Annotated in this window: 51 protein-coding genes, 2 tRNA genes and 1 other RNA gene (1 of these 54 running past the window's edge); 18 read left to right on the top strand and 36 right to left on the bottom strand. The window is 70.1% G+C overall.

Translation table 11 applies throughout. From position 1 onward, the window contains the following. Positions 1-152: the final stretch of an alpha/beta hydrolase gene (locus tag AB0H62_RS23930; RefSeq protein ID WP_255638688.1), read on the top strand. 718 nt of this gene lie to the left of the window's left edge; only the last 152 of its 870 coding nucleotides appear in the window; the start codon falls outside the window, past its left edge; it ends in the stop codon at positions 150-152. Between the two features lie 5 nt (positions 153-157). Here the strand turns inward: AB0H62_RS23930 and hutI are convergent, their stop codons facing one another. Genes hutI through hutH form a run of 5 tightly spaced genes read right to left on the bottom strand, consistent with a single transcriptional unit; the run spans position 158 to position 6966 of the window. After that, positions 158-1303 carry an imidazolonepropionase gene (gene hutI / locus AB0H62_RS23925; protein WP_220246589.1) on the bottom strand — a complete coding sequence of 382 codons (1146 nt, stop codon included), beginning with the start codon at positions 1301-1303 and terminating at the stop codon, positions 158-160. After that, positions 1291-2595, bottom strand: coding sequence for a formimidoylglutamate deiminase (locus tag AB0H62_RS23920; protein ID WP_220246588.1), 1305 nt, complete (start codon positions 2593-2595; stop codon positions 1291-1293). Before AB0H62_RS23920 ends, hutI begins: the two co-directional genes overlap by 13 nt. Continuing rightward, positions 2592-3788, bottom strand: a complete 1197-nt coding sequence (locus tag AB0H62_RS23915) for an allantoate amidohydrolase (protein ID WP_360588233.1) — start codon at positions 3786-3788, stop codon at positions 2592-2594. Before AB0H62_RS23915 ends, AB0H62_RS23920 begins: the two co-directional genes overlap by 4 nt. Beyond that, positions 3785-5437, bottom strand: a complete 1653-nt coding sequence (gene hutU, locus AB0H62_RS23910; protein WP_360588231.1) for a urocanate hydratase — start codon at positions 5435-5437, stop codon at positions 3785-3787. The genes AB0H62_RS23915 and hutU overlap by 4 nt, the downstream gene beginning before the upstream one ends. A 2-nt stretch (positions 5438-5439) precedes the next feature. Next, positions 5440-6966 (bottom strand): histidine ammonia-lyase, encoded by a 1527-nt coding sequence (hutH, locus tag AB0H62_RS23905; protein ID WP_220246585.1) that lies wholly within the window; start codon positions 6964-6966, stop codon positions 5440-5442. A gap of 141 nt (positions 6967-7107) precedes the next feature. Here hutH and AB0H62_RS23900 point away from each other — a divergent pair, with 141 nt between their 5' ends. Then, positions 7108-7893: an IclR family transcriptional regulator gene (locus AB0H62_RS23900; protein ID WP_360588229.1), complete on the top strand. Its 786-nt coding sequence runs from the start codon at positions 7108-7110 to the stop codon at positions 7891-7893. Between the two features lie 77 nt (positions 7894-7970). Here the strand turns inward: AB0H62_RS23900 and ggt are convergent, their stop codons facing one another. Both ggt and ssrA read right to left on the bottom strand, forming a co-directional pair. Next, the gene (gene ggt / locus AB0H62_RS23895) at positions 7971-9758 is read right to left on the bottom strand and encodes a gamma-glutamyltransferase (RefSeq protein ID WP_360588227.1); all 1788 of its coding nucleotides are present in this window, start codon (positions 9756-9758) and stop codon (positions 7971-7973) included. A gap of 539 nt (positions 9759-10297) precedes the next feature. Continuing rightward, positions 10298-10670, bottom strand: a transfer-messenger RNA (tmRNA) gene (ssrA, locus tag AB0H62_RS23890). 187 nt (positions 10671-10857) lie between these two features. Here ssrA and AB0H62_RS23885 point away from each other — a divergent pair. From AB0H62_RS23885 to AB0H62_RS23865, 5 genes are all read left to right on the top strand, one after another. Further along, positions 10858-11544, top strand: coding sequence for a sensor domain-containing protein (locus AB0H62_RS23885; protein WP_220246582.1), 687 nt, complete (start codon positions 10858-10860; stop codon positions 11542-11544). Further along, positions 11541-12674: a sensor domain-containing protein gene (locus AB0H62_RS23880; protein ID WP_354866875.1), complete on the top strand. Its 1134-nt coding sequence runs from the start codon at positions 11541-11543 to the stop codon at positions 12672-12674. The genes AB0H62_RS23885 and AB0H62_RS23880 overlap by 4 nt, the downstream gene beginning before the upstream one ends. 54 nt (positions 12675-12728) lie before the next feature. Then, entirely contained in the window at positions 12729-13370 is a 642-nt protein-coding gene (locus tag AB0H62_RS23875; RefSeq protein ID WP_354866873.1) for a response regulator transcription factor, read from the top strand. A gap of 79 nt (positions 13371-13449) precedes the next feature. Continuing rightward, entirely contained in the window at positions 13450-13701 is a 252-nt protein-coding gene (locus tag AB0H62_RS23870; RefSeq protein WP_220247394.1) for a hypothetical protein, read from the top strand. Positions 13702-13795: 94 nt separating this feature from the next. After that, positions 13796-15133, top strand: a complete 1338-nt coding sequence (locus AB0H62_RS23865) for an acyltransferase (protein WP_360588223.1) — start codon at positions 13796-13798, stop codon at positions 15131-15133. Here the strand turns inward: AB0H62_RS23865 and AB0H62_RS23860 are convergent. Together AB0H62_RS23860 and smpB are read right to left on the bottom strand one after the other, a co-directional pair. Beyond that, positions 15123-16019 (bottom strand): amidohydrolase family protein, encoded by an 897-nt coding sequence (locus AB0H62_RS23860; RefSeq protein WP_360588221.1) that lies wholly within the window; start codon positions 16017-16019, stop codon positions 15123-15125. The two genes, AB0H62_RS23865 and AB0H62_RS23860, sit on opposite strands and share 11 nt — an antisense overlap. After that, complete coding sequence (gene smpB / locus AB0H62_RS23855; protein ID WP_220246577.1) at positions 16016-16498, bottom strand: SsrA-binding protein SmpB; 483 nt, start codon at positions 16496-16498, stop codon at positions 16016-16018. Before smpB ends, AB0H62_RS23860 begins: the two co-directional genes overlap by 4 nt. Positions 16499-16593: 95 nt before the next feature. Between smpB and AB0H62_RS23850 the strand changes: the two genes are divergently transcribed. Continuing rightward, entirely contained in the window at positions 16594-16989 is a 396-nt protein-coding gene (locus tag AB0H62_RS23850) for a hypothetical protein (RefSeq protein ID WP_360588218.1), read from the top strand. Positions 16990-17047: 58 nt separating this feature from the next. Here AB0H62_RS23850 and ftsX read toward each other — a convergent pair whose 3' ends face one another. From ftsX to AB0H62_RS23820, 6 genes are all read right to left on the bottom strand, one after another. Next, positions 17048-17941, bottom strand: coding sequence for a permease-like cell division protein FtsX (ftsX, locus tag AB0H62_RS23845; RefSeq protein ID WP_220246575.1), 894 nt, complete (start codon positions 17939-17941; stop codon positions 17048-17050). Between the two features lie 58 nt (positions 17942-17999). Next, complete coding sequence (ftsE, locus tag AB0H62_RS23840; RefSeq protein ID WP_220246574.1) at positions 18000-18689, bottom strand: cell division ATP-binding protein FtsE; 690 nt, start codon at positions 18687-18689, stop codon at positions 18000-18002. Positions 18690-18896: 207 nt separating this feature from the next. Then, positions 18897-20000, bottom strand: a complete 1104-nt coding sequence (prfB, locus tag AB0H62_RS23835; RefSeq protein ID WP_354866860.1) for a peptide chain release factor 2 — start codon at positions 19998-20000, stop codon at positions 18897-18899. 63 nt (positions 20001-20063) lie between these two features. Continuing rightward, positions 20064-20564, bottom strand: coding sequence for a helix-turn-helix transcriptional regulator (locus AB0H62_RS23830; protein WP_220246572.1), 501 nt, complete (start codon positions 20562-20564; stop codon positions 20064-20066). A gap of 259 nt (positions 20565-20823) precedes the next feature. Next, positions 20824-20897 (bottom strand) — tRNA-Met (locus tag AB0H62_RS23825). 53 nt (positions 20898-20950) lie between these two features. Then, positions 20951-21568 carry a TetR/AcrR family transcriptional regulator C-terminal domain-containing protein gene (locus AB0H62_RS23820; protein ID WP_360588215.1) on the bottom strand — a complete coding sequence of 206 codons (618 nt, stop codon included), beginning with the start codon at positions 21566-21568 and terminating at the stop codon, positions 20951-20953. A gap of 77 nt (positions 21569-21645) precedes the next feature. On the opposite strand from AB0H62_RS23820, the gene AB0H62_RS23815 reads away from it, so the two are divergent. Continuing rightward, positions 21646-23052 (top strand): FAD-dependent monooxygenase, encoded by a 1407-nt coding sequence (locus tag AB0H62_RS23815; protein ID WP_360588213.1) that lies wholly within the window; start codon positions 21646-21648, stop codon positions 23050-23052. Here AB0H62_RS23815 and AB0H62_RS23810 read toward each other — a convergent pair. The 3 genes from AB0H62_RS23810 to AB0H62_RS23800 all read right to left on the bottom strand — a co-directional run bounded on the left by AB0H62_RS23810 (position 23045) and on the right by AB0H62_RS23800 (position 28362). Further along, the gene (locus AB0H62_RS23810) at positions 23045-24268 is read right to left on the bottom strand and encodes a cytochrome P450 (RefSeq protein ID WP_360588211.1); all 1224 of its coding nucleotides are present in this window, start codon (positions 24266-24268) and stop codon (positions 23045-23047) included. The genes AB0H62_RS23815 and AB0H62_RS23810 overlap by 8 nt on opposite strands. Positions 24269-25233: 965 nt before the next feature. Continuing rightward, positions 25234-25307, bottom strand: a tRNA-Met gene (locus AB0H62_RS23805). 67 nt (positions 25308-25374) lie between these two features. Continuing rightward, positions 25375-28362 (bottom strand): UPF0182 family protein, encoded by a 2988-nt coding sequence (locus AB0H62_RS23800; RefSeq protein ID WP_220247393.1) that lies wholly within the window; start codon positions 28360-28362, stop codon positions 25375-25377. A 165-nt stretch (positions 28363-28527) separates the two neighbouring features. On the opposite strand from AB0H62_RS23800, the gene AB0H62_RS23795 reads away from it, so the two are divergent. Continuing rightward, positions 28528-29088: a PPA1309 family protein gene (locus AB0H62_RS23795; RefSeq protein ID WP_220246568.1), complete on the top strand. Its 561-nt coding sequence runs from the start codon at positions 28528-28530 to the stop codon at positions 29086-29088. A gap of 81 nt (positions 29089-29169) precedes the next feature. Here AB0H62_RS23795 and AB0H62_RS23790 read toward each other — a convergent pair whose 3' ends face one another. Next, the gene (locus AB0H62_RS23790) at positions 29170-30291 is read right to left on the bottom strand and encodes a PDZ domain-containing protein (protein WP_266118312.1); all 1122 of its coding nucleotides are present in this window, start codon (positions 30289-30291) and stop codon (positions 29170-29172) included. Positions 30292-30380: 89 nt separating this feature from the next. Between AB0H62_RS23790 and AB0H62_RS23785 the strand changes: the two genes are divergently transcribed. Further along, positions 30381-31808 carry a zinc-dependent metalloprotease gene (locus AB0H62_RS23785; RefSeq protein WP_360588209.1) on the top strand — a complete coding sequence of 476 codons (1428 nt, stop codon included), beginning with the start codon at positions 30381-30383 and terminating at the stop codon, positions 31806-31808. Between the two features lie 713 nt (positions 31809-32521). On the opposite strand, the gene AB0H62_RS23780 is transcribed toward AB0H62_RS23785, so the two are convergent. Then, a complete protein-coding gene (locus AB0H62_RS23780; RefSeq protein ID WP_255638792.1) occupies positions 32522-33034 on the bottom strand; it encodes a M48 family metallopeptidase in 513 nt (170 codons plus the stop codon). 221 nt (positions 33035-33255) lie between these two features. Here AB0H62_RS23780 and AB0H62_RS23775 point away from each other — a divergent pair, with 221 nt between their 5' ends. From AB0H62_RS23775 to AB0H62_RS23765, 3 genes are all read left to right on the top strand, one after another. Then, complete coding sequence (locus AB0H62_RS23775; RefSeq protein ID WP_360588207.1) at positions 33256-34293, top strand: hypothetical protein; 1038 nt, start codon at positions 33256-33258, stop codon at positions 34291-34293. 54 nt (positions 34294-34347) lie between these two features. Then, on the top strand, positions 34348-35679 hold the full coding sequence (locus tag AB0H62_RS23770) for an AarF/ABC1/UbiB kinase family protein (protein WP_255638686.1): 1332 nt from the start codon (positions 34348-34350) through the stop codon (positions 35677-35679). 102 nt (positions 35680-35781) lie between these two features. Then, positions 35782-36720, top strand: a complete 939-nt coding sequence (locus tag AB0H62_RS23765; protein ID WP_360588204.1) for a hypothetical protein — start codon at positions 35782-35784, stop codon at positions 36718-36720. Positions 36721-37140: 420 nt separating this feature from the next. Here the strand turns inward: AB0H62_RS23765 and AB0H62_RS23760 are convergent, their stop codons facing one another. The 6 genes from AB0H62_RS23760 to AB0H62_RS23735 all read right to left on the bottom strand — a co-directional run bounded on the left by AB0H62_RS23760 (position 37141) and on the right by AB0H62_RS23735 (position 42232). After that, the gene (locus AB0H62_RS23760; protein ID WP_220246564.1) at positions 37141-37323 is read right to left on the bottom strand and encodes a hypothetical protein; all 183 of its coding nucleotides are present in this window, start codon (positions 37321-37323) and stop codon (positions 37141-37143) included. Beyond that, complete coding sequence (locus tag AB0H62_RS23755) at positions 37320-38321, bottom strand: class I SAM-dependent methyltransferase (protein WP_360588202.1); 1002 nt, start codon at positions 38319-38321, stop codon at positions 37320-37322. The genes AB0H62_RS23760 and AB0H62_RS23755 overlap by 4 nt, the downstream gene beginning before the upstream one ends. A 593-nt stretch (positions 38322-38914) precedes the next feature. Beyond that, the gene (locus AB0H62_RS23750; protein ID WP_220246562.1) at positions 38915-39172 is read right to left on the bottom strand and encodes a hypothetical protein; all 258 of its coding nucleotides are present in this window, start codon (positions 39170-39172) and stop codon (positions 38915-38917) included. Beyond that, a complete protein-coding gene (locus AB0H62_RS23745) occupies positions 39169-39513 on the bottom strand; it encodes a WhiB family transcriptional regulator (protein ID WP_255638685.1) in 345 nt (114 codons plus the stop codon). Before AB0H62_RS23745 ends, AB0H62_RS23750 begins: the two co-directional genes overlap by 4 nt. A gap of 154 nt (positions 39514-39667) precedes the next feature. Continuing rightward, on the bottom strand, positions 39668-39928 hold the full coding sequence (locus AB0H62_RS23740; RefSeq protein WP_220246561.1) for a hypothetical protein: 261 nt from the start codon (positions 39926-39928) through the stop codon (positions 39668-39670). A gap of 210 nt (positions 39929-40138) precedes the next feature. Then, complete coding sequence (locus tag AB0H62_RS23735) at positions 40139-42232, bottom strand: ATP-dependent DNA helicase UvrD2 (RefSeq protein WP_220246560.1); 2094 nt, start codon at positions 42230-42232, stop codon at positions 40139-40141. A gap of 64 nt (positions 42233-42296) precedes the next feature. Here AB0H62_RS23735 and AB0H62_RS23730 point away from each other — a divergent pair, with 64 nt between their 5' ends. After that, entirely contained in the window at positions 42297-43025 is a 729-nt protein-coding gene (locus AB0H62_RS23730; RefSeq protein ID WP_285970186.1) for a DUF4191 domain-containing protein, read from the top strand. A 64-nt stretch (positions 43026-43089) separates the two neighbouring features. Here the strand turns inward: AB0H62_RS23730 and AB0H62_RS23725 are convergent, their stop codons facing one another. After that, positions 43090-43575 (bottom strand): RDD family protein, encoded by a 486-nt coding sequence (locus tag AB0H62_RS23725; protein WP_360588198.1) that lies wholly within the window; start codon positions 43573-43575, stop codon positions 43090-43092. Between the two features lie 175 nt (positions 43576-43750). On the opposite strand from AB0H62_RS23725, the gene glnA reads away from it, so the two are divergent. Then, complete coding sequence (gene glnA, locus AB0H62_RS23720) at positions 43751-45175, top strand: type I glutamate--ammonia ligase (protein ID WP_360588196.1); 1425 nt, start codon at positions 43751-43753, stop codon at positions 45173-45175. A gap of 236 nt (positions 45176-45411) precedes the next feature. Here the strand turns inward: glnA and AB0H62_RS23715 are convergent, their stop codons facing one another. The 3 genes from AB0H62_RS23715 to AB0H62_RS23705 are packed head-to-tail and all read right to left on the bottom strand — an operon-like array spanning position 45412 to position 48981. Continuing rightward, positions 45412-47583 carry a xanthine dehydrogenase family protein molybdopterin-binding subunit gene (locus tag AB0H62_RS23715; RefSeq protein WP_220246556.1) on the bottom strand — a complete coding sequence of 724 codons (2172 nt, stop codon included), beginning with the start codon at positions 47581-47583 and terminating at the stop codon, positions 45412-45414. Next, complete coding sequence (locus tag AB0H62_RS23710; protein WP_360588193.1) at positions 47580-48542, bottom strand: xanthine dehydrogenase family protein subunit M; 963 nt, start codon at positions 48540-48542, stop codon at positions 47580-47582. The genes AB0H62_RS23715 and AB0H62_RS23710 overlap by 4 nt, the downstream gene beginning before the upstream one ends. Then, positions 48529-48981 (bottom strand): (2Fe-2S)-binding protein, encoded by a 453-nt coding sequence (locus AB0H62_RS23705; RefSeq protein WP_360588191.1) that lies wholly within the window; start codon positions 48979-48981, stop codon positions 48529-48531. Before AB0H62_RS23705 ends, AB0H62_RS23710 begins: the two co-directional genes overlap by 14 nt. 217 nt (positions 48982-49198) lie before the next feature. Here AB0H62_RS23705 and AB0H62_RS23700 point away from each other — a divergent pair, with 217 nt between their 5' ends. Continuing rightward, the gene (locus AB0H62_RS23700) at positions 49199-49765 is read left to right on the top strand and encodes a TetR/AcrR family transcriptional regulator (RefSeq protein ID WP_220246553.1); all 567 of its coding nucleotides are present in this window, start codon (positions 49199-49201) and stop codon (positions 49763-49765) included. A gap of 67 nt (positions 49766-49832) precedes the next feature. On the opposite strand, the gene AB0H62_RS23695 is transcribed toward AB0H62_RS23700, so the two are convergent. The 6 genes from AB0H62_RS23695 to AB0H62_RS23670 form a co-directional block, all read right to left on the bottom strand. Further along, positions 49833-50465, bottom strand: coding sequence for a class I SAM-dependent methyltransferase (locus tag AB0H62_RS23695; RefSeq protein WP_360588189.1), 633 nt, complete (start codon positions 50463-50465; stop codon positions 49833-49835). Further along, positions 50462-50893: an acyl-CoA thioesterase gene (locus AB0H62_RS23690; protein ID WP_360588187.1), complete on the bottom strand. Its 432-nt coding sequence runs from the start codon at positions 50891-50893 to the stop codon at positions 50462-50464. The genes AB0H62_RS23695 and AB0H62_RS23690 overlap by 4 nt, the downstream gene beginning before the upstream one ends. A 21-nt stretch (positions 50894-50914) precedes the next feature. Then, positions 50915-53890, bottom strand: a complete 2976-nt coding sequence (locus AB0H62_RS23685; RefSeq protein WP_360588185.1) for a bifunctional [glutamine synthetase] adenylyltransferase/[glutamine synthetase]-adenylyl-L-tyrosine phosphorylase — start codon at positions 53888-53890, stop codon at positions 50915-50917. A gap of 55 nt (positions 53891-53945) precedes the next feature. Next, complete coding sequence (locus AB0H62_RS23680; protein ID WP_220246549.1) at positions 53946-55076, bottom strand: inorganic phosphate transporter; 1131 nt, start codon at positions 55074-55076, stop codon at positions 53946-53948. Positions 55077-55170: 94 nt separating this feature from the next. Continuing rightward, positions 55171-55920 (bottom strand): type 1 glutamine amidotransferase, encoded by a 750-nt coding sequence (locus AB0H62_RS23675; protein ID WP_220246548.1) that lies wholly within the window; start codon positions 55918-55920, stop codon positions 55171-55173. Continuing rightward, the gene (locus tag AB0H62_RS23670) at positions 55917-56345 is read right to left on the bottom strand and encodes a rhodanese-like domain-containing protein (RefSeq protein ID WP_220246547.1); all 429 of its coding nucleotides are present in this window, start codon (positions 56343-56345) and stop codon (positions 55917-55919) included. The genes AB0H62_RS23675 and AB0H62_RS23670 overlap by 4 nt, the downstream gene beginning before the upstream one ends. Positions 56346-56470: 125 nt before the next feature. Between AB0H62_RS23670 and AB0H62_RS23665 the strand changes: the two genes are divergently transcribed. Then, complete coding sequence (locus AB0H62_RS23665) at positions 56471-56914, top strand: Lrp/AsnC family transcriptional regulator (RefSeq protein ID WP_360588622.1); 444 nt, start codon at positions 56471-56473, stop codon at positions 56912-56914. The last annotated feature ends 97 nt before the right edge of the window (positions 56915-57011 follow it).

Below are 57011 nucleotides of genomic sequence, written 5' to 3'. Positions count from 1 at the left end.
AGCTCGGCCGCACGGCCGCCACGAACACCGCGGAGTTCGTGGACGCCGCCTACCGCTTCGAGGTCTTCGACGACGCCGGCCACTGGCTGCCGGAGGAAGCGGCCGACCGCGTCAACCCGCTCCTGCTCGCGCACCTGTCAGCGCACAGCTGAGACCTTCAGCTCATCCGCTCACCCCGCCGCCACACCGCGTGCGTGAGCGGCACGCCCGGCCGGTAGGCCAGGTGCGTCACCGAAGGCGCGTCGAGCACGTGCACGTCGGCCCGCGCACCCGGGCGCAGGTAGCCGACGTCGTCGCGCCGCAGCGCCCGCGCGCCCCCGGCTGTCGCCGACCACACGGCTTCCGACACCGTCATCCGCATCTGCAGCACGGCCGTGGTCACGCAGAACGCCATCGACGTGGTGTACGAGCTGCCCGGGTTCGCGTTGCTGGCCAGGGCGACCGTCGCGCCCGCGTCGAGCAGCCGCCGCGCCGGTGCCAGCGATTGCCTTGTCGACAAATCACACGCCGGCAGCAGCGTCGCCACCGTGTCCGACGCCGCCAGCGCCTCGACGTCCTCGTCACTCAGGTACGTGCAGTGGTCCACGCTCGCCGCGCCCAGCTCCACCGCGAGCCGCGCCCCGGGGCCTTCGCCGAGCTGGTTGCCGTGCACCCGTAACCCCAGCCCACGTTCGGCCGCTGCCTTGAGCACCCGCGCTGACTGGGCCTCGTCGAACGCCCCCGTCTCGCAGAACACGTCGGCCCACCGCACGTGCGGCGCCACCGCGTCGAGCATCTCGCCGCACACGAGGTCTACATAGGACTCCGCGTCGGCGCCCGGCGGCACGAGGTGCGCGCCCAGGTAGGTGACCTCGTCGGCTACCGTCGCCGCGATCCGCGCCGAGCGGGCCTCGTCGGCCACGGTCAGCCCGTACCCGGTTTTCGTCTCCAGACAGGTGGTGCCCTGGCCGGCCGCTTCCTCGACGTGCCGGCGCAGGTTCGCCGCCAGCTGCTCGTCCGAAGCCTCCCGCGTCGCCCCGACCGTGACGGCGATTCCGCCAGCGGTGTAAGGCTTTCCGGCCATCCGCGCCTCGAACTCGGCCGTGCGATCACCCGCGAACACGAGGTGCGTGTGGCTGTCGACCCAGCCAGGCAGCACCGCGCGCCCCTCGACGTCCACGCGCTCGTCGGCCGCCGGCGCCTGCGCGGCCGGTCCGGCCCACGCGACGGCACCGCCGTCGAGCACCAGCGCCGCGTCGTGCAGCCGGCCCAGCTCCGGGTCGTTGGTGGTGAGCTCGCCGATTCCCGTGATCAGAATTGCCACAGCGCCTCGATCTCCTCGGCCAGTACGGTTTCCGGTCGCTCCATCAGCACGTGCGCACCCTCGCGCACCACCTCACGACCCGCCACCACGACGTGCCGCACGTCCGCGGCCCCCGCCGCGAACACCACCCCGGACGGCTCGATCCCCGCCGTCCGCACGGAGTCCAACGCGACCGTGACCAAGTCCGCTCCGGCACCGACGGTCAGCCGGCCCACCTCAGGCCACCCGACGGACGCGTGGTCGGTGCCCGCCGCCAGCAGCTCGTCGGCGGTGAACCGGCCGCGTTCCTCGCTGGCCAGGCGGTCGTCCAGCTCCAGCGCGCGGGTCTCCTCGAACGCGTCGACCACCGCGTTGCTGTCGCTGCCGACACCCAGCCGCACGCCCGCGTCGAGCAGCTGCCGCGCCGGGCCGATGCCGTCGCCGAGGTCACGCTCGGTCGTCGGGCAGAAGCACGCGGCGGACCGCGCGTCACCCAGCCACTTCACGTCCTGGTCCGTCAGGTGCGTCGCGTGCACGGCGACCAGCCGCTCACCCAGCACCCCGTGCTCCTGCAGCAACCCGGTCGGCGTCCAGCCGTACGCCGCCTCGCACTGCTCGTTCTCCGCACGCTGTTCGGACAGGTGGATGTGCAACGGCCGCTCGCCGGGCACCCCCTGGTTCAGGGTCGACAAATCGTCCGCCGGCACCGCGCGCACGGAGTGGATGGCCCCGCCGACGCGGAACAACTCGTCCTCGGCCAGCGACGCCACGCGCGAAACCCACTTCTCGGCCGAGCCGTCGGAGAACCGCTGCTGCACCTCGTCCGGCGGCACGCCGATCCCGCCCGCGAGGTAACACGTGTCCAGCAGCGTCAGCCGGATCCCCGCGTCCCGCGCGGCCTGGCGTAGCGCGTCGCCCATCGCGTTCGGCGACGCGTACGGCTTCCCGCCCGGCGCGTGGTGCAGGTAGTGGAACTCGCCGATGCTCGTGTACCCACCGAGCACCATTTCCGCGTAGACGCCGCGTGCGAGCCGGTAGTACGCGTCCGGGTCGAGGCGCGCGGCCAGCGAGTACATCCGCTCGCGCCAGGTCCAGAAGGTGCCGCGCTCGTGGTGCGTCCGGCCCCGCAGCGCGCGGTGGAACGCGTGCGAGTGCCCGTTGGCGAACCCCGGCAGCGTGAGCCCGGCCAGGACGGTCCCGGACTTCGGCGCGCCCGACGTGACCGACATGATCCGCCCGTCGCGCACCACGAGCAGCACGGCTTCGGCGATCCCGTCGGGCAGCCAGGCCCGTTCGCACCAGTACGTGGTCATCCCGCCAGCCGCTCCAGCACCTCGGCCAGCGCCCGCGCGCCGGCCTCCACGTCGCCGGCCTCGGCGAACTCCTCCGGCGAGTGGCTGATGCCGGTGGGGTTGCGCACGTAGAGCATCCCGGCGGGCACGAACCCGGCCAGGATCGCCGCGTCGTGGCCCGCTCCGGTCGGCAGTTCGGGCACCTCGCCGAGCCACTCCCCCAGGTCACGCCGCAGCTTCTCGTCGAACACGACGTCGTCGGAGTACGACTCGCGCGTGACGGTCAGCGAGCAGCCCTCCGCTTCCGCCGCAGCCCGCGCCGCCTGCGAAATGTCCTCGACGAGCTCCGGCGTCACCGTGCCGGGCACGCGCGCGTCGAGCCAGAGGTCCACAGTGGACGCGATGACATTGGTGCCACCCGGCGTCGGCACGAGCCGGCCGACGGTCGCCCGCGCGTCCGCCCGCGTCTTCGCCAGCCGCCGCACGGCCACGACGGTCTCGGCCGCGGGCAGCATCGGGTCCACACGATCGGCGATCAGCGTCGCACCGGCGTGGTTTCCCTGGCCGGCGAACGAGAACCGCCACCGCCCGTGGGCGATCACCGTGCTGCCGACCGCCACTGCCGAACCGAGGTCGATGAGGCCGCGACCCTGTTCCACGTGCAGCTCCAGGAACCGGCCGATGAGCCCCAGCCGCTCGGGCTCCGCGCCGATCCGGTCCACGTCGAGACCGGACTTCGCGGCCGCCTCCCACAACGTGACGCCGTCCGGGTCCCGCAGCGCTCGCGCTGTGTCGGCGTCGATCGTGCCGGTCATCAGCCGCGAGCCGAGGCAAGGCACACCGAACCGGCCGCCTTCCTCCTCGGCGAACACGACCACGGCGAACGGCTTGGCCGGCCGGAACCCCTTGGCCTGCAAAGCTTCCACGGCCGCCAGCGCGCTCGTCACGCCGAGCGGCCCGTCGAACGCACCGCCGCCTGGAACCGAGTCGAGGTGGCTGCCGGTCACCACGGCGTCCGGCCCCGGCGCGCCCCACCAGGCCCAGAGGTTGCCGTTGCGGTCGGTCTCGACGTCCAGGCCCAGCCGCTGCGCGCGTTCGACGAACCACGTGCGCAGGTCGTGCTCCGGCGCGTCGAACGCGTGCCGCGAGTAGCCGCCGCGCTTCGCGTCGCGCCCGACGTCGGCGATCTCGCCGAGCAGCCCCGTCGTGCTCACGCGTTGTCCCGCATGGGAATCCGCACGCCACGGTCATCGGCGACCTCGGCGGCGTGGTCGTAACCGGCGTCGACGTGGCGGATCACGCCCATGCCCGGGTCGTTCGTGAGCACGCGCTCGAGCTTCTGCGCGGCCAGCGCCGTGCCGTCGGCGACGCTGACCTGGCCCGCGTGGATCGAGCGGCCCATGCCGACGCCACCACCGTGGTGGATCGACACCCAACTCGCGCCCGAGGCGGTGTTGACCAGCGCGTTGAGCAGCGGCCAGTCGGCGATCGCGTCGGAGCCGTCGGCCATGGCCTCAGTCTCCCGGTACGGCGAGGCGACGCTGCCGGAGTCGAGGTGGTCGCGCCCGATCACCACGGGCGCCTTGAGTTCGCCGCTGGCCACCATCTCGTTGAACCGCAAGCCCGCGAGGTGACGCTCGCCGTAGCCGAGCCAGCAGATCCGCGCCGGCAGGCCCTGGAACGCCACGCGCTCGCCGGCCAGCTTGATCCAGCGGGCCAGGGACTCGTTCTCCGGGAACAGCTCCAGCATCGCGCGGTCCGTGGCCGCGATGTCATCGGGGTCGCCCGAGAGCGCCGCCCAGCGGAACGGGCCGTTGCCCTCGCAGAACAGCGGACGGATGTAGGCGGGCACGAAGCCGGGGAAGTCGAACGCGCGCTCGCAGCCGCCGAGCTTGGCCTCGCCGCGCAGGGAGTTGCCGTAGTCGAAGACCTCGGCGCCGGCGTCGAGGAAGCCGAGCATCGCGCTCACGTGGTCGGCCATGGACTCGCGCGAGCGGTCGGTGAACTCGTCGGGCTTCTTGGCCGCGTAGTCGTGCCAGTCGTCCACGCTGACGCCCTTGGGCAGGTACGACAGCGGGTCGTGCGCGGAGGTCTGGTCGGTGACGATGTCGACCTCGACCCCGCGGCGCAGCAGCTCGGGCAGCACCTCGGCAGCGTTGCCGACCACCGCCACCGACAGCGGCCGCCGCTCCTTCTTCGCCGTGGTGACGCGCCTGATGGCGTCGTCGAGGTCGTCGGCCACCTCGTCGAGGTAGCGCGTCTCGACGCGGCGGTGCGCGCGCTGCGGGTCGCATTCGACGACGAGCGCCACACCGTCGTTCATGGTCACCGCGAGCGGCTGCGCGCCGCCCATGCCGCCGAGGCCCGCGGTTACGGTGAGCGTGCCGCGCAGGCTGCCACCGAACTTCTTCTTCGCGACGGCGGCGAACGTCTCGTAGGTGCCCTGCAGGATGCCCTGCGTGCCGATGTAGATCCACGAACCGGCCGTCATCTGGCCGTACATCGTGAGGCCCTGCTGCTCCAGGCGGCGAAACTCGGGCCAGGTCGCCCAGTCGCCCACCAGGTTCGAGTTCGCGATCAGCACGCGCGGCGCCCACTCGTGCGTGCGGAACACGCCGACCGGCTTGCCCGACTGCACCAGCAGCGTCTCGTCATTGTCCAAAATGGTCAGTTCACGCGTGATCGCGTCGAAGCTCGGCCAGTTGCGCGCGGCCTTGCCGGTGCCGCCATAGACGACCAGGTCCTCGGGCCGCTCGGCGACCTCGGGGTCGAGGTTGTTGTGGAACATCCGCAGCGCGGCTTCGGTCTGCCACGACTTCGCGGTGAGCTGGGTGCCGCGGGCGGCACGGACGGTGCGAGACATTCTCAGGCCTCCAGACGGGCGGCGGCCAGGACGGCGCCGGAGCGGACGAGTTCTTCGGCGGCCGCGATCTCGGGCGCCACGTGCCGGTCGGGGCCCGGGCCCGCGACCTTCGTGCGAAGCAGGTCGCGCACCGCGCCGGTGACCGGCGACGGTTCCAGCGGCGCGCGGAAGTCGAGCGCGCGGGCGGCGGTGAGCAGCTCGATCGCCAGCACCGTGTTCAGGCCTTCGACGGCCTTGCGCAGCTTGCGCGCCGCGGACCAGCCCATGGAGACGTGGTCCTCCTGCATCGCGCTGCTCGGGATGGAGTCGACCGAGGCCGGCACCGCGAGCCGCTTCAGCTCGCTGACCACCGCGGCCTGGGTGTACTGCGCGATCATGTGCCCGGAGTCGACGCCCGGGTCGTGCGCGAGGAACGGCGGCAGGCCGGCCGAGCGCGCCTTGTCGAGCATCCGGTCGGTGCGCCGTTCGGCGATGCTGGCGACGTCGGCGACGGGGATCGCGAGGAAATCGAGTACGTAGGCCACGGGCGCGCCGTGGAAGTTGCCGTTGGACTCGACGCGGCCGTCGGGCAGCACCACGGGATTGTCCACAGCGGACCGCAGCTCGCGGTCGGCCACGAGCTCAGCGTGCGCGAGCGTGTCGCGCGCGGCGCCGTGGACCTGCGGTGCGCAGCGCAGCGAGTACGCGTCCTGCACGCGGTTGCAATCAGGCCCGCGGTGGCTTTCGACGATCTTCGAGCCCTGCAGTGCCGCGAACATCCGGGCCGCGCTGACGGCCTGACCGGGGTGCGGCCGCAGCGCCTGCAGGTCGGCGGTGAAGGCCCGGTCGGTGCCCAGCAGCGCCTCGACGCTCATCGCCGCGGTGAGGTCCGCGACGTCGAGCAGGTTGTGCAGGTCGGCGGCCGCGAGCAGCAGCATGCCGAGCATGCCGTCGGTGCCGTTGGTGAGTGCCAGGCCTTCCTTCTCGGCCAACACGACGGGTGTGATGCCGGCCGCGCGCAGGGCGTCGGCGGCGGGTTTGCGCTCGCCTTCGTGGTCCACTTCGCCTTCGCCCATCAGCGCGAGCGCGATCGCCGCCAGCGGCGCGAGGTCACCCGAGCAGCCGAGCGAGCCGTACTCGTGGACGACGGGGGTGATCCCCGCGTTGAGCAGGCCCGCAAGCGCTTGCGCCGTCTCCGGCCGCACGCCGGTGTAGCCGCTCGCGAGCGTGCGCAGGCGCAGCACCATCAGCGAGCGCACGACCTCTGTCTCCACCGCCGGCCCCGCGCCCGCGGCGTGCGAGCGGATGAGGCTGCGTTGCAGCGCGGTGCGGCTCTCCAGGGGGATATGGCGCGTCGCGAGCGCGCCGAAGCCCGTCGAGACGCCATACGTGGGCGAGGTCGCGTGCGCGAGGTCCTCGATGTGCTGGCGGGTGGCGGCGAGGTTCTTCTCGGTCGCCTCGGTGAGCCCGACGTGCGCGTGTCCACGGACGACGTCGACGACGTCGGACGCGGTCATCGGCTTCGAGCCCAAGAGCACTGGTTCCGGCATGTCTGCCATTGAAACAACGATCAGCGCCCGGGCGGGAGAGCAGAGTTGGCGGTAGTGTCTGGTATCCAAGACACAGCGAGGTTGGAGCTTCGCTGCCTGGCACGAGTGTCCCGCTCGTGCACCTGTGGCGGAAGGAGCGAGGTGAGCAGTTCGGACGTTCCCGCCCTGCGCAACGGCCTTGCCGTGCTGCGGTTGCTCGCGGGCCACGCCGGTCCGGTGTCCGCGGCGACCGTCGCCCGGGACCTGTATCTGCCCCGTTCGACGACGTACCACCTGCTCAACGAGCTCGTCGCCGCCGGTTTCGTCGCTCACCTGCCGGCCGAACGCCGCTACGGCCTCGGGATCGCCGCGTTCGAGCTCGGGTCGGCGTACCTGCGCCACGACCCGCTCGAACGGCTGGCCGCGCCCCTGCTGCGCAAGCTCGTGGACCGCGTCGGCCACAGCGCGCACCTGGGTGTGCTGCACGGGAACGAGTCGCTGTACCTGATCAAGGAGCGACCGGCGCGGCCGGAAACCCTGGTCACCGACGTCGGTGTGCGGCTGCCTGGGCAGCTCACGGCGTCGGGCCGGGCGATCCTGAACCACCTGCCGGCCGCCCACGTCCGCGCGCTGTTCCCGATGGCGGCTTCGTTCGTGCTCCGGACCCGGCGTGGACCGGATTCGCTGGCCGCCCTGCGCCGGACGTTGGCCGTGGAACGACGGCTCGGGTGGGCGGTCGAGGACGGTCACGTGACGGCCGGGTTCGCGTCCGTCGCGGCGCCCGTGTTCGACCACGGGGCGCGGCCGATGGCGTCGATTTCGGTGACGCTGCGGCATCTTTGTCCCGACGACGGGCCGTGCGGCGAGACTTTTCCGGAGTTCGCGGCGGCGGTTGCCGAGACGGCCGCGGAGCTGACGAGCCGGATCGGGGGAACGACGCCGCAGTGAAAAGGCCCGCTTCGCCACCCGTGGAATCCAAAGCGTGGAATCCAAGGAGCGACGAAGCGGGCCTTTCGACAGACGAATCAGCGGTGCGAAGAGATCACCATCGCCGAGGTGCCACCCCGGCGGACGGGTTCACCGGCCGCGAGGATCTTGCCGCCCGGCTTGAACTCCAGCCCGGCCGCGACACCGATGGAGCTGACCTGGCTGAAGCTCTGCCCCAGCGCTTCGAGCCCCTTCGTGGTGGGCAACGCGAGGAACGCCGGCTCCGCGTCCGACGTCTTCGCGTTGCGCTGCGACGCACGCGGCGCGGCGATCGCGTCCGGCAGGCTCATGCCGAGGTCGAGGCGGTTGACCAGGACCTGCAGCACCGTCGTGATGATCGTGGCGCCGCCCGGGGAGCCGACGGCGAGCACGGGCTTGCCGTCCTTGAGCACGATCGTCGGGGACATGCTGGACCGCGGGCGCTTGCCGGCGGCCGGCAGGTTGGGGTCGGCCGCGGTGCCCTGGGTGGGCGTGAAGTTGAAGTCCGTGAGCTCGTTGTTGAGCAGGAAGCCGCGGCCCGAGACGGTCATGCCGCTGCCGGCGAGCTGCTCGATCGTGTTGGTGTAAGAGACGACGTTGCCCCACTTGTCGCTGACGACGAAGTGGTTGGTGTGCTGCTCGTTGCTGTCGGACGAAGCGGCGGGCGCGGTGGTGCAGCCGCCCTTGTGGGAGTACGGGTCACCGGGCGCGACGGGGCTCTGACCGGCCTTGTCCGGGTCGATCTGGCAGGCGCGCGTGGCCGCGAACTGCTTCGACAGGAGCTGCTGCTGCGGGACCTTCACGTACCGGGAGTCGCCGATGTAGCGGTTGCGGTCGGCGAACGCGAGGCGGCTGGCCTCCAGGTAGTGGTGCAGCGCCTGCGTGCGGTCCATCTTGGACAGGTCGTAGTTGCCGAGGATGTTGAGCGACTCCCCGACGGTGATGCCGCCGCTGGAGGACGGGGCCATGCCGTAGACGTCGTAGCCGCGGTAGTTCACGCGCGTCGGCGAACCGTCGAGTGCGCGGTAATCGCGCAGGTCCGACAGCTGCATCGGGCCGGACATCGGCTTGATCGGCGCGCCTTTGGCGAGCGGCGGGTTCTGGACGGTCTTGACGAGGTCGCGGCCGACGGAACCGCCGTAGAACGCGCCGATGCCCTGGCGGCCGATCTGGCGGTAGGTGTCGGCGAGGTCCGGGTTGCGGAACACGGAGCCGACCTTCGGCACGTCGCCGCCCGGCAGGAACAGCGCGGCGCTGGGCGCGAAGTGCGACAGCTTGTCCTTGAGCGAGGCCGTCTCGGAGGCGAACTCGGGGTTCACCACGAAGCCGTGTTCCGCGACCTGAACGGCGGGCTTGAGGTTGTCGGCGAGGCTGAACTTGCCCCAGCGCTGCAGCGCGCGCTGCCACGTGGCCAGCATGCCGGGCACGCCCACGGACCGGCCGCTCTCGACGGCGGTCTCGAAGTCGTAGGCCTTGCCGGTGGCCGGGTCGACGAACATGTCGGACCCGTCGGCGGCCGGCGTGGTCTCACGGCCGTCGATGGTGGACACGCGCTTGGTCTTGGCGTCGTAGTAGACGAAGTAGCCGCCACCACCGGGCCCGGCGACGTACGGATCGGTCACCCCGAGCGTCGACGCCACGGCGACCGCGGCGTCGGCCGCCGTGCCCCCCTTGCGCAACACGTCGATGCCCGCCTGGGTGGACTCGACGGTGTCCGAGACGACCGCCCCGCCGTACCCCTCGGCGACCGTCTGCTTGCCCCCTTGCTGCGCTTGGGCCGCGGGCACCGCGGTCCCCACGGCGACCCCCGCGGCCAGCAGAACGATGAGTGTTCGACGACGGCGCATGGCACTCCCTTTCTCAGACCACCCAGGGCCTTCCGGGACTCCCGACGAGGTACGGACCACACCACGCGCTCGCCGATGAGCTTCGTGGTCGGAGGTTTACCACCCGTTGGGGTTCGACAGGAAGCTGACTTGAGGCGGATTTAGGGTGGTTGCTCCGTACGCCCACTCTGGCGCCCTTCACCCGCAGCACGACCACATCCCCGAAACTGACAACAAGTCCCCACGCTCACCACCCGCACCCGACAACGCACGCCCCTCACCACGAGAGGAGTCCCCCACCTCGCCACCGCCACCCGGCAACGCCACCCAACCCACCACGATGGGGTCCGCCACCTCGCCACCGCCACCCGGCAACGCCACCCAACCCACCACGATGGGGTCCGCCACCTCGCCACCGCGACCCGGCAACGCCACCCAACCCACCACGATGGGGGTCCGGGGGCCCGCCCCCGGGCGGGGTCTGGGGGTCGCACCCCCAGAAAAACACTCCGACACAAGAAAACCGGCTCACGCTCCCAGTGAGCATGAGCCGGCCATTCTTGTGGAGGTGCCGGGAATTGAACCCGGGTCCTCTAGCGTCTTGACAGGGCTTCTCCGTGTGCAGTCCACTCTGTCTCTACTTGGCCCCTTCAGTCACGTGAACAAGCTGAAGTGACGAGCCCAGCCACTGTTTGCTTCCCAACCAGGCCCCGTGACCGGGACTGGCGGTGAGCCTCCTAGCTGATGCCGGCTACCGGGTCGGAGGCGATCCCGGGCCGACAGACTCACTCTGCTACTTAGGCAGCAAGAGCGAAGTCGCGCTGGCTATTGGCCTTGGCGCTTATTGGTTTGCGATGACGCTTGCGGTGGTCTCTCGCCTGCACCGACACGCTTCCCCTGACTCAACGTCCAGAGTCGAAACCGTTCACCCCCTTGTAGGTGCTACATAACCTGACCATCATAACGCGTGCGGCAACCTGGTTGATTCCCGGAGGCGCGAGGAGGCACAGGGGGCGGGGTGGGGCTGGCCCTACCCGGAACATGCCCGCGCGCCCCATTCAGGCGAGAGCCTTCCGAAGCGATGCTGAGCAGGTCGTTCGCTTGGAGAAGGAGCCCCGCCATGGTCACCGTGTCCGCCGCGAGGAGGCGCCACCCGCCGTTGGGTCGGGCGCTGGCGTTTCTGCTGCTCAACCTGCCCTTGGGCATCGTCTCGTTCACCCTCATCACGGTGCTGCTCTCGGCCGGCGCCGGGACGCTCGTCGTGTGGCTGGGGGTGCCGTTGCTGGGGCTGCTCGTCCTCCTGGCCCGAGGGGCCGGCCGGATGGAGCGGGCGCGGGTGTTTTCGCTGCTCGACACATACGTGGACAGCCCGTATCTGCCGTTGCCGCCGACCGGGCAGCGCGCTCGCTGGACCACGCGGCTGAAGGACGGCGCCACGTGGCGGGACCTGTCGTACTTCTTCCTGCTCTTCCCTGTCGGTCTCGTCGAGTTCGTGCTGGTCGTGACGTTCTGGGCGACGAGCCTGGGCCTGGTCGCCCTGCCGATCTACTACCGCTTCCTGCCCGAGGGCGCCTGGTACTTCCCGGGATACGATGTGCGGTGGCTCACCGTCGACTCGACGGTGAGCGCGCTGCCCTGGGCGGCGCTGGGGGTGCTGTTCGCCGCCCTGTCCGTGGCGCTGACCAGGGGCCTGGCGGCACTGCACGGCGGGCTCGCCGTGGCTCTGCTGCGGCCGACCGTGTCCCAGCGCCGGCGCATGGAGCGCTCGTGGCAGGAACTCGACGAGACGAGCACGGTGACCGGATGACCACGGAGCAGCAGCTGCCGGAGCATCCCCGGCCGAACCCCGCGCGCACGATCGTCTACATGATCACGAGCTTCGTGTTCCGCCTGGTCCAGTTCGTGCTCATCGTGGTGGGCGCGACGGTGGGCGTCGGCACGGTCGTGGTCTGGGTCGGGTTCCCGATCCTGCTCGCGACCACGGCGTTCGTCCGCTGGTCGGGCGACGCGGAGCGCCGGTGGGCGCACACGATGCTGCGGACGCCACTCACCAAGGTCGAGCGGCTGCCGCTCGAGGGCCAGTCGATGACGCGCCGCTGGCTCACCCGCCTCACCGACCCGACGACGTGGCGTGACCTCGCGTACCTGATGATCGCGTTCCCCCTGGCCTGCGTGGAGCTGCCGGTGGCGATCGCGTCGATCGTGCTGCTGCCGATGGCGATCTGGGTGACGCCGTGGCTGGGCTGGCTCCACGGCAACCTCGCCCTGTCCCTCCTGGGCCCGAATCGCACGAAGAAGCTCGAGGAAAAGGCCGAGCACCTGCAGGCCTCCCGAGCCCGTGGCGTCGACGCGGCCGAGGCCGAGCGGCGACGCATCGAGCGCGACCTGCACGACGGCGCGCAGCAGCGGCTCGTCGCCGTCGCCATGAGCCTCGGGCGCGCGAAGTCGAAGTTCGACAACGACCCCGCCGCCGTGCGCGACCTCATCGACGAGGCCCACGCCGACGCCAAGCTCGCCGTCTCCGAGCTACGCGACCTCGCCCGCGGCATCTATCCCGCCGTGCTCGGCGACCGCGGCCTCGACGCCGCGCTTTCGGCCCAGGCCGCGAAGTCGCCGATCCCGGTCGACGTGAGCGTGGACGTCGAGCCCCGCCCGCCGGCCGCGGTGGAGACCACCGCGTACTTCATCGTCGGCGAGACGCTCACCAACATCGCCAAGCACTCCGGCGCCACCGAGGCGGTCGTGAAGGTGTGGCGCAGCGAGACGCACGTGATCGTCGAGATCACCGACAACGGGCACGGCGGCGCCGAGGTGCGTCCCGGCGGCGGGCTCGCGGGCCTGGCCGACCGCGCCGCGACCATCGACGGCGTGATCACCGTGGTCAGCCCCGTCGGCGGACCGACCGTGATCCGGGCAGACCTGCCGTGCCAATGGTGACCCGCTCGTGAGTGAATAGCCCCGGAGCTTTTCTCTCACGAGCCTGGGGGCCTGATGCGAGTAGTGATCGCCGAAGACGCCGTGCTGCTGCGGGCGGGGGTCACGCGCCTGCTCGCCGACGAGGGCATCGAGACCGTCGCCGCCGTCGACAACGGTGACGACCTGCTCGGCGCGGTCACCGAACACCGGCCCGACCTGGCGATCGTCGACGTGCGTATGCCGCCGACGTTCACCGACGAAGGCCTGCGCGCCGCCCTCGCCGCGCGCGCCGCCGTGCCCGGCTTGCCCGTGCTGGTGCTTTCGCAGTACGTCGAGGAGAGCTACGCCGTGGAGCTGCTCTCCGGTGGCGCCGGCGGGGTGGGTTACCTGCTCAAGGAACGCGTCGCCGACGTCGCCGACTTCCTCGACGCCGTGCGCCGCGTCGCAGGAGGCGGCACCGCGATCGACCCGGACGTGATCGCGCAGCTGATGGCCCGCGGGCGCCGCAACCCGCTCGACGCGCTCACCGCGCGCGAATCGGAAGTGCTGGGCCTGATGGCGCAAGGGTTGTCGAACACGGCGATCGCCAACCGGCTCGTGGTGTCGCACGGTGCCGTCGAAAAGCACATCGGCAACATCTTCTCCAAGCTCGGTCTCGAAGCCAGCTCGGAAGAACACCGGCGGGTACGAGCGGTCCTGACGTACCTGGGCCGCTGACGGCCGTCACCCGTATTGGCGGCAGCACGCGCGTGAGGGCCTCGCTTACCATGGACCAATGTCTGGTGAGGAGTTCCCGGTGACCGACCGCAGCGTCCGCTTCTTCGGCGGTCCGCTCGACGGCCGTGTCCAGGAGCTCACCGACGAGGAACCGGTCCCCGGCACGATCGTGCGCCACATCCACCTCCACGGCGGCCCGAAGATCGAGACGCTGTACGAGCTCGGCATGACCGACCACGGCTGGGAGTACCGCGTGAGCGCCACAAGGCACTCTGAACCCGAGCACTCGGAACCCTCGCACTCCGAACCGGAGCCCGACGGCCTGAGGTAGGGACAACCCCCGTATCGACCACGGGCTGGCCGGAGGTCGAACTCGGCGGCTCACCCCGCTGTTCGAAAGGCCCGCAGCGACCAGCCTTAGAGGCATGACGACGAGCCTGCTGCGGGTCAGCACACCGGTCGCTCCCGGCGGCCGCGACAAGTTCCTCGACGTGGTGCGGGCAGGCGCGATCCTGGCCGTGATCACGCAGCACTGGGTGATGCCGGTGCTTTCCTACTCCGACGGCACGCTGGTGACGGGCAACGCGCTCGCGACGCCCGGCTGGTGGGCTATTACCTGGCTGTCGCAAGTGATGCCGTTGGTCTTCTTCGCCGGCGGCGCGGCGAACCTGATCTCCTTGCGCCGCGCGGAATCCTCCCGCGCGTGGCTCGCCGCGCGCGTCCGAAGGCTGCTGGTGCCGGTGCTTCCGCTGCTGGCCGTGTGGCTCGTGGTGCCGGATCTGCTGCAGGGCATGGGAATTCCGGCGCAGCCGCTGCAGGTGGCGAGCTCGATCGCCGCGCAGCTGCTGTGGTTCCTGTCCGTCTACCTGCTCACGGTGCTGCTCACGCCGCTGATGGTCGCGGCGCACCGCCGCTGGGGCCTGTGGGTGCCGCTGGCGATGGCCGTGGCGGGTGCGCTCGTCGACGTCGCGCGGTTCGCTGACCTCGGCCTGATCGGGTACGTCAACGCGGTGTTCGTGTGGGTGGCCGTGCACCAGCTCGGTTTCGCTTACGTGGGAGGCCGGCTCGGTGAGCTGACCCGCCGTGGTGCGCTCGCGTTGTCAGCCGCCGGTTTCGGGGTCACGGCGCTGCTGGTCGCGTTCGGTCCGTACCCGGCCAGCATGATCGGCATGCCGGGCGCGCCGGTGTCGAACATGAGCCCGCCCACCGTGTTGCTGCTGTTCCTGGCCGTGGGTCAGCTCGGTCTGCTGCTGGCGTTCCGCCCGCAACTGGTCGCGCTGGCCGCCCGGCCTGGTGTCGGCACCGCGCTGAGCTGGATCGGCGCACGGTTCATGAGCGTGTACCTCTGGCACATGCCGGCCCTGATCGTCGTCTCCGGCGTGACGGTGCTCGGCCTCGGGTACGCGACACCGGCCCCCGGTTCGGCGCTGTGGCTCGTGATGGCGCCGGCCTGGTTCGCGTTGTGCGCAGCTGTGCTGCTCGTGCTGCTGCGGTTGTTCTCCCGCTTCGAAACGCAGCGCGACGACGTGGTGATCACCGCTCGGACGCCACAGCTGGTGCTGGCCGGGCTGCTCGCGTCCGGTGGCCTGCTCGGGCTCGCCGCGCACGGGTTCCAGCCGCTGAGCGAAGGCTTCGCCCACGGCCCGATCCCCTGGGTCGTGCTGCTCGCCGCCGGGTTCGCGCTGGCCGGCCGTCAGGTGTCGCTGACGCCGCTGCTCGGCCGGGCCGTCGCGATCACGGAGGCGGCGAAGATCAAACGCTGAGCAGCTTCGCGGGAGTGTCGTGCAGCACGGCCCGCAGGAACGGCTCACCCAGGCGATCGTCGGCCGCCCAGCCGGCGATCGCCTGCAGCTGCGTGGCGTAGGAGTACGGGATGTTCGGGAAGTCCGTGCCCAGCACCACGCGGTTGGCGAACTCGACGAGCCGGTCGGTCCAGTCGGGCGGCAGCGGCGACATCTTCTGCGCGAACGGCACGCCGACCATCGTGGTGTCGATGTGCACGCGCGGGAAGCGCGCCATCAGCTCGAACGCGCTGGTGAACTCGGGCATCGCCGCGTGGGCCAGCACGGCCGTGAGGTTCGGGTGCCGTTCGAGGACCTCGGCGAACACGTTCAGGCCCGTGAAGTCGCCGCGCAGCGGCCCATGTCCACAGTGGACGACGACGGGCACGCCCGCGTCGGCCAGCGAACCCCACACCGGCTTCAGCAGGTCGTCTCGCGGGTCGTATTTGCCGACCTGCACGTGGGCCTTGAAGCATCGCGCGCCGGCCCGCAGGGAGGCGTCCACTGAGGACGCGGCGGCCGGCTCGGGGTAGAACGTGCCCGTGGGCACCGCTTCGGGCACCTGCTCGGCGAACTCCAGCACCCAGGACGTGAGCCACTCCGCCATCCCCGGTTTGTGCGGGTAGACCAGGGGCGCGAACTGCATCACGCCCAGCTCGCGCAGCGTCTGCACGCGCTCTTGCTCCGCCGTTCGGTAGTGCACCGGCCATTCGGTGCCGTAGTGCGCCTGCGCCTGGTCGAAGTAGGCCCAGACCTTGTCCATCACGGACTTCGGCAGGAAGTGCACGTGGATGTCGACGAGTCCGTCGAGGCCGAGGGCAGCGGTCCACCGAGCGACGTCGGCGTCCGAGGTGGGACCGAGCGTCACTCCGTGAACCGGCCCTTCAGCGCGCGGCCCATGGCCTTGCTGATGTCGCGCTCGGCGTCGCGTTTGGCCAGCGTCTGGCGCTTGTCGTAGGCCTTCTTGCCCTTGGCCAGCGCGATCTCGACCTTGACCTTGCCGTCCTTGAAGTACATCGACAGCGGCACCAGCGAGAGGCCGCTCTCCTTCGTCTTGCCGATCAGCTTCTCGATCTCGCCGCGGTGCAGCAGCAGCTTGCGAGTGCGCCGCGGCGTGTGGTTGGTCCAGGTGCCCTGCGTGTACTCCGGGATGTGCACGTTGCGCAGCCACACCTCACCGTCGTCGACGGTCGCGAACGCGTCGGCGAGCGAGGCCTTGCCCTCCCGAAGGCTCTTCACCTCCGTGCCCTGGAGCACCAGTCCCGCTTCGTAGGTGTCCAGGATGGAGTAGTCGTGCCGAGCCTTGCGGTTCGACGCGATGACCTTCTGTCCACGTTCCTTGGGCATGATGTCAACTCTACGTGGTTTTCCCCGCGGGAGCCGACAGGGTTTCCCCGCGCTGCTCCCCTGGTCAGGACACCACGCTGAGCCACCGATCCGGCGTGCGCTACCCCGCTCGCAACGTCCTGCGCGGCGCCCTGCCCGACAAGCGCGTGCGGCCGGGCGAACGGCTGCCCCTGCTGCCGGTGGCGGGCGAGCCGGGCCAGGAGACCCGCGTGGGCGGCCGGACGTGGACGCCGGTCTCCGCGGACGGCTTCACCGTGCTGCTGTGGCCGGGCACCCGCGTCTCCCCGGCGTGGCGGGCTCTGGCGCGGCGCGTCGGCGACCAGGTGCGCCACGCGTTCGTCGTCGAGCCGCGGTACGGGGAAGGCCCGCTGGCCGGTGCGCTGGGCCCGAAGCCGGTGGTCGCCGTCGTCCGCCCCGACGGTCACCTGCACACGCTGCCGGCACCGTCCCAGGTGGACGAATTGGACGCCGTACTGGCCGCCGTGGCCTGAAAACGACAACGCCGCGTGGGCTGGACCGAAATCCTGCCCACGCGGCGTCGAGGCGAAACTAGTGGCGGACGTACAGGCGGAGCGTGACGTACCCGGTGATCGCCGAGATCACGACCGACACGGCCAGCAGCATCGGCGCCACGGGGAACAGCAGCTCCAGCGTGGTGATCTGCGGGAAGACCTCACCCGTGAGCACGGAGTCGAGGAACGTGAGCTTGGCAGCCAGCAGGAACAGGATGCCGAGCACGGCACCGACCACGCCGGCGACCACCGCCTCCAGGAGGAACGGTAGCTGTGTGTACCACCGGGTCGCGCCGACCAGCCGCATGATGCCGACCTCCGTGCGCCGGGTGAACGCCGACACCTGGATGGTGTTCGCGATCAGCAGCAGCGCCGCGATGGCCATGATGAGCGCGATCCCGAACGCGATGTTGCGGATGCCGTTGAACACGTTGAACACGCGGTCGAGGAACTTCTTCTGGTCGTCGACCTTGCGCACGCCGGGCTTGCCCGAGTACTCCGCGATGATCGCGGCGCTGCGGTCCGGGTCCTTCAGCTTCACCTGCAGCGACGCCGGCAGCGCCTCCGGTCCGGTGAGCTCCAGCAGCTCGGGCTGGCTCGCGAAGATCTTCTTGAACCGGTCGTAAGCCTGGTCGCGGTTCTCGTACACCACGGACTCGACGCCGGGGTTGTTCTGCAGCGACTCGCGCAGCCCGCTGCACAGCGGCTGCGAGCAGTTCTTGTCGTTGGCGCTGATGTCCTCGACCAGACTGACCTGGACCTCGACCTCGGCGAGGAAGTTCGCCTTCATCTTGTCGATCGTCCGCACGGCCAGGAGGCCACCGCCGAGCATGGCGAGGGAGACCGCCGTGGTGAGGATCATCGCGATGGTCATCGTGACGTTCCGGCGCAAACCGGTGAGGACCTCGCTGAAGACGAAACTGGCACGCATCGCAGGTGTCTGTCCCTTGTTGGGTCGGGGCTGTCGGGGAAGGCGGGCGGCGGGTCGCTCAGCGACCGATGCCGTACACCCCGCGGGCGTCGTCGCGGATCACGCGGCCGAGCTGCAGCTCGACGACCCGGCGGCGCATCGAGTCCACGATGGAGTGGTCGTGGGTGGCCATCAGCACGGTCGTGCCCGTGCGGTTGATGCGCTCCAGCAGCAGCATGATGTCCTGGCTCGTGTCGGGGTCCAGGTTCCCGGTCGGCTCGTCGGCCAGCAGCACCAGCGGCCGGTTCACGAACGCGCGCGCGATCGCCACGCGCTGCTGCTCGCCACCGGATAGCTCGTTGGGCAGGCGGTCGGCCTTGCCCTCCAAGCCCACGAGCTCCAGCACCTCCGGCACGACCTTCTTGATGGTCAGGCGCGGCTTGCCGATCACCTCGAGCGCGAACGCGACGTTCTCGGCCACGGTCTTGTTGGCCAGCAGGCGGAAGTCCTGGAAGACGCAGCCGATCGTCTGGCGCAGGCGGGGGACCCTGCGCCGCGCGAGCTTGGCGACGTCGAAGTTGGACACCATCACGCGGCCCTTGCTCGGGACCTCTTCGCGCAGCAACAGGCGCAGGAACGTCGACTTCCCGGAACCCGAAGGGCCGATGAGGAAGACGAACTCACCCTTGTCGATCTCGACCGACACCCGTTCGAGGGCAGGACGGGTCGAGGTCTTGTAGACCTTGGAAACCTCTTCGAGCCGGATCACGGTTCGGCATACTACCCATGGGCCTCGTTAAGCCCGGGTTGCCCGTGCCCCCGAAACGAGCAAGGGACCCCCTCCGTCGCCAAGCGTGGCGTTTGCCGCGCCGGACGGTAGCTGAAGTCCCTTGCCCCGGAATCGGTTCCGGGTGTCGACAGTGGATCCCTGCCGCCTGTTTTCGATCAGGCGACAGTGGACTCACGCAGCCGGTGGTTACGCGACCGCGGCCTGCTTGCGCCAGCGGATGCCCGCCTCGAGAAAGCCGTCGATCTCGCCGTCGAGCACGGCGCTCGGGTTGCCGACCTCGAAGTCGGTGCGCAGGTCCTTGACCATCTGGTACGGGTGCAGCACGTAAGAGCGCATCTGGTTGCCCCAGCTGGAGCCGCCGTCCTTGAGGGCGTCCATTTCGGCCCGCTCCTCTTCCTTCTTGCGCAGCATCAGGCGGGCCTGCAGGACCTTCAGTGCCGCGGCCTTGTTCTGCAGCTGCGACTTCTCGTTCTGGCAGGAGACGACGATGCCGGTCGGCAGGTGCGTGATGCGCACCGCGGAGTCGGTGGTGTTCACGCTCTGTCCACCGGGGCCCGACGAGCGGTACACGTCGACGCGGATGTCCTTTTCCGCGATGTCGACGTGGTCGACCTCCTCGACCTCCGGCAGCACCTCGACGTGGGCGAAGGATGTCTGGCGGCGGCTCTGGTTGTCGAACGGCGAGATCCGCACCAGGCGGTGCGTGCCCTGCTCGACCGAGAGGGTGCCGTAGACGTAGGGGGCGCTCACCTTGAACGTCGCCGACTTGATGCCCGCCTCTTCGGCGTAGGAGATGTCGTAGACGTCGGTGGGGTAGCCGTGGCGCTCGGCCCAGCGCAGGTACATGCGCAGCAGCATCTCGGCCCAGTCGGCCGCGTCGACGCCGCCGGCCTCCGCGCGGATGGTGACGACGGCGTTGCGGTCGTCGTACTCACCGGACAGCAGTGTGCGGACCTCGAGCGCGTCGACGTCCTTGCCGAGGTCGGTGAGCTCGCCTTCCGCCTCCTGCATGCTGCCGGCGTCGCCCTCGGCCTCGGCCAGCTCGTAGAGCACGCCCAGGTCGTCGAGGCGCGAACGCAGGTCGGAGACGCGGCGCAGCTCGCTCTGGCGGTGCGAGAGCTGGCTGGTGACCTTCTGCGCCTCCTCCGGGTTGTCCCAGAGGGTGGGGCTGGAGGCCTGGCTCTCGAGCTCCGCGACCTGCGCACGCAGCGCATCGAGGTCCATCACCGACTCGATCTGCGTCAGCTTGCCGGTCAGGTCCTTGAGGGCCGCATCGAACTCATCACTCACGTTTACCAAGGTTACGGCAAAACCCACGACCGGTTGCGAACCGGTCGTGGGCTGTGGCGTGGGTCAGGCCGACGGGATGGCGTCGAGCAGCTTCAGAGCGGCCTTGGCCTGCGCCTGCGCGAACTCGGCGACGGCCTTGGCGTAGGGGCCGTCGGCCGACTTGGTGGCCGTCCTGGCCTCGTCGAGCTGCACCTGGTAGGTGCCGCGGGCGGTCTCGAGCAGAGCGGTGCGCTGCTTCGCTGTGAGCGAACCGGCGTGCACGAGCCGCAGGATGAGCGGGCTGCGCAGGTGGTCGGGACCGGCCTCGGACGTGAGCCACGTCTTGAAGGCCTTCTTGCCGGCCGCGGTCAGCACGTACTGCTGGCTCGAGCGCGGACCCTGCTTGCCCAGCCGGACGAGGCCCTCCTTGGACAACGCCGGGAGCTCGCGGTAGACCTGGCTGCGGGTGACACTGAAGAAGGCGCCGAAGCGCTCGTCGGCTCCCGCGACCAGCTGCCCGCCCGTGGCGGGACCGTCGTGGAGGAGACCGAGCAGAGCGGCGGCTGTTGCATTCAATTCGGACACACCTCTACGTTCCCACTTCTTCGGCGGTATGTCCACAGTGGCCTCGGGATCTGTCCATTGTGGCTAGTGTTATCCCCTCGTTCGGCCCAATCCGGAAGCAGGTCCACTGTGGACCCGGACACGCTCCGCAACCGCGAGGGCGCGAGTTCCGGCGCAAAACGACCAAGGGGTCCGAGCGCAACCACCACCCGAGCGAACCGGCAGGTCAGCACACGAAAAAGCCCGGCTTGCACCATGTGCAAACCGGGCTTTTCGACAGTAGCGGGGACAGGATTTGAACCTGCGACCTCTGGGTTATGAGCCCAGCGAGCTACCGAGCTGCTCCACCCCGCGTCGTTGTGTTAATAGATTACATGGGGGCTCCAGGGGTTTTCAGGCACCCCCACTTAAGGGCTTTGCGACGTCTCCACCTGCGACGATGGCCCGTCGAGCCACTGACGGGCGCCGGCGAGCACGATGGCCAGCCCGTCGGAAAATCCGACTTCGGGGTCGCCCAGCACAGCGCCGCCCGCGTCGTCGGGGCCGTAGCGCTCGTCCCGCTGTCCGCGCACCGGGTACACGGCCTGCTCTTCGATGGTGAAGCCGATCACGAAGCTGTAAACGGCGAAGTGCGCCCGGGCGGCGCGCACGGGGTCGAGCCCGGCGTCGATCCGCTCCTGCAGCGGAGGCGGCCCGATCAGGCTCGTGTCGGTGAGGAACGTGCCGGAGAAGACCTTCGCGCCGTCGCGGTAGGTCAGCAGGGCGTCGCGCAGACCCCTGGCCTGGTACTCCAGGCGCTGCCACTCGTCGAGCCCGTCCGGTGGCACGCGCTCGGCCGCGGCGTCGGCGAGCATCTGCGTGGCCATCTCGTCGAGCAGCTCCTGCTTGTTCTTGACGTGCCAGTACAGCGCGGGCGCCTTCACGCCGAGGTCGCCGGCGATCAGGCGCAGCGTCAGCCCGTTGAGGCCCACCTCGTTGAGCAGGCGCAGTCCCGAGCGCGCGATGTCCCGCCTGGTCAGTGCCACGGGTTACCTCCTTGACAATTTAACGATGTTAAGGGCACTCTGGCGACGGGTCAATTTAACAACGTTAAGGAGTGGTCATGAACGAGCTGCACGCCGATGTCGTCGTCGTCGGGGCCGGCCCGACGGGCCTGATGCTGGCGGCCGAGCTGCGCTTGGCCGGCGTCGACGCCGTGGTGGTCGAGCGGCTGCCTGAGCGCACCGGCCTGTCGAAGGCGCTGAACCTGCAGCCGCGCACAGCGGAGGTGCTGGACCTGCGCGGACTGCTGCCGAGAGCGAAAGAACGCGCGTTCGCCACCGTCCAGGAGGGACACTTCGCGGCCGTCCCGATCAGCTACGCGGGGTGGGACACGCGGCGCCCGTACCAGCTGGGCATCCCGCAGGCGCAGGTCGAGGAGCTACTGGAAGAGCGGTTCGCGGAGCTCGGCGGCAAGGTGCTGCGCGGGCACGAGCTGGTAGGGCTTTCGCAGGACGCTTCGGGCGTTCGCGTGGTCACGCCGGAGCTCGTCTTGAGCTGCCGCTACCTGGTCGGCTGCGACGGCGGCCGCAGCACCGTGCGCAAACTGCTGGACGTGCCCTTCGAAGGCGAGGACGGCAACGGCTACGGCGTGGTCGCCGACGTTGTCGTCGACCACGTCCCCGACCGCGCGGCCGGCACGTGGACGTCGATGCGCGGAGTGGTCCAGTCCACCGGCGTCACGGGCTTCTGCGGCCTTATCCCCCTCGCCGAGCCGCTGCTGTACCGCCTGACCTTCGGCGACCGCGCCCGGCGACCCGCGACGTTCGGCTCACCGGTGACCGAGGCCGAGGTCCACACGGCCTTCGCGGCGACCTACGGCCCGGCCGTGATCAAGGAAATCCGCTGGATGTCCCGCTTCTCCGACGCGTCCCGCCTGGCCGCGCAGTATCGCGTCGGCCGCGTCCTCCTCGCCGGCGACGCCGCCCACATCCACTTCCCCGCCGGCGGCCAAGGCCTCAACCTGGGCGTTCAGGACGCCGCCAACCTGGGCTGGAAGCTCGCCGCGGCCCTCAACGGCTTCGACGACGTGCTCGACACCTACGAGCCCGAACGCCGCGCCGTCGGGGCCGCCGTGCTCGACAACGTGGCGGCCCAGAACGGCCTCATCCCGCAAAGCCGCTCCAGCCGCGCCCTGCGCGCGCTCTTCACCACACTCGCCGACCTGCCCGAGGTGTCCCACCACCTGTCCGGCCTGGTCTCCGGCCTCGCCGTGCGCTACCCCGCACCTGCGCACGCCCACCCGCTCACCGGCACCCGCCTCCCCGACTTCCGTCTCCCCGGGGGCGCCTGGGCCAGCACCCTGTTCCACACGGGCCACCACGTCCTGCTCACCACCCCGGGCGCCGACCTGTCCGGGCTGCCTGCGGTTCCGGGCCCACTGTCCACAACGGACCTCCCGGCGCTGCCGTTTGCGTCCGCCGCCTTGGTCCGTCCGGACGGCTACTTCGCCTGGCTGCCCGTCACCTGATCGCGACGGGCAGCCTTCGCAGGCCGCGCAACGTCACCGTCTCAGCCCACTCCGGCTCGCCGGCCAGCCGCAGCTCCGGCGCCCGGCGCGCGAGCTCCCGCAACACCGTGCGCCCCTGCAGCCTCGCCAGCGGAGCGCCCAGGCAGAAGTGAATCCCGCGCCCGAAAGCCAAATGCCGTCCCGGCGCGCGGGCGATATCGAACCGGTCCGGCTCATCGCGCACTCGCGGATCCCGGTTCGCCGCGCCCACCAACACGAGCACCGTCGTCCCCGCCGCCAGCTCGACGCCGCCCAAGGTCGTGTCGGTCAGGACCGTTCTCATCGTCAGCTGGATCGGCGAGTCGTACCGCAGAATCTCCTCGACGGCCCCCTCGACCAACGCCGCATCGCGCGCCAAAGCCGCGTACTGCTCCGGATTCCGCAGCAACGCCAACACCCCGTTGCCGATCAGGTTCGTCGTCGTCTCGTGCCCGGCCACGAGCAACAACGTCAACGTGACCAGCAACTCCCCCTCACTGAGCCGTCCCCCCTCATCCGACACCGCCACGAGCGCCGACAACAGGTCGTCCGCCGGCGCCCTTCGCCGCTCAGCCGCCAACTCCCTGAAGTACGCCACGAACTCCCGCCGCGCCCGCGCCGCCGCCTCCGCAACTCCGGGCCCCAGCAAGAACCCGGGCTCCGCCGCCCGCGCCATCGCCCCCGACCACGCCCCGAACCGCTCCCGATCCTCGACCGGCACCCCCAGCAGCTCCGCGATCACCGTCACCGGCAAGGGCACCGCCAGCTCCGCCATCAAGTCGCTCTCGCCGGCCTCCACCACCCGACCGACGAACTCCCCCACCAACTCCCCCACGCGCGGCACCAGCCTCTCCACCGTCCGCGCCGTGAACGCCTTCCCCACCAACTTCCGCAACCGCGTGTGATCCGGCGGATTCAGGAACGCGAACGCCCTCACCACCCGCCCGGCCTCATCCACCGGCAAATCCGGATCCCCACTCCCGACCACCTCCGGCTCCGGATGCCCGAACTCCGCCCCCGTCACCACCCGCTCGGCCTCCCCGAACCCGAGCACCACCACAACCCCTTCCCCGACGCGCACCACAGGCGCCCGCCCCCGCCATTCCCCATACGCCCCATACGGATCCGCCCCCCTCGCCGCCCCGACCAACTCCCCCAACGTCAACGCCAACCCCACGGATCCCACACCTTCACCCATCCCCGCACCCTATTCCGCCCCACCCCAACGCCCCCACTCTCGCAAGCGAGCGCCGTCCGAAGTAGCAATCTGAGCGGCATAAGCGAAATCGAGGCTCCCGCCGAAGGCCCACGGCGTCGGCCGAACTGGCAGGTCAGCGCGGATGGTGTGCGTCACTCCAACGGCCGGCGACTGCGAAGGAGCCGTGCCGTGGGGCCAAACAGTCGGGGCGCACGGGGAGAAAGAGGCCCTCTCTCGGTTGCTCTCCAACCCCAGCAACAACTCACCAACGGCCACCTCACCAGGGCACCCAAGGTCCGCCGCCCACTCACCAACCGCCACCTCACCACCCCAGGCGACTCACCGCGGAAGCCAAAAGGGCACAGCCCCTCTCACCAACCGCACATCACAACCCAGGCAACCTCACCGGGAGTTCCCAGCGACACAGCACAACGACCACCGACCACATCGCCACCCGAGACACCACACCCACCAACGCGAGTGAGGCCGTTCCCTCACGCCCAGGCCAACCCACCGAGCGTCCCAACACAGCTCAGCCACCAACCAGCCCCGAACCTTCACCGCTCACCAACCGCCACCCCACACAACTCACCAGGGGTTCCAAGGGCAGCTCAGCCACCGGCTGGCCCCGAAAGTTGACTCACCACCAACCGCCACCCCACCACCCAACGCAACTCACGAGGGGGATCCAAGGGGCACAGCCACTGGCAAGCCCGAAAGTTGACCCACCACCAACCGCCACCCCACCACCCAACGCAACTCACGAGGGGGATCCAAGCGGCACAGCCACTGGCAAGCCCGAAAGTTGACCCACCACCAACCGCCACCCCACCGCCCAAGGCGACCTCACCGGGGGGTCCAGGGGGCGAAGCCCTCCCTGGCGGGAGTCCGGGGGTTCGACCCCCGGGGAAAACGCGAAAGAGGCCCGGCTTGCGATCTCCGCAAGCACGGGCCTCCTACCTCTGTAGCGGGGACAGGATTTGAACCTGCGACCTCTGGGTTATGAGCCCAGCGAGCTACCGAGCTGCTCCACCCCGCGTCGTGATACCTACTTTACGCCTGGGTTTCAGCCAGGTGCAAAGCGGGTGCCACTACCGTTCGCGAGGTCACCCGCCGGGTTGCTGAGGTGCGCCGCTGCCGGACGGCGGAGTGGCGGGTTTGGCCGCCTCGTACCGCTTCGCCGCGTCGTCGAGGGCCGCGAGGGCGGTGCCTTGATCAGCGAAGTTGCCCGACTGTTGCGCGGCCTTGAGCTTGGCCAGCGCCGACTGGATGTCGGTCACCGCCTTGTCGAGGGCCGGGTTCGAGCCGCCCGAGTTGGCCGGCGGGGTGGTCGGCGTGGTCGGCGACGTTGAGGTCGGCGGTGTCGACGAGGACGGTGGTGTCCCTTCGACCGGTGTGGTCGCCGCCACACCGGTGCCCTTGCCGAACACCTGGTCCAGTGCCTCGTTGAGGGTCGGCGCGTAGCCGACCTTCGAGCCGAACGACACCAGGATGCGGGCCAGTTGCGGGTAACTCAGCTGGTTGCGCTGTCTGATGTACACCGGTTCGACGTAGAGGAACCCGTCGGCGACCGGCAACGTGATCATGTTGCCGTAGATGGGGATCACGTTGGGGTTGTTGAGCAGTGTCCGGTCCGAAGCGACCTGTTGGTCGCTCTGGAACCTGTTCTGCACCTGCACCGGCCCGTCCACTTGGTTCGCACCGGTGATCGTGGGTAGTCGGAGCACGCGGATGGTGCCGTAGTCCCCGGGATCGGACGACACCGACATCCACGACGCGAGGTATTGCCGTTGCAGACCGGTGAGCCCGCTGGTCAGCTGGAACGTCGGTGTGCCTTCACCCGCTGCGTCGGCGAGGACGTAATAGCCGGGTTGGTTGGCGACGTTCGCCGCCGCTGTGGTCGCGCTGCCGTCTTCCGTCGGGTCCTGCGGGACGCTCCAGAACGACTGCTGCGCGTAGAACTGCTGCGGGTTGTCCACGTGGTACCGGGCGAGCAGCTCACGCTGGACCTTGAACAGGTCCTCGGGGTAACGGAAGTGCGCACGCAGGTCCGGCGGGATCTCCGAGCTCGGCTTCACGAGGCCCGGGAACACCTTCTCCCACGCGTTGAGCACGGGTTCCTTGTCGTCGATCGAGTACAGGGTGACCGTGCCGTCGAACGCGTCGACGGTCGCCTTCACCGAGTTGCGGATGTAGTTGATCGAGTTGTTGGCCTGGCGCGTGACGCCGTTGAGCGAGTCGTTGGTGGCGTCGCCGAGCTGCGTCTGCTGCGCGTACGGGTAGTTGTTCAGCGTGGTGTACCCGTCGACGATCCACACGATCTTGCCGTTGACGACCGCCGGGTACGGGTCGCCGTCGAGCGTCAGCCACGGCGCGACCTTGCTGACGCGCTCACGCGGAGTGCGGTTGTACATGATCTTCGAGCCGTCGCCGATGGCGTCGGAGAAGAGGATGTTCCGCTCGCCGTACTCGGCCGCGAAGGCGAGCCGGTTGAACCAGTTGTCGAGCGGGACGCCGCCCGTGCCGTTGTAGTAGTAATTCTTCTGGTCCGGGGAGTCGGACTCGCCCGGCGCCTTGCCGGGGGTGCCGCCGACGATCGCGTAGTCGTTCTGGTCGGCCAGCTCGCCGTAGTAGATGCGTGGCTGGTCGACCTTGATGCCGGGCTTGCCACCGACCGAGCCTGCACCGGTGGGGTTCTTCGTGTCACTGGTGCCGATGAGCGGGTAGCCGGCGCTGCTCGTGTCGGACACGTCCGTGACAGCGCGGTTGATGGTGTTGGCCGGCGCGGCGACGAAGCCGTTGCCGTGGGTGTATACGAGGTGCTTGGTGATCCAGTTGGTCTGGTTGCCCGTGAGCCCGTCGGTCTTGATCTCCTTGGCCGCCACGATGTAGTCCTGCGTGGAGCCGTTGACGGTATAGCGGTCGATGTCGAGCTTCGCCGGGAAGCCGTAGTAGTTCTGACCGCCGGCGAGCTGGGTGTAGGTGTCGGACAGCACGTTCGGGTCGAGCAGCCGGATGTTGGACACGGTGCCCGTGTCGGCCTTCACCTGGTCCTGGCTCGCCTGGTTGCTGCCCTTGTAGTCCTCGTACTTCACGTTCGTCAGCCCGAACGCCGAGCGCGTCGCGTCCATGTTGCGCTGGATCGACGTCGCTTCCTTGTCGTTCGCGTTCGGCTTCACCGAGAACTGGTCGAGGATCGCGGGCCACGCGACACCCACCAGAACGCCCGAAAGGATCAGCAGCACGAGCGCGATCGCCGGCAGCTGCAGGTTGCGCAGGAACGCGCCCGCGAAGAACGCGATCGCGCAGATCACCGAGATGCACAGCAGGATCAGCTTGGCCGGCAGCACCGCGTTGAGGTCGGTGTAGGTGGCGCCGTTGAACAGCGGCATGTCGCGATCGGACAGCAGCAAGTTGTATCGGTCGAAGAAGTACTCGACCGCCTTCAGCAGCACGAAGATGCCGACGGTGATGGCGAGCTGCGCGCGCGTCGGGCCCGCCAGCTGGCCGCCGCGGCCGGCGAGGCGGATACCGCCGAAGATGTAGTGGGCGATCAGCGCGCCGAAGAAGGAGACGACGACCGTGACGAACAGCCAGCCCAGCAGCCAGTTCACGAACGGCAGGGTGAACGCGTAGAAGCCGATGTCGATCCCGAACTGCGGGTCTTTCTGGCCGAACGACGTGCCGTTGAGGAACAGCTGGATCGTCTGCCAGTCGCCCATCGCGGACGCGCCGGAGATGAGTCCGGTGATCACCGGGATGCCGATGCCGAACAGCCGGATGCGGCTCACGATCATCGAGCGGTAGCGCGAGAGCGGGTCGTCGCTGCCCGAGACGGGCACGAACACCGGACGCGTGCGGTAGGCGATGATGAGGCTGATCGCGAGTGAACCGCCCACGAGGAGCCCGACGGCCACGAAGAGGACTATCCGGGTGAGAAGTTCAGTGGTGAACACCGAGCGCGCGTGGACCTCGCCGAACCACAGCCAGTCGACGTAGGTGTCGAGCAGTCTCACACCCAGCAGCAGCGCCAGCACGATCACCGCGGCGATGATGAGGAGAATCCTGCTGCGGCGGGACAGCTTCAGGCTCACCGGGGGCCGAGTCGCCACGGCAACGCTCCTGTCTTCGTGAACACGTTCGCGGGGACGGCGTCGTCCCCTGACGGTCTAACTCTACGGATGGGTTCCCGAGTTCCCGGGACCGCCCGAATCGGACGTCGCAAGACGGCGCGGGGACCGGCCTGCGACGATGTCGCCATGCAGCCGAGTGAGCCGCCCGCCGCCAACCCCGTCGCCGGCCTGGCCCGGGAAGTCGAAGAGTTCGTCGCGTCCGGGGGCTGGGACCAGCCACCGCAGCTGTTCGCGCTGGTGCCCACCGCGGCCCTGCTCGACGAGCAGCCCGAGCTGGCCGGCCAGCTCGACCGTGCGAACCCGCTGACGCCCGTGGCGCAAGAAGCGTTGCCAGAAGGTGACCTCGCCGAGTCGCTCGGCCGGATCGCCTGGCCCGAGATCGTGGTGGGCTGCGCGCTCGCGCAGGAGATCATCGTCCTGCCGCCCGACGTCGAGGCGGAGCTCGAAGGCCTCGCGGAGGCCGACGCCGAACGCCTGCGCCGCGCGGCGGCCGACCACCCGCGGCGCACGGAGGCGCGGCTCGTGGCGGCGGTGCTGCGCGAGGGCGACGTGGCTTGCGTGATGCGGCTGCGCGGGACGCGGCCCGACGATTCTGCGGCCGAAGTGGACGCCGTCGACGAGATCGTGGAGAGCCCCGACCTCGCGCCGAACCTGCTCGACGCGTTGAAGACGACCTTCCTGCCCTGAGTCCTGCCGTGAGCCCCGTCGAGCCGGGGGCCTCCGCGTGGGGGCCTCCGGTTCAGGACAGGTACTGGCACTTCTACTTCCTCAGCAGTGCACCGTGGGCCGGCCGGCCTTGAGGTTCTGGAGCTGGGTGAGCGCGTCGTCCAGTGTGGACACCTTGATCAGGTTGAGCCCGTCCGGCACGGCCGACTTCGCCTCGGCGCAGTTGTGCGCCGGCACGAGGAAGTCAGTCGCCCCGGCCTCGCGCGCGCCCACGACCTTGAACGAGATGCCGCCGATCGGGCCGACCTCGCCGGTCTCGGAGATCTCGCCGGTACCCGCGATGTGCCGGCCGCCGGCGAGGTTGTTGTCCGACTTCCCGGGCGGGGTGAGGCGGTCGATGATCGCCAGCGTGAACATCAGGCCGGCCGAGGGGCCGCCGACGTCCTGCAGCGAGATGTTGACGTTGAACGGTGCGATCGCGTGGTCGACGGCCGTGAGGCCCATGAAGCCCTGCGTGCGGTCGTCGCGCTTGGCGAGCGTGATCGGCACCGTGCGTTCGGGCTGGCCGTCGGCCTGGAAGGTGATCTGCACGGTCTGGCCGGGCTTGGTGTCGGTGAGGGCCTTGGCGACGTCGGCGGCTTCGGTGACCTTCGTGCCGTTGACGGTGACGAGCTTGTCGCCGGGCGCGAGCACGTGGTCGGCGGGGCTGCCGGACACGATCTCCTTGGCGAGGACCTCCACGGGGTAGCCGAGGTGGCGCAGGGCGGCGACCTGGGCGTTGCTCTGGGAGTCCTGAAGCTGCTGGATGTTCTCCTGCTTGACCTGCTCGTTGGTCTCGCCGGGGCGGTAGTACTCCTCGCGCGGCGCGAGCGCGTAGCGGCCGCTGGCCCAGAGGCCGAGCGCGGTGAAGAGGTTGATCCCGTCGTTGAGCGACACGGTGGTCATGCGCAGCTCGCCGTTGGTCTGGTACGTCTCGTGGCCCTTGACCTGGACGACTTCGTTGCCCGCGGCGTCGCGACCGAGCGTGTCGTACGTCGGGCCCGGACTGATGGCCACGTACGGCACCTGGACCAGGAAACCGGTTACGACGAACACCAGGAACAGCGCGCCGCTGACCAGCAGGGTCCAGCCGCGGCGCGTCAGGCGGCGCTCGTCGCGCGCCGGTTCCCTCGACGGCTCGGTCCGGCTGCTCGCGGTCGCGGTCTCCTCGTCGGGTTTGGTCACGAGCGACAGCGTACGGTGACCGTGTTCGCTTCCCGGTGAAGGCCATGGTTGACGCGCTGGGAGAGGCCCTACCCGCGTACGGTGGACGTATGAGCAAACCCCCGTTCGGTTTCGGACCGCCCGATCCCGACAGACGAGGCGACAACGACCCCTCGGAGCAGCCGTCAGGCGCGGAGGCGTTCAACCAGCTCGGGCAGATGCTGAGCCAGCTGGGCCAGATGCTCAGCCAGGCGGGCTCGTCGAGCGGGCCGGTGAACTACGACCTGGCGAAACAGATCGCACTCCAGAACCTGAGCGGCAGCGACGACGGCAACATCGGCTTCGCGTCGGGCACTGGAGACTCGTCCACGGCCGTGCGCGACGCCGCGCACCTGGCGGAGCTGTGGCTCGACGCGGCGACGATCCTGCCCGCCGGCGCGAACACCACCGTCGCGTGGTCCGCGCGCACGTGGGTCGAGAAGACGCTGCCCACGTGGCAGCGGCTCTGCGACCCGGTCGCGCAGCAGGTGTCCGGCGCGTGGATCCAGGCGCTGCCCGAGGAGGCCAAACAGGCCGCCGGGCCACTGCTGTCCATGATGGGGCAGATGGGCGGGATGGCCTTCGGCTCCCAGCTCGGCAACGCGCTCGCGCAGCTGGCCCAGGAGGTGCTGACGTCCACGGAGGTCGGCCTGCCGCTGGGCCCGGCCAACACGTCGGCGCTGCTGCCCGCGAACATCGAGAAGTTCACCGAGGGGCTCGAGGTCCCCAGCAGCGAGGTGCTCGTGTACCTCGCCGCGCGCGAGGCCGCGCACCAGCGCCTGTTCGCCCACGTGCCGTGGCTGCGGCAGCGGCTGCTGGCGACGGTGGAGGAGTTCGCGCGCGGGATCACCGTCGACACGTCCGCGCTGGAGTCGCTGGCCGGCCAGATCGACCCGTCGAACCCGGCGAGCATCGAAGAGGCCATGTCGTCCGGGCTGTTGGAGCCGAAGACCACGCCCGAGCAGGAGTCGGCTCTGAAGCGGCTCGAAACCCTGCTCGCCCTGGTCGAGGGCTGGGTGGACGTCGTGGTCGCCGAGGCCATCGGCGACCGCCTGCCGGGCGCCGACGCGCTGCGCGAGACGCTCCGCCGCCGCCGCGCCACGGGCGGCCCCGCCGAGCAGACCTTCGCGACCCTCGTGGGCCTCGAACTGCGCCCCCGCCGCATGCGCGCCGCCTCCTCCCTGTGGAAACTCGTGGGCGACCGCCACGGCATCGACAAGCGCGACGGCCTCTGGTCCCACCCGGACCTCATGCCGACCGCCGAGGACCTCGACGAGCCCCTGGACTTCGCCGACCGCCTCGGCGAGACCCCGGTCCTGGGCGAGGACTTCGATCCGATCGCGGAGCTGGAGAAGACAGAGAAGCGCGAGGCAGCGGAGTCTGGCTCTGCTTCAGCGTCTTCGTCGGCCTCTGGTTCGGACTCGGGCTCGGGCTCGGATGCCAAGCCGGACTCGGCCTCCGACTCGGACCAGGACAAGGGCGACAACCCGACCTCCTGATCCCTTCGATCCAGCCCCGGTCCTCCGCCGCCTTCGCGACGGAGGACCGGTTGCTTTCCGGGCTCTCAACAGCTCCTTGTTGCAGCCCCTCAGCGCAAGACGGCCGCTAATCCCAGCGCCTGACCAACGTTTGCCCGCCACCGAGCGCGGCCGCCTCTGCGTCCCCGTTATGTGGCGAACTGTGCTGCCGAGTGGGCCCGAATCCATTCGGCCTGCTCGATCAAGAACGCCCGCAGCGGGCAGACCAGCCCCAGCCATGCCGCCAGCCCGACCTCAGGACTGCACGACTGCACGACTGCACGACTGCACGACTGCACGACTGCACGACGAGACTCGGCTGCCTGCGAAGCACTGCGGACCGCCACCCGGCCGCCACAACAGCCGCTCGCCCACGCGCCGGTGTCGTGGCACCTGCTCAGTCCGAGCCATTCCGCATGACGGCCGGTCCCCCGTGGCCCTAGCCGCTCGCCAACGAGCCTGCGTTGCACACTTCGGCAGCGATGTCCGTTGCCGTCGCGCTCAGATCCAATCGGCCTGCTCGACCAAGATCGCCCGGAGTCGGCCGACCCGATCCAATCTCTTGCGAGCCGGCCCAGCCGTGCCGCGAACTCTCGATCGCCCCAGCTTGCTGCCAAGCCTTGGGCCGCAAGCCTCACCGCCTGTCCGCGCTCGCGAGCCACTGTCCCCAACTCAGGCAAAGGGACCAGCTCCGCTCAGTCCTCCTCGTCCGAAATCCCCCACCCAGCCGCCGCCGACAGCCCCTCCAAATATCCGATCGCGCGTTCCGTCTTCGGGTACCGGTTGACCAGCGACCAGAACGCCGCGTCGTGCCCCGGTTCGCGCAGGTGGGCGAGCTCGTGGACCAGCACATAGTCCAGGACCCACTGCGGCACGCTCCGCAAGCGGTCGCTGACGCGGATGGTCGCGTCGACGGGCGTGCAGGAGGCCCAGCGGGTGCGCATGGGCGGCACCCAGCGCACGCTCGCGGGTATCGCCCGTGGATCGACGTACTTCGCCGCCAGCACGGCGCAGCGTGCCAGCAGCGCGTCGTCCGAGGACTTCGGCGACGCGACTTTCCGCGGTTCGGTGCGCAGCAGCTTGCGCTCCATCTCCGCGACCCAGTGCCTCTCTTCCGCGCGGGTCATCCGTGCCGGGATGAGCACCACGAGGGTGTCGTCTTTCCAGTACGCGGTGACCGTCCGGTGCCGGCGCGCGCTGCGCCGCACCTCGACCTTGTGTTCAGGAGTGTCCGACGGGGGGTTCGTTCCGCCCCGGCCCCGCAGTGCGAGCATCCGTGCTTCGACCACCCGACAACGGTAAGGCCACCGACCGACAACTTGGGAGCGTCGAAAGGTCACAGCCCCGAGTTGTCCACAACTCGCCTTGCCTGTGGATAACTCGGCTTTCAGCGCCAGTCGGCCGCCGCGGAGGTGTCAAGCTGATCATCATGACGCTGTCCACCGTTCCCCCGCCGAACGTCCTCCTCCCCGCCTACCCGACGCTGCTCCCGGGCCTCCACGTGCTCGAACGCGGCAACGACGAAGTCCAGATCGGCCTCGACCCGCGCCACGGCGTGGTGGCCACCGGGCTGGCGCCGAGCGTCGTCGCGCTCGTGCGCCGGCTCGACGGCAGCCGCCGCCTCGACGCGGTACTCGCCGAGAGCGAACACCGCGACCAATTTCAACTTCTGCTCAAACAGCTCACCGCGCTGGGCCTCGTCACGGAGGCGCCGAGCCCCGCGTCCAGGCGCGTCGAGACCGGCTTCTGGTCTCTGCGCGCCCGCCACCACCAGACCGCGCTCACCGAACGAAGACGCCAGAGCCTGGTGGCCGTCCGGGGCGATGGCCGGATCGCCGTGGCCGTCGCCGTGCTGCTGGCCAACGCCGGGGTCGGGCACATCGATGTCCGCTCCGGCGGCGTCGTCACCGAAGCCGACCTCGGCTCGGGCTTCACCGCCGCCGAGCTGGGCCTGTCGCGCCGAAAAGCCACCCAGAACGTGCTGGCCCGCGTCGCGCCCGAAGTCAGCACCGCCCGCAACCTGCAGCGCGCGCCTGACGTCGTGGTGCTCACCGACGCCGTCGTGCCGGCCCCGGAACTGGTGGCGGAGCTGGTCGACGACGGCGTCACCCACCTGCCGGCCCGCGTCCGCGACGGCACGATCCTCGTCGGCCCGCTCGTTGTGCCGGGGCGAAGCACGTGCCTGCGCTGCTGCGACCTGAGCAAGACCGACCTCGACGACTCGTGGCCGCGCGTCGCGACCCAGCTCGTGGACGTCGACCAGCGGCCCGATCTCGGGTCCGTCCAGGCGTGCGCGTCGCTCGCCGTGGCGCAGGCCCTGCGCGTGCTGTCGCCGAGCGCCGAGCCGCCGCCGACGTGGAACAGCACCCTGGAGCTCGATCCGTTCGAAGGCCACCTGCGCCACCGCTACTGGGAACCGCACCCGGACTGCGATTGCGGAGCGCCCGAAGCACCACCGGAGACGTAGCCCACACCCCCTGGCAGGCTGCGGCCACCAAGGTCACCAAGGCAGAATCGGAGGGTGACCGACTCCGCAGACCGCGAATCCGCAATGCCGCGCCGAGGTGCGGCGCGCACCGCGAAACTCGCCAGCATTCCCCTCGGGATAGCCGGCCGAGCCGTCGGCGGATGGGGTAAGCGCCTCGCGGGCCAGAGCGCGGAACAGGTGAGCGCGACGCTGTCGGCGAAGGCCGCGGAGCAGCTGTTCGAGGTGCTGGGCACGCTCAAGGGCGGCGCGATGAAGTTCGGCCAGGCCCTGAGCGTCTTCGAGGCCGCAGTGCCTGACGACATGGCCAAGCCGTACCGCGAAGCGCTGACCAAGCTGCAGTCCGCCGCGCCGCCGATGTCGGCGCAGCAGACTCGCCGGGTGCTGGCCCAGCAGCTCGGCCGTTCGTGGGAAGGCCGGTTCAAGCACTTCGACGACGTCCCGGCGGCGTCGGCCAGCATCGGCCAGGTCCACCGCGCCACCTGGCACGACGGGCGCGAGGTCGCCGTGAAGGTCCAGTACCCGGGGGCCGACGAGGCGCTGCGCAGCGACCTGCGGCAGCTGCAGCGGTTCAGCAGGCTGTTCCAGGCGTTCGTGCCCGGCACCGACGTGAAACCGCTGATGGCGGAGCTCGCCGACCGCATGGACGAGGAGCTCGACTACCTCAACGAGGCCGACAACCAGCGCGCGTTCGTGAAGGCGTTCGAGGGCGATCCCGCGTTCCTCATCCCACGCGTGGTGGCGAGCGCGCCGAAGGTCGTGGTGACCGAGTGGGCCACGGGGACGCCGTTGGCCAAGGTCATCGCGGGCGGCGACCAGGAGACGCGCAATCTCGCGGGCCGGCTGCTGATGGAGTTCCACTACTCGTCGCCGGCGCGGGCGCACCTGCTGCACTCCGACCCGCACCCCGGCAACTTCATGGTCACCGACGACGGCCGCCTGTGCGTGCTCGACTTCGGCGGCGTCGCGAAGCTGCCCAACGGCATTCCGCGCCACCTCGGCGAGATGACGCGCCTGGCCCTCGACGGCGAGTCCGACGACCTCATGCGGCTCCTGCGCGAGAACCGTTTCGTCCGCACCGACTCCGACCTCGCCGCCGACGAGGTGCTGGCGTACCTCGCGCCGTTCACGGAACCGCTGGCCACGCCGACGTTCCACTTCACGCGCCGCTGGATGCAACGCCAGGCCGGCCGCGTCGGCGACACCCGCGGCAGCGACTTCCGCGTCGGCCGGTCGCTGAACCTGCCGCCGGAGTACCTGATGATCCACCGCGTCACGGCGGGGTCCACGGGCATCCTCTGCCAGCTCGACGCGGAGGTCCCCGCGCGCGGCATCGTGGAACGCTGGCAGCCCGGTTTCGCTCGCTGAGTTGTCCACAGGCCGGGCGGTGCCACGGGCCTGTTTCACGGAGTTATCCACAGATCTGAAAAGCCGGTTCCACTCAGATGGCCGAGCGGTCATCCTCGAATCATGACGACTACCGCAAGCATCCAGGACGTGGCTCACCGTGACTCCACGTCGGTCGGCGTGATCGACCTCAAGAAGCTGCGCAGCGCCGGGATCTCGACCCGAAGAGCCGCCAGGATGGCGCGGCCGGGCGGGCCGTGGCGCCGCGTGTACCCCGGCGTGTTCGTGATCCAGGACAAACCGCCGACCCGATTACAGCTGCTGCATGCCACGATCGCGCGCTACGGCCCCGACGCCATCATCACGGGCACCGACGCGCTGCGCGCCCACGGCGTCACCCACCCGCTCACCGGCGAGATCCACCTGCTCCTGCCGCACTACCGTCGCCCGGGTTCCGAACCCGGCGTCCTGACCTACCGCACCGCCCGCATGCCCGAGCCCGTGATCATCGACGGCCTCCCCTACGCCGGCGCCCCGCGCGCCGCCCTGGACCTGGCGCGCCGCGAGAGCGACCCGAAGGCCGTCGAACGCCTGGCAACGCTCCCGCTGTTCTGGGGCCTGTGCGACCGCACCGAGCTCCTGGCCGAGCTGAACGCCGGCAACCAACGCGGGTCGTCAGCGGTCCGCGCCGTGCTGCGCGGGTTGGACGACCGCGAAACCTTCACCCACGGCCAGGCCCTGCGACTCCTCCGCCAGACTCCCCTGCCGGCCCCCCAGTGGAACGTCACGGTCTGCGACCTGCGCGGCCGCCGCATCGGCGTCGCCGACGCCTGGTGGGACCAGGTCGGCCTCGCCTGGCGCTACCGCACGGCCGCCGGCCCCACCGACTTCAGCCACCTCGCCCTGACCGCCACCGGCACCGTCCTCGTGCGCTGCACGCCCCGCCAACTCAACGACACCCCGGCCGACATCACCCAAGAACTGGTCCGCGCCTTCACCCAAGCCGCCCGCACGCCCCGCCCGAAGGTCCGCGCGGTGCACCGCCGGGAGACAGCCGCGTGACGCCGGGGTGAGCACCTACGGCGGGACTGGCGGCCGGGGCCGGTCACCCCGACCGGCCAGGCGGGCATGGCCAGCGGTTCGCATGTTGGTCACGCCGGTCACGCGGGCATTGCCGGAGGTTCGCACGGAGCGAGGGCCGCGCCGAGCCTCCCCGCAAAGCACGCGCGGCTCGCCCGAACACCACGCGCGCACCGCCGGAGCTGACCGGCCCACCAGCCGGCCTGGAAGGTCCAGACGGAGACGGCGGTGCCAGCGCCTCCGCCACCAGCCCGGGCGGCCGGCGAGCGCAGACCTACCGGCTCGTCCCCACGGCGACCCTGCCCGCGGGCCGGTCCGGAGGGTCCTGGCAAGTGGGCAAGAGCGCGCGGTCGGCTCCGGACCTGACAACCAGCGAAAGGAAGATGAGAGCCGCCCGAGGGGTCACCAGTACTCGTCGCGGAGTTTGGCTTCGATGTCGCGGACGTGGTCGCGGCCGCAGCTCGCGCAGAGCCACTGGGCGCGGCCGTTGTCCTTGGTGGAGACCCAGGACAGCGCGGCGAGCGGGTCGGGCTCGGCGGAGCGGGCGTGGCCGCAGCGGGAGCAGGTGGGGTCCGGGGCGGTCACGGGCGGCGTCCACAGTGGACGGTTTTCGCACCGGTGAGGTAGAGGTCGCGGCGGGCGGCGAGGCGGTCGGGGCTGTTCGGGTCGAGGAGGGAGGTGAGGGTTTCGCGGTCGTCCGGGGTGAGGTATTCGCCGCCGAACTCGAAGATGCGGGCGACGCGGTGGACGACGTAGTCCGCGAGCATGGCGGGGCCCGGGGCGGGGTGGTGCACGAGCGCGCCGAAGGAGTCGACGTCGGTGAGCCCGGCGCGTTCCAGCGCGACGGACCAGCCGTAGGGCATCGCGACGGCGCCCTCGATGCCCTCGCGCATGCCGATGAACCACTCGGCCTGCGCGGCGAGCAGCCGGTCCTCGAGCCCGGGCCTGCCGACGCCCAGGTCCCAAGGCAGGCAACGGAAATCGAGCCCGCCCTCGGCGAGCGCGACCAGCCCGCCCGCCTTCGCGACCGCCGCGACCGTCGCCACGGCCTCCTGCTGGTCCGGCAAGTGGTGCACCACGCGCGACGCCCACACCAAATCCGCCGCCGGCAACGCCCCCGGCAGCCCGGCGTCCGCAAGATCACCCCGCACCGCCCGAATCTCGACGGCACCGGAGGCCGCATTGGTCGAACCACCGTCCGCGCGGTCGCCCCACACCGGCTGGCTTCCGGCCGAACCGGTGCCCACAACGTCGTCGGGCGCGGTCTGCGCATCGACCGCGCCGGCAGCGTTCGAGGCGGTGTCGACGGCTGCCCGGACCGACTTCTCGGCTTCGGCGAGCAGCTCCGGCGTCGCGTCGACGAGGACGAGGGTGCCGCCGCCGTGGGTGGCCAGGGCGCGGGCGAAGTGGGTACTCATGCCGCCCGCGCCGCAACCCAGGTCGACGATCGTCGGGGTCGGGGGCAGGGCGGCGACCAGTCGCCGGGCGATGGCCGAAAGGGCGTCGGCGTCGAGGGCGTCGGCCGTGCGGAGCTGAGTCAGCCGGTCGGCCCAGTCGATGTGGTCGTGCGTATGAGCGGACACGACCTCATTCAACACCCGAAGCCCCACCGGAACCGAGCCGACAAACCGGCGGCGGCAACCGGCAATGCCCGCGGTGGTCCGGCAGTACTGCCGGGGAACAGCTGAGGCGGCAAGTGGTTGACGGGCGCCTACCGACCAAGAGCGCTCACGCCGCACAGTTCGAGCGGCCGAAGCGACGAACTTCGCGGCCGGGAGGGCGAATCCGGCAGGGATCCGCCCCACCGACCGGAATCGCAGCGACAGCACCGAAGCACCATCGAGGCCGACGCGGCTGCCCGCATCTCCGATGCTGACAAGCCCGAAATGGCCGGAGGGCCGGTCACCACACGGGTGACCGGCCCTCCACACGGACAACAAACCGAGGACTTCGAAGGCCCAAAGACCTCAGAGACTCCGAAGGAATCTGAATGACCTCCACGCCCCGAGACTCAGCACCGCAGAGGGCTGCCAACCTCAAGGACGTCAAGCCCAGAGCCTCAAAGACCTCCGAGCCTCAACGCTTCAGCGCATCAAGGACCCGAGACTCAGCGCCACAGAGGCCTACCAGCCTCAGCGACGTCGAGCCTCAGAGCCTCAAAGACCCCGAAGATCACTCAGTCCTCAAACCTCTTCGAGCGGTCCGCCGCCCAGCGGGCGAAGCGGGACCACCGGCGGGCGGCTCGGGCGCGGCGCCAGGGGCGCAGCGCTTGGGATTCTTGGTGGAAGTCCCGTATTCGGGCCCGGGACAGTTCTTCGTGAAGCAACATTTCGCTGGTCTCCTGAGTATCGAGCTGTTTGGGTAGCGGGTGCGCGCGGTCGGGTTCGCGGGTGCGCGCTTCGTAGTCGCGGATGGTGATGAGTTCGACGGTCATGCGGCGGCGCTCCGGGCTGCGGCGGCGGGCTCGAGGGCGGCGTTCTTGCGCGGGCGGCCACGGGGCCGCTTGCGCGCGATGACGGCACCGCGCTCGAAGATCTCGCCACCCCAGACGCCCCAAGGCTCGCGCCGGGCGAGGGCACCCGCAAGGCAGGCCTCGCGGACAGGGCAGTCGGCGCACAGGGCCTTGGCGCGCTCGAGCTCGGCGGGAGACTCGGCGAACCAGAGGTCGGCGTCGCGGGAACGGCAGGGCAGGTCGAGCTCGGGGGCGGCGACCCCGTCGAGCAGGTCGCCGATACCGAGGTCGAAACCCTCGGCGAAGGCGATGGCGGACGACATTTCCGTGCTCCTTCTTGTCGTTTCGGTGGTTTTGGGACTGTCGATCGAACTGGACAACTTGTTCCTCGTGGGGGTTGTGCAGCCAAAAAAACACGAAGGCCGCGGATCCGGTTACCGGTTCCGCGGCCTTCGTGAGCCTCGTGTCCTGACTAGGTCAGGAACTTCGCTCCCGTATCGACAACGGAACACGGAACTGCTTGATGGTCGGCAGATCGACGTCAACCTGCGGGTACGCGCCAACGAGGGCGGCGTTGGCCAGAGTGACCTCAACCGCGGTCCACGTACGCTCGTCAATCCGACGGAATCCGCCGAAATGGGCGCTCGTGGACACACCGGTACCCTGGCGCGAAGCGGGGATGAGACCGCAGCCGGACAGATCGGTGCCAGGGTTCGAGAGCATCATGTTGCTGATCATTTCACCGGCACCACCTTCCGCTGTCCGGACGTTCGCCACCCGAGGCGGCGCGCGTCATGTGAATCCCCAGACCGGGGGCTTCCCACCCGGGTAGGAGCAGATTATTGCCCCCCGCACACCGGGGCAACTTATTTTCCCGAAAACTCTCCGAAGCTACGAAGATCGCCTCCGAGCAGCGGGTTCGCCGCACCGATCAGGGTGCGGACGCGGTCAAGACCGCATCGAGGCGCGAACCACGTCGAGCACCTCCGCGCCGAAGCGTTCGAGCTTCGTCGCGCCGATGCCGGAGATCGACACGAGCGCTCCGTCGTCGGTCGGTCGCTGTTCGGCGATGGCCATGAGTGTCGCGTCGGTGAACACCACGAACGCCGGCACTTTCAGCTCCCGCGAACGCTCGCCGCGCCACGTCTTCAGCTTCTCCAGCAGCCCTTCATCCACTGTGGACGGGCACTTCGAGCACCGCCCCAGCTTCACCTCGATCGTCTGCAGCAGCGGCCCGCCGCAGAGTCGGCAGCGCGCCGCCTTCGAACCCGGCGCCGACGACGTCTGCTGCGACCGCGCGACGCGGGCGGCTGGGTGGTCTTCCGGGATCAGCCCGTAGAGGAAGCGGCTGCGGCGACGGTTGCGCCGGCCACCCGGCGTACGCGACAGCGACCACGAGAGTGACAGGTGTTCCCGCGCCCGGGTGACGCCGACGTAGAACAGCCGCCTCTCCTCCTCGATCGCGGCTTCGTCGTCGCCCGCGTGGAGGATCGGCATCGTGCCCTCGGACAGGCCGACGAGGAACACCGCATCCCACTCCAGGCCCTTCGCCGCGTGCAGCGACGCCAGCGTGACGCCCTCGACCGTCGGCGGGTGCTGCGCCGCCGCGCGCTGCTCCAGCTCCGCGACGAGCCGCGGCAGGTCGGCGTCCGCGACGCTCGCCGCCAGCTCCTCGGCCAGCTCCACCAGCGCGAGCAGCGCGTCCCAACGCTCCTTCGCCGCACCGCCGGCGGGCGGCTGCTCGGTGAGGCCGACGCGCGCGAGCACCGACCGCACCGCCGTCACCAGGTCGAGCGACGTCGGATCGGCCGACGCCACTCGCAGCGCCGACATCGCCTGCCGCACCTCGGCGCGTGAGAAGAACCGCTCGCCGCCGCGCACGAGATACGGGATGCCGGACTCGGACAGCGCCTGCTCGTAGGCCTCCGACTGCGCGTTCACGCGGAACAGCACGGCGATCTCGCTGGCCGACACTCCCCCGTCGAGCAGCTCGCGCATGCGCCGCGCGACCGCCGCCGCTTCGGCCGACTCGTCCTCGTACTCGGCGAACCGCGGCTCGGGCCCCGGCGGCCGCTGGCCGACGAGCTTCAGCCGCGACCCCGCCGGACGCCCGCGCGCAGCGCCGATCACCCGGTTCGCCAGCCCGACGACCTCGGGCGTCGACCGGTAGTCGCGCTCGAGCCGCACGACGGTGGCCTCGGGGAAACGCCGCGTGAACTCCAGCAGCGGCCGCGGCGAGGCGCCGCCGAAGGAGTAGATGGTCTGGTTGGCGTCGCCGACGACGGTGAGGTCGTCGCGGCCGCCGAGCCACGCGTCGAGCAGACGCTGCTGCAACGGCGTGACGTCCTGGTACTCGTCGACCACGAAGCAGCGGTAGCGATCGCGGAACTCGACGGCGACGGCTTCGTGTTCTTCGAGCACGGCGGTGGTGTGCAGGAGCAGGTCGTCGAAGTCGAGGACCTGCGCGGAGGTCTTGATCTCCTCGTACAGCCGGTAGACCTGCGCGACCTGCGCCACCGGCGCCGGGGTGTCGCGCTGCGTGCGCGCGGCGACGGCTGGGTAGTCGTCGGGCGAGACGAGCGAGGCCTTGCTCCACTCGATCTCGCTCGCGAGGTCGCGCAGCACCTCCGTCTCCGTGCTCAGCCGCGCGCGCTGGGCGGCCTGCGCCACGAGCCGGAACTTGTTGTCGACGAGGTCCCACGGCCGGTCGCCGACCACGCGCGGCCAGAAGTACCGCAGCTGCCGGCGCGCGGCGGCGTGGAAGGTGAGCGCCTGCGCGGCGTCGACGCCGAGTCCGCGCAGCCGCGTGCGCATCTCGCCCGCCGCGCGCGTGGTGAAGGTGACGGCGAGTACTTGTGCGGCGGAGACGTGACCTGCGCCGACCAGGTGCGCGATGCGGTGCGTGATCGTGCGCGTCTTGCCCGTGCCGGCGCCGGCGAGAACACAGACGGGCCCGCGCGGCGCCGAGGCGGCGGCTCGTTGCTCGGGATCCAGCCCGTCGAGCAGGCCCTGGCGACTCTTCGGAGACGATGCGCTTGCCACCCCTCGATCCTCGCAGAGGGGGCCGAGGGATTCGTGGCAGGGCACGCGGCCGTATCCTGGTCAGATGGCGGGAAAGCAGGACAAGGAAGCGGCCAAGCTGGCCAAGCAGGAGAAGCGCGCGGCCGGCAAGGCGCGGCGCGGGCAGCTCTTCGAGGCGTTCAAGATGCAACGCCGCGAAGACCCGATGCTGATTCCTTGGATGGCCGGCTCGATCGTGGTCGTCGCGGGCGTCCTGTTCGGTGTCGGGTTCATCTTCAACGTGCAGTGGGCGCTGCTCCCGCTGGGCATCGTGCTGGGCGTGCTGCTCGCGGTGATCATCTTCGGCCGCCGCGTGCAGAAGACCGTGTACACGAAGGCCGACGGCCAGCCCGGCGCCGGTGCGTGGGCGCTGGAGAACATGCGCGGCAGCTGGCGCGTGACGCCGACCGTCGCCGCGACCACGCAGCTTGACGCCGTGCACCGCGTGCTCGGCGCGCCCGGCGTGATCCTCGTGGCCGAGGGCGCGCCGCACCGCGTGAAGGCGCTGCTCTCGCAGGAGAAGAAGCGCGTGTCGCGCCTGATCGGCGACACCCCGATCTACGACTACACCATCGGCAACGGCGAGAACGAGATCCCGCTCAAGAAGCTGCAGAGCACGCTGATGAAGCTGCCGCGCAACCTCAAGCCGCCGCAGGTCGACGCACTCGAGGCCAAGCTCGCGGCGCTCGGCAACCGCGGCGCGGCGATGCCGAAGGGCCCGATGCCCGCCGGCGCGAAGATGCGCAACGTGCAGCGGACGATCCGCCGTCGCTGACCCTCTTACCGCTGAAAAGGCCTCCCGCTCGTACTGAGCAGGAGGCCTTTTTGTTCGGGGACGGTCAGCGCATCCGGATCACGACGGTGCCGGTCACGCGGTCGAGCCAGCTGCGGCCGTCGGTGTTGCGGACGAGGGCGGGCACGATCACGACCGTCAGCACCATCCGCACCACCGCGCGCCAGGGGCCGACCATCGAGGCGCCGTCGAGTCGCGCGACGCGCACGCCCACGGCGCCCATGCCCGGCGTGAAGCCGAAGAACATCGCCGGCACGGTCGTGATGACGGCCCAGACGACGCCGGCCCACCAGTTGAACGTTTGCATCGCGGCGACGTCCTGCAGGTCGTATCGCACGAACAGCGTGGTGATCAGGCCCGCGAGCACCAGGTCGATGACCAGGGCCAGCAGGCGCGGACCGAAGCCGGCGACGGAGCCGACGCCGGATTCGGGCAGACCGAACGTTTCACCGGGCCATTTCGACGCGGTTCGGTTTTCCGACCCCGGACCGCTGCCGGTCCCGGGGAGCCATTCGCCAGTCCATCTCGCCACCCGTCCAGGGTATGCCGGTGGCGCGCGCCACATCTGCCCTGGTCGGATGGCGCGTGTCACGCCACCCGTTAACGTGTGTGAAACATACGGGTGACGGTCGGGCAACACCGCACTCTTAGCGTGAGCCGAAGAGAGTACTGCCGAGCGAGCTCGATCGAAGAAGGAGTCACCGAGGGTGCCCACTACTCCAGACGACATCCAGCGCCTGATCGCCGACGAGAAGGTGGAGTCCATCGACGTCAGGTTCTGCGACCTGCCGGGCGTGATGCAGCACTTCACGGTGCCCGCGAAGGCCTTCGACCTCGAAGCCTACGAGGACGGCCTCGCCTTCGACGGCTCGTCCGTCCGCGGCTTCCAGTCGATCCACGAGTCCGACATGCTGCTGCTGCCGGACCCCGAGACCGCGCGCATCGACCCGTTCCGCAAGGCGAAGACGCTCTCGCTGAACTTCTTCGTGCACGACCCGTTCACGCGTGAGGCGTACAGCCGCGACCCGCGCAACATCGCGCGCAAGGCCGAGCAGTACATCGCCGAGTACGGCGTGGCCGACAACGTGTACTTCGGCCCGGAGGCGGAGTTCTACATCTTCGACTCCGTGCGCTTCGACTCGGCCGAGCACGCGTCGTTCCACGAGATCGACTCGGTCGAGGGCTGGTGGAACACCGGCACCGACGAGCCGGGCGGCAACCAGGGCTACAAGACGAAGTTCAAGGGCGGCTACTTCCCCGTCCCGCCGGTCGACCACTTCGCCGACCTGCGTGACGACATCGTCCGCCAGCTGCAGGGCTCCGGCTTCGAGATCGAGCGCGCGCACCACGAGGTGGGCACCGCCGGCCAGACGGAGATCAACTACAAGTTCAACACGCTGCTGCACGCTGCCGACGACCTGCAGCTGTTCAAGTACATCGTGAAGAACACCGTGTTCGCCGCCGGCAAGACCGCGACGTTCATGCCGAAGCCGCTCGCCGGCGACAACGGCTCGGGCATGCACTGCCACCAGTCGCTGTGGAAGGACGGCCAGCCGCTGTTCCACGACGAGTCCGGCTACGCGGGCCTGTCCGACACGGCGCGCCACTACATCGGCGGCCTGCTCAAGCACGCGCCGAGCCTGCTGGCCTTCACGAACCCGACGGTGAACTCGTACCACCGTCTCGTGCCGGGCTTCGAGGCCCCGGTTTCGCTGGTGTACTCGCAGCGCAACCGTTCGGCGTGTGTCCGCATCCCCATCACGGGCAACAACCCGAAGGCCAAGCGCGCCGAGTTCCGCTGCCCGGACTCGTCGGGCAACCCGTACCTGGCCTTCTCCGCGATGATGATGGCCGGCCTCGACGGCATCAAGAACAAGATCGAGCCGGCGGAGCCCATCGACAAGGACCTCTACGAGCTCCCGCCCGAGGAGGCCAAGAACGTCAAGCTCGTCCCCGGCGACCTCGGCACGGTCCTCGACACCCTGGAAGCCGACCACGACTTCCTGCTCGAGGGCGGTGTCTTCACGCCCGACGTGATCGACACCTGGATCTCCTACAAGCGCGAGAACGAAATCGACCCGCTGCGGCTGCGTCCGCACCCGTACGAGTTCTCGCTCTACTACGACGTGTGATCGGCCGGCCGTGAACTGACGGCCAAGTGAGACGCGGGGCGGCGGTCGAGGGAATACCTCGGCCGCCGTCCCGATTTTTGTGTTCGCCGCCAAGCACTGTGTTACGTGCGGGCCCCCGGCCTGTTCTGCATCAATCTGCATTGCGTTGGTCGGACCGCTGGACGAGCTGCAAACGGGACGGCGGCCGAGGGGAAACCCCGGCCGCCGTCCCGATTTTCACACCCCCGCCGAAAAGCTCAGTCCACCAGCAGGTCCTCCACCATGATCGGGATGTGGCGGACCCGTACGCCGGTCGCGTTGTAGATGGCGTTGGCGATGGCGGCGGCGACGCCGACGGTGGCGATTTCGCCGATACCGCGGGCGCCGACGGCGTTGTGAAAGGTGTCGGGGTACTGGACGAAGTGGACGTCGATGTCGGGGATATCGGCGTTGACCGGCAGGAGGTAGCTCGCGAAGTCGCCCGTGGCGAAGCGGCCCCAGGTGTCCAGCTCGAGAGCCTCGTGCAGCGCCGCGGAGACGCCCCAGATCATGCCGCCCTTGATTTGGCTGCGGGCGAGCTTGTCGTTGATGATGCGGCCGCCGTCGAAGACGCCCAGGAGGCGCGAGACGCGGGCCTCGCCGGTGAGGCGGTGGACGCGGACCTCGCAGAACTGGGCGCCGAACGAGCTGAACGAGTGTTTGGTCAGCTCCTCGCCCGGCGCCGAGGAACCCGTGGCGGACAAGGAATCCTGGCCGACGGCGCGGAGCAGTGAGCCGAAGGGCATGGTGTCGGTGTCGCCGTGGATGTGGCCGTCGGCGTAGGTCACCTCTTGGCCCGCGAACGGGGCGCCCGGCGCGGAAGCCAGAGCCAGCAGCGCGTCGAGGACCTCGCTCGCCGCGAGCATGATCGCGGTGCCGACGCTGGCCGTCGCCGTGGAGCCGCCGGACATGCCGCCCGGGGGGAGCTTGGAGTCGCCCAGCCGAGGGGTGATCCGGGACGGCACGAGGTCCAGCGATTCCGCGCCGACCGACGACATCACGTTCAGCAGGCCCGTTCCCGGGTCGGCGCCGCTGGTGGCGACCTCGGCGGTGCCGTCCGCGTGGAGGGTGATGCCGACCGTCGCGGGGAAGCGCAGGGCGGGGAACATCGCCGTCGCCATGCCGACGCCGACCAGCCAGTCGCCGTCGACGCGGCCCTGCGGCCGCGGAGACCAGCCGAACTCGCGCGCGCCGACGGCGAAGCACTCGTCGAGGTGCTTGCTCGACCACTGCAGGTCCTTGCCGGGCGGGGCGAGCGAGCTGTTGCGCATGCGCAGCTCGATCGGGTCCATGCCCAGCGCCACGGCCAGCTCGTCCATCGCGCTCTCCAGCGCGAACGAGCCCGGCGCCTCGCCCGGCGCGCGCATGAACGTGGTCGGCGGGATGTTGAGCGGCACCATCTTCTGGCTGATGGACAGGTTCTTCGTGGCGTACCACTCGCGCGAGGTGCCGTGCGACGTCGGCTCCACGAACGACCGGTCCATCGCCGTGCTCGACCACGAGTCGTGGCGCAGGCCGAGGATCGTGCCGTCGGCGTCGGCGCCGATGGTGACCTTCTGCAGCGTCGCGGCTCGCGTGGCCGTCGCCGTGAAGACCTGCTCGCGCGTCAGCGCCGCCTTCACCGGCCGGCCCAGCTCCTTCGCCGCCGCGGCCGCGAGGAACGCGGGCGTGGACGTGCGCCCCTTGCCGCCGAACGCGCCGCCGACGTAGGGGTTGATGACGTGCACGGCCGAGACGTCGAGGGCGAGCGCGCCGGCGAGCTCCATGGCGATGAGGTTGCTGCCCTGGTTGCCGGTGTAGACCGTGAGCTCGCCGTCGCCCCACACCGCGACGGCCGAGTGCGGCTCCATCGCGGCGTGGTTCTGCGTGGCCGTGCGATAAGCGTGGTCCACCACGAACGGCGCGGCGGCGAATACGTCCTCAATGGACTCGACGTCGTCGGCCAGCACCTCGATCTGCGGCGGGTTCCCGCGCGACTCCGGCGCGTCCTCGGCCGAGGCGAGCCCTTCGTCGAACGAAACCAGCGCCGGTTTTTCGTCGTACGTGACGTCCACCAGCATCGCCGCGTCGCGCGCCTGCTCGAACGACTCCGCGACGACGAACCCGATCGGCTGCCCGTAGTAGTCGACGTCGGTGTTGCGCAGTGGCACCCAGGTCTCGCCCATGATCGGCGACACCGGCGGCGTGCGCAGGTCCAGCCGGTCGAACGGCGTGTAGACGGCGAGGACGCCCGGCGCTTCCTTCGCCGCGTCGGAGTCCATGCTCTCGACCTGGCCGTGGGCCACGGTGCTGACCACGACGTAGCCGTAGGCCATGCCCGGGAAGTTGTGGTCCATCGCGTACTTCGCGCGCCCGGTGACCTTCAACGGCGCGTCGAGCCTGTCGGTCATCGACGGCTCCCTTCGGTCAGCTCCAGCAGCGCGCGCACGACGGTGCGCTTCACCAGGGACACCTTGAACGAGTTGAACGCCAGCGGCCGCGCGCCTTCCGCGGCCAGAGAAGCTGCCTGCTCGAACGATTCCTGCGTGACAGGCTTGCCCCGCAACGCTTCCTCCACCGCCGTGAGCCGCCACGGCACGGTCGCCACCCCGCCGACGGCCACCCGTGCGTCGGCGATCACGCCGTCGCGCACGTCCAGCGCAACCGCGGCCGACGCGAGCGCGAACTCGTACGACTGGCGGTCGCGAACCTTGACGTAGGTGGAGTTCTCCGCCCAGTCCAGCCGCGGCACGCGCACCTCGGTGATCAGCTCGCCGGGGCGCAGGTCGTTCTCGACGTCCGGCGTTTCGCCTGGTGTGCGGTAGAAATCGGTGAGCTTCACCGTGCGCTTGCCGGTCTTGCCGGTGAGTTCCACCTCGGCGTCCAGCGCGACGAGCGCCACCGCGACGTCGCTGGCGTGTGTCGCCACGCAGGAGTCGCTGGTGCCGAGGATCGCGTGCATCCGGTTGACGCCCGCCAGCGCGGAGCAGCCGCTGCCCGGGTCGCGCCGGTTGCACGGCATGGTGACGTCGCGGAAGTACGAGCACCGCGTGCGCTGCATCAGGTTGCCGCCGATGCTGGCCATGTTCCGCAACTGCTGCGAAGCACTCAGCAGCAGCGCGCGCGAGATCGCCGGGTACACGCCAGGGTGCGCGGCGATGTCGCCCATCCGTTCCAGGGCCCCGAAACGCAGGCCATCGGTGGTGTCGATGCCGCGCAGCGGGAGGTCGTTGATGTCCAGCACCCGCTGCGGGGTGAGGACGTCGAGCTTCATCAGGTCGACGAGCGTAGTGCCGCCGGCGAGGAAGGTTCCGGACGCGTCGAGCGCGTCTTCGACGGTGGTGGGCGCGGTCAGCTCAAACGGTCGCATCGGCCCGCCTCGCCTGCTCGACCGCGGCCACGATGTTCGGGTACGCCGAACAGCGGCACAGGTTGCCGGACATGAACTCGCGGACGTCCGTGACGTCGTCGCGCACGGCGGCGACGGCCGACATCACCTGCCCGGAGGTGCAGAAGCCGCACTGCAACGCGTCCTGGTCCACGAACGCCTGTTGCACGGGATGCAATCCATCCTCAGTGGACAGACCTTCGACCGTGGTGACCGGCCGGCGCACGGTAGCCGCGAGGGTGAGGCACGAGAGCACGGGTTTGCCGTCGACGTGCACGGTGCAGGCGCCGCACTGACCGCGGTCACAGCCCTTCTTGGGGCCGGTCACGTCGAGCCGTTCACGCAGCGCGTCGAGCAGTGTGACGCCGGGGTCGACGGCGAGCTGTTCGACTCGCCCGTTGATTTCGAGGGAGATGTCCACTGGAACTCTTTCCCGCAGGATGGGGTTGTGGTGGGAGAAGCCGGCCACTCGGAACGCGAGCGCCGGGTAGGCTAGCGGATAGTCATCCGCTCAAGCTCGCGTTTCCGAGGTTATCGGATTACTATCCGCTTCGCAACGAGGTGCAGGTCCTGGAGCTGCTCCAAGCCCTGCACTACAGTCCTGAGCAGGGGAGACGCCGCTTGGAACGGGAGGAACGATGTCGACGGGATCGGTCAGCCCGCGACGCGCGGACACCCGGCGCAACCACGAGCGCATCCTCGCCGTCGCGGCCCAGTCGCTCGCGTGCTCGGGCCAGGTCTCGTTCAACGCCATCGCGAAGCAGGCCGAAGTCGGCGTCGGCACCGTCTACCGCCACTTTCCGACCGCGGCCGACCTCATCCTCGCCGTGTACGAGCGGGAGGTGTGCCAGCTCGTCAACGTCGTGCCGACGCTGCTGGAGCGGTGCCCGCCGGAGCAAGCGTTCCGGGTCTGGGCGCGCGAGCACCTCGCGCACTACCTGATCACCAAACGCGGCCTCGCCACGGCCCTGCGCGCGGCCTCGAGCAGCGCCCAACTGCCGGCCCACGCGTACAAATCCCTGGTCGACGCCCTCGACACCCTGCTGAAGGCCAATATCGCCGCCGGCACCGTCCGCCCGGACATCTCGGTGGACACGGTGATGCGCGCCATGGCGGGCTTGCTGCTGCTCAGCCCGGACGAGGACTGGAAGGCGGCCACGGAAAGCCTGGTGGACTTCGTGTGGCGAGGGATGCGCGCGGACTGACGGCCGAGCTCAACGTCCGCAAATCCGCGGTGCCGGCCGTAGCCGCGCCAAGCGAGGCACGCGTCAACTATTGGGAATGACCGGCCCGCGCGATGACCACGCCGCCGGGGACGCGAGCGTCCGGGTCGAAGAGGGTTTCCGATTCGATGGTGAAGCCGGCGGCGCGCAGGAAGGTCGACATGGTGGCGGGGCGGCGGCGATGGATGTGGACGTGCATGGGGTGGCCGCCGTAGCCCGAGGTCTTGCACGTGGTCGTGTCGCCGACGTGGAAGCCCGCGAGGACCACGCCGCCGGGGTGGAGGGCGCGGTGGAAATGCGCCAGAACCGTCGGCAGGGCGGCGTCGGGGAGGTGGATGAGGGACCAGAAGGCGAGGATGCCGCCCAACGAATCGGTCGGGACGGGAAGGTCCGTCATCGAGCCGACGGCGAAGGGGACGCCGGCGTGGGTGCGGCGGGCGACGGCGATCATCTCGGGTGAGAGGTCGAGGCCGAAGGCGTCGACGCCGAGGGAGCGCAGGTGGGCGGTGACCCAGCCCGGGCCGCAACCGACGTCGGCGACGCGGCCGTCGGTGAGTTCCGCGAAGAGGCCCAGCAAGGAGCGCAAGTGCGGCTTGCCGGCGAGGGCGTCGCGCAGTTGGGCCGCGTAGCTGGGGGTGACAGTGTCGTAGGAGGCACGGATCTCCGACAGCCAGGATGTCACTGCTCCCCCGTCGACAGGACCTTGAGGTTCAGGCCGGCGCGTTCGAAGCGTCCGCGGGGGTCGTCGACAAGGCGGCGGGCCTCCAGGTCCATCAGGCCCACCGTGCAGGTGATCTCGGCCGAGAGGGTGCCGTCGAGTTTGAGGATGCGGGAGGTCATCCAGAAGACCTTGCCGTCGCCGAAGCGGGCGTCGCAGGTGACGTCGACAGTGTCGCCGCCGCGGAGTTCGCGGCGGTAGACGATGTGGGACTCCAGCAGGACCGGCGCGAGGTTTTCCTCGCGCAGCCGGGAATCGCCCGCGGATTCGAAGAGTTCGATGCGCGAGACCTCGCCGTAGGAGTGGTAGACGGCGTGGTTGAGGTGGCCCAGCGAGTCGAGCTCGTAGTGGCGCACCTTGATGCGGGTGCGGAACGGTTCGCGATCGGTCACGTGCCCCACTCTAGGTAAAAGCTAGTTCTCGTAGAACAGCTCCTCGACCACGGCGTGCGCGCGGCGCGTGACGCGGCGATAGGTGTCGAGGAACTCGCCCGGGTCGTCGTCCACGGTGTAGCCGAACACGCGCGCCACGGCGGCCAGGTCGCGGCCCGAGCCGGGCACCTCGTCGACGGCCTTGCCGCGCACGAGCATCCCGGCGTTGCGCACGCGCGTGGCCAGCAGCCACGCCTCGCGCAGGTAGTCGACCGACTCCGCGGGCGCCAGACCCGTTTCCGCGAGCGCCGTCAAAGCGTCGAGCGTCGACGTGGTGCGCAGGCTCGGCTGCTCGTGCGCGTGCTGCAACTGCAACAGCTGCACGGTCCACTCGACGTCGGCCAGCCCGCCGCGGCCGAGCTTCGTGTGGCGCGTCGGGTCGGCGCCGCGGGGCAGGCGCTCGGTTTCCACGCGCGCTTTGATGCGGCGGATCTCGCGGGCCTTCGTCGCGTCCAGGCCGCCCGCGGGGTAGCGGACGGGGTCGATCATCGTGATGAACCGCTCGCCCAGCTCCTCGTCGCCGGCGATGAACCGCGCGCGCAGCAGCGCCTGTGCCTCCCAGACCTCGCCCCAGCGCTGGTAGTACGCGCGATACGAGTCCAATGTCCGGACCAACGGCCCGCTGCGTCCCTCCGGCCGAAGGTCCGCGTCGACGACCAGCGCCGGATCCGAACTCGGCGCGCCCAGCATCTTGCGCACGGTCTCAGCCACCGACGAAGCGAACTTCACCGCGTCGGAGTCCGACACACCTTCCGCGGGCTCGCAGACGAACAGCACGTCGGCATCCGAGCCGTAGCCCAGCTCCGCGCCACCGAGCCGGCCCATGCCGATCACGGCGACGGTCGCCGGCGTGCGTCCCAGCTCCGCCTGCCGCTGCCGGTACGCTGCGGCCAGCGCACCCTGCAGCACGGCGACCCACACACTCGACAGCGCCTCGCACACGGCCGGAACGTCCAGCAGCCCCAGCAGATCCGCACACGCCACGCGCAGCAACTCGTGCCGCCGCAACGAACGCGCTGCCGCCACCGCCGCGTTCAACCCGGGCTGACGCCGGACGGCCGCCCGCAACGATGTCGCCACCTCGGCCGGCTTGCGCCCCGTCAGTCGAGCCGGTTCTCCCAGCAGCTGAAGCACTTCCGGCGCACGCACGAGCAGGTCGGGCACCAGCTTCGAGGTGCCCAGCAGGAACGCGAGCCGCTCCACCACCGTGCCCTCGTCGCGCAGCACGCGCAGGTACCACGGCGTGTCCTCCAGCGCCTCGGACACCTTCCGGTACGACAGCAGACCGCCGTCGGGATCCGGTGTGTCGGCGAGGAAATCGAGCAGCACGGGCAGCAGTGCCTGCTGGATCGCCGCGCGTCGCGAGACGCCCGAAGTCAGCGCCTTGATGTGCTGTAGCGCGCCCTCCGGCGCCGCGTAACCCAAGGCCGCGAGCCGGCTCGCGGCCTGCTTTGTCGTGAGCCGCAACGCTTCCGTCGGCACGTTCGCCACCGACTGCAGCAGCGGCCGGTAGAAGACCTTCTCGTGCAGCCGCCGGATGCCCTGCGCGTGGCGGCGGAACTCGGCGAGCAGCTCCTGGCCCTGGCTGCGCCCTCGCACCGCACGAATCCCGCACGCGCGCGCGAGGATGCGCAGCTCGTCGGTGTCGTTCGACTCCGGGAACAGGTGCGTGCGCCGCAGCCGGCGCAGCTGCAGCCGGTGCTCGACGGTGCGCAGGAACTCATACGAAGTCCCCATTTCGGCCGAGTCCGCGCGCCCGACGTACCCGCCCTCGCCCAGCGCCGCCAGTGCCTCCATTGTGGACGGTGAGCGCAGCTCAGGGTCCACGCGCCCGTGCACGAGCTGCAGCAGCTGCACGGCGAACTCGACGTCACGCAGCCCGCCGCGGCCCAGCTTCAGCTCGCGCTCGGCGTGCTCCGCGGAGACGTGGTCCTCCACGCGCCGGCGCATCTGCTGCACCTCGGTCACGAAGTTCTCGCGGTCGGCAGCCGCCCACACCATGGGCGCGACCATCTCCGCGTATTCCTCGCCCAGCCCGGCGTCACCCGCGACTGGGCGCGCTTTGAGCAGCGCCTGGTACTCCCAGGTCTTCGCCCACTTCTGGTAGTACGCCGTGTGCCCCTCGAGCGTGCGCACGAGCGCGCCGCTCTTGCCCTCCGGCCGCAGCGCCGCGTCGACCTCGAAACACGCCTTGCCGACCACCCGCATCATCGTGCTGGCCAGCCGCGTCGCCACGCCGAGGTCGCCGGCGCCGACGAAGATCACGTCGACGTCGCTCACGTAGTTGAGCTCGCGCCCGCCGGTCTTGCCCATCGCGATCACGGCCAGCGCGCCCTCGGCGCTCGCCCCGACCTCCTGCTCGGCCACGGCGAGGCCCGCCTTCAGCGCGGCCTCGGCCAGAAGCGTCAGCTGGTGGGTGATGTCCTTGAACGACGGGTGGTCGAGCCCCTCCTCCACGAGGTGCCCGAGGTCGACGGCCGCGATGCCGAGCAGCAGCCGCCGGTACCCCGTCCGCAGCGCCTGCTCCGCGGCCAGACCGGTGACGTACGTGCCGTCGTCCTGGCGCACGTCGTCGAGAAGCCGGTCGGCGAACTGCTCGGGCACGGTGCAGCGGTGGTCGGCGAGGCAGTGCCACTCGCCGGGGTTGGCGGCGAGGAAGTCGCCGAGCGCGGTGGACGTGCCGAGCACCCCGAGCAGGCGGCCGCGAAACGTCCGGTTGTCGCGCAGTGCGCGGTCCAGCTCGGGCCACACACCTTCGTCGGCTTCGCGGATGCGGTCGAGGCCCTGCAACGCGAGGTCCTGGTCGGCGGCGCGCGAGAGAGCCGCGAGCACGTCGGCGGTGCCCTCGACCGGTCCCGCGGCGTCCCACCAGCCCGCCGCACGCAACTGGGCGTCGGCCTTGTCGTCGGTGAAGCCGTACCGGGCCGCCGATGCGGCCGTCCGCGCGCGCTCTGCCATCTCGTTCACCGTAGCCGGATCCAGGTCTGCTGAGCAGGCAGGCACGCGTCCACTTTCAGGCGGCGAGGCGGTCGGGTTCCGTGTCGGCGGCCGAGGGCTCCGGCACCTGGAAGCTGTGCGCGGTGATGGGCCGGCGGCGCGAGAGCACGTAGATGCCGACGCCGATAGCGATGCCCACGACGCCGACGCCGATGGTCCCCGCCGTACCGAGTGACGCGAGCTTCCCCGCGGCCGCGCCGACGAGGGCGGCCGCGGGCAGTGTGAACAGCCAGGCCACGACCATGCGTCCGGCCATCCGCCAGCGCACCGGCGCCTCGCGACGGCCGACACCCGAGCCGACGATCCCGCCGGAGCACACGTGCGTGGTCGAGAGCGGGAAGCCGAAGTGCGACGACAGCAGGATCACGGCGGCGCTGCTCGTCTGCGCGGCGAAGCCCTGCGGGCCCTCGATGTCGGTAAGGCCCTTGCCGAGCGTGTGCGTGATGCGCCAGCCGCCGAGGTACGTGCCGAGCGCGAGGGCCGACGCCGCGCTGATGATCACCCAGATCGGCGGCGCCGAGCCCGCGGGCAGTCCGCCGGCGCTGACCAGCGTCAGGGTGATCACGCCCATGGTCTTCTGGGCGTCGTTGGTGCCGTGCGCGAGGGAGACGAGCGACGCGGACAAGATCTGGCCGACGCGGAAGCCGCGTCCGCCGCGCCTGCGGACGAACAGCTTGTAGACCAGGTACGTGAAGCCGGCCGCCACCAGGCCGGCGATGATCGGCGACGCGGCGGCCGGCACGAGGACCTTGTCCACGATCTTGCCGAAGTGCACCGAGTCGGCGCCCGCCGAAACCCAGGTGGCGCCGATGAGGCCGCCGAACAGCGCGTGCGACGAACTCGACGGCAGGCCGACGTACCAGGTGACGAGGTTCCAGACGATCGCCCCGATCAGCCCGCCGAAGACGATCGACGGTCCGATCTTGGTGTCGTCGACGAGGCCGCTGGAGATCGTCTTCGCGACCTCCACCGACAGGAACGCCCCGGCGAGGTTCAGCACCGCCGAGATGGCTACCGCGACCCGCGGTTTGAGCGCGCCCGTGGCGATGGAGGTAGCCATCGCGTTGGCCGTGTCGTGGAAGCCGTTGGTGAAATCGAAGACGAGGGCCGTGCCGATGACGACGACGACCACTAGCGAGGGATCCACCCCGGTCCTCCATACCTACGGGAGCATCTCTCGCAAGGTACCTGACCGATCGAGTGAATCGTCAACGCTGCGTTAGTGATCCGTGCATCATCCGTTAAGCGAGCGGCAATGTGTGTTGACTCTCCGCCGCCGCGTCGAGCTCCCCGGCGGCCAATCGAACGAACCGGTGCGCGAACGGCCGCCAGGTCTCGGCGATGTCCGCGTGCACAGAGATCAGCTTCTCCGGCGTGAGCGCCCCCGGACGGGTGAGTTCCGCCATCTCAGGCTCCTCCTCCGCCCAGCGGCGCACGAGGTCCGGCGTCGTCTCGATGTGGAACTGCACGCCGTAGACGCAGCGGCGCAGGCGGAAGGCCTGGTTCTGGTAGAGCGGCGCGGACGCGAGCAGCTCGGCGCCGGGCGGGAGGCGCTTGATCACGTCGTTGTGGAACTGGATCACGTCCTGCATCAGCGGCAGGTCGGCGAACAGCGGGTCGGTCCAGGCGGCGTCCTTCTTGGAGACGAGCGCGGGGCCGACCTCAGGCCCGTCCTCACCGACCACGACCTGGCCGCCGGTGGCCGCGGCGAGCAGCTGCGCGCCGAGGCAGATGCCGAGCGTCGGGAGCTGCCTGCCGGTGGCCTGGCCGAGCAACTTGCGGACGTCGGCGAGCCACGGGTGGCGCTCGTCGTCCAGGGCGCCCATACCGCCGCCGAGGCAGACGACGCCCGCGTAGCCGTCGAGGTCGGCGGGCAGCTCGTGCTCCGGTGGGTTTCGGACCTCGAGCTCGGCGCCGGCCTCGGTCAGCCAGTCACCGAGCGGGCCGAGGGGGTCGCCGACGTCGGGTTGGATGATCAGCAGACGTGTCACCTCTCCAGGGTACGGAGTGGGCTGAGGTGCGCGGTCTCGGTGGGGTAGCCGGCGTTCTGCCACGTGGTGATGCCGCCGGAGAGACGCTTCGCGGTGAAGCCGAGGGCGGACAGGCGGAGCGCGCCTTGGGTGGCGGCGTTGCAGTGGATGCTTTCGCAGTAGCAGACGTAGACGAGATTCTTGTCGAAGTCGCGGGTGCTGTCCTCGGTGATGTTCTTGTAGGGCAGGTGGATGGCGCCGGGGATGCGTGCTCTTGCGTAGGCCTCGGCCCCGCGGGTCTCGGCCAGGACGTACCCGTCGGTGCGGCCCTCGGCGAGGTCTTCGGCCAGGTCGACGGGGTCGACCTCGAAGCCGAGCTCGCGCCCGAAGTAGGTGACGGCTTGGTTGGGTGCCGGGGTCTCGAACTGGAGGATGCGCGGTTTCATGGGGTCGATCGTGGCTGGGCGCGGGGTGTTCGCCACAGAGCCGAACCCTGGTGATCGGGTTGGTTAGCCTGGGATTTCCTTGTTCGGGCCGCGCTCTGCCGGGAGTTTGTTCTGTGAACCATTTCGTGGACCTCGACACCGTCGACTGGCAGCTGATCGAGCTCCTGCAGTCCGACGGCCGCCTCACGTTCTCCGAACTCGGGCGGCGGGTGTCGCTGTCCGCCCCCGCCGTGACGGAACGCGTGCGCCGGCTCGAGCAGCGCGGCGTGATCACGGGTTACGTCGCTCGCATCGACGCGTCCAAGCTGGGCCTGCCGATCGAGGCGATGGTCCGCGTGCGTGTCCGCAGCCTCGACGGCCCGCGGTTCCGCTCGACGATCCTGCCGCTGCCGGAGGTTGCCTCCGCCGACCACATCACGGGCGACGAATGCTGGCTGCTGCGCGTGCGCTGCCGTTCGACGGGCGAGCTGGAGACCTTCGTGGAGCGCGCCCAGCGCTACGGCGAGACGACGACTTCGCTGGTCTTCTCGTCTCCCGTGGTGAGCCGGCCGATCACCCGCCCAAGCTGAGCCGGCGGTCGAAAAGGTGCGGAAATAGAGTTAGGCCCCGGGAGAACCGTGAAGATTCTCAACCGGGGCCTAACCCTGACATTTAGTTCGGCGGCGT

This window comes from Amycolatopsis sp. NPDC050768 (assembly GCF_040654155.1).
GTDB lineage: Bacteria > Actinomycetota > Actinomycetes > Mycobacteriales > Pseudonocardiaceae > Amycolatopsis.
The sequence above is the reverse complement of the archived record's forward strand: the minus strand, read 5'-3'. Positions and strand labels throughout refer to the sequence as shown.

Bases quoted from the DNA above. Each gene is read 5' to 3' on its own strand.
- AB0H62_RS23920 (WP_220246588.1), bottom strand. From the start codon at position 2,595: ATGACCACGTACTGGTGCGAACGGGCCTGGCTGCCCGACGGGATCGCC.
- hutU (WP_360588231.1), bottom strand. From the start codon at position 5,437: ATGTCTCGCACCGTCCGTGCCGCCCGCGGCACCCAGCTCACCGCGAAG.
- hutH (WP_220246585.1), bottom strand. From the start codon at position 6,966: ATGCCGGAACCAGTGCTCTTGGGCTCGAAGCCGATGACCGCGTCCGAC.
- ggt (WP_360588227.1), bottom strand. From the start codon at position 9,758: ATGCGCCGTCGTCGAACACTCATCGTTCTGCTGGCCGCGGGGGTCGCC.
- AB0H62_RS23885 (WP_220246582.1), top strand. From the start codon at position 10,858: ATGGTCACCGTGTCCGCCGCGAGGAGGCGCCACCCGCCGTTGGGTCGG.
- AB0H62_RS23880 (WP_354866875.1), top strand. From the start codon at position 11,541: ATGACCACGGAGCAGCAGCTGCCGGAGCATCCCCGGCCGAACCCCGCG.
- AB0H62_RS23875 (WP_354866873.1), top strand. From the start codon at position 12,729: ATGCGAGTAGTGATCGCCGAAGACGCCGTGCTGCTGCGGGCGGGGGTC.
- AB0H62_RS23865 (WP_360588223.1), top strand. From the start codon at position 13,796: ATGACGACGAGCCTGCTGCGGGTCAGCACACCGGTCGCTCCCGGCGGC.
- smpB (WP_220246577.1), bottom strand. From the start codon at position 16,498: ATGCCCAAGGAACGTGGACAGAAGGTCATCGCGTCGAACCGCAAGGCT.
- ftsX (WP_220246575.1), bottom strand. From the start codon at position 17,941: ATGCGTGCCAGTTTCGTCTTCAGCGAGGTCCTCACCGGTTTGCGCCGG.
- AB0H62_RS23815 (WP_360588213.1), top strand. From the start codon at position 21,646: ATGAACGAGCTGCACGCCGATGTCGTCGTCGTCGGGGCCGGCCCGACG.
- AB0H62_RS23810 (WP_360588211.1), bottom strand. From the start codon at position 24,268: ATGGGTGAAGGTGTGGGATCCGTGGGGTTGGCGTTGACGTTGGGGGAG.
- AB0H62_RS23795 (WP_220246568.1), top strand. From the start codon at position 28,528: ATGCAGCCGAGTGAGCCGCCCGCCGCCAACCCCGTCGCCGGCCTGGCC.
- AB0H62_RS23785 (WP_360588209.1), top strand. From the start codon at position 30,381: ATGAGCAAACCCCCGTTCGGTTTCGGACCGCCCGATCCCGACAGACGA.
- AB0H62_RS23775 (WP_360588207.1), top strand. From the start codon at position 33,256: ATGACGCTGTCCACCGTTCCCCCGCCGAACGTCCTCCTCCCCGCCTAC.
- AB0H62_RS23765 (WP_360588204.1), top strand. From the start codon at position 35,782: ATGACGACTACCGCAAGCATCCAGGACGTGGCTCACCGTGACTCCACG.
- AB0H62_RS23750 (WP_220246562.1), bottom strand. From the start codon at position 39,172: ATGACCGTCGAACTCATCACCATCCGCGACTACGAAGCGCGCACCCGC.
- AB0H62_RS23745 (WP_255638685.1), bottom strand. From the start codon at position 39,513: ATGTCGTCCGCCATCGCCTTCGCCGAGGGTTTCGACCTCGGTATCGGC.
- AB0H62_RS23740 (WP_220246561.1), bottom strand. From the start codon at position 39,928: ATGATCAGCAACATGATGCTCTCGAACCCTGGCACCGATCTGTCCGGC.
- AB0H62_RS23730 (WP_285970186.1), top strand. From the start codon at position 42,297: ATGGCGGGAAAGCAGGACAAGGAAGCGGCCAAGCTGGCCAAGCAGGAG.
- AB0H62_RS23715 (WP_220246556.1), bottom strand. From the start codon at position 47,583: ATGACCGACAGGCTCGACGCGCCGTTGAAGGTCACCGGGCGCGCGAAG.
- AB0H62_RS23710 (WP_360588193.1), bottom strand. From the start codon at position 48,542: ATGCGACCGTTTGAGCTGACCGCGCCCACCACCGTCGAAGACGCGCTC.
- AB0H62_RS23700 (WP_220246553.1), top strand. From the start codon at position 49,199: ATGTCGACGGGATCGGTCAGCCCGCGACGCGCGGACACCCGGCGCAAC.
- AB0H62_RS23685 (WP_360588185.1), bottom strand. From the start codon at position 53,890: ATGGCAGAGCGCGCGCGGACGGCCGCATCGGCGGCCCGGTACGGCTTC.
- AB0H62_RS23670 (WP_220246547.1), bottom strand. From the start codon at position 56,345: ATGAAACCGCGCATCCTCCAGTTCGAGACCCCGGCACCCAACCAAGCC.